Below are 57671 nucleotides of genomic sequence, written 5' to 3' on the forward strand. Positions count from 1 at the left end.
AATTATTGTAAGCCATCTTGATACCTCCTTACATTTTAGTATGCCCTTATCTTAGCGAATCCCTGACTGGTTTCAAAAACTGGGTAACACACAAAAACCAGGTAACACACAAAAACCAGCAGTCTAATGACTACTGGTTTCAGCGCATGCTTTAATTAGTCGACCTCCCCTTTATGCTATTTTCCATCGGATAATTATGTGCATGCCTTTAGTCTAGATAAGTCTGTGGCTGTGGCATATCTGGGGGGTAGTTTATATAGTCTTGTGCAGTCTTATCGTGGAGATAATCAATGAATTGTGCAACCTTGCCAAGATCAAACATAATGTCGATTAAATTTTCTATCTCTGCTTTTCGTTCGTCGTTTGTTGAGTCTTTGTACAAAATCGTAAATATTTTAATCATGATTACCGAATGTAAATTTAGCAGTTCAAACGAAATTTTTTCTTGTGCCGTGACGGTCCAATCATCTGCTTGAAGTGTTTTTAAAAATGCTTGAATATACGGACTTTTTGAATTTGCCAGGCGTTGATTGATTTCAGTGATTTGTTTTAAATCATTGTTTGTCATTTTATGATACCTCCTTTTGAACGTTAGAATACCTCCTCATTACAGCCATTCTATGGCTTTTAAAAGGCTACTTTTGGTAATGACGGCAATGAAAAGTCCACTCTAGTACAATCTACGACTGCTGGTTCCAATTCGCGATTTACTTAATCAACCTCCCCTTTACCATCATGATGTTGCGCATCCGTTAATGGATGCTTTTGTTGTTGCGTTAAGTTTTGCTTAATGCGTTGTGCACGTTGCTGTTGACGACCTTGACGCTGTTGTTCCTTCATATCGTACTCTTGCATGATTAATTGTGCCTGCTTCTCGATACGACGTCTCATGTAATCGTCATGGAATTGTTGAGAAGCTGGCTTCGCCTGTTGCGTGTTTGTCGAGGCAGTCGGCCCATTATTTGGTCGGTAAGTTTGGCCTTGTAATGGGGTTGTCGTCTTTTGTGCGCCACCTCCCTGCGTATTACCTGCACCATTAGCACGTTGTTGTTGGGTGGTATGCACTGTACTTGGTCGCTCTGTGCCTCGTTGTGCACCGCTCGCACTATCTAATGAACGTTGCCCACTAGTTTGGGAACCCGTATAAGTACCACTAGTAGCATGTTCTGTCCCGTATTCTGATGGTTGAACGTTCGTTCGCGTACGACCATTATTAGGCGACAAATTTGGATGATTAGATAGGTTCGTTCCGCCTACATTAGCTTGATTCTCCAATGGTTGATCTCGTGTATATTCAGGTTCGTTAGTCATGCCAGTAGCTGAATTATTACCTGTAAATGCCGGATTATCATTGAGGACTTGATCAGCAAACCCTTCATTCTCAAGTCCCGCCGGACTATCGGTCGGCTCCGATTGTTCAAGGCTATCAAATCCAGCGGCAAACGCCTCATCTTCGGACATGACGGTCGAATTGAACCCATTGTCTTCGAGTGCCTGTGCCTCTTCACCAATTGCTTGTTCATCATTAGTGACCGGTTGTTCACTAAACTCAAAGGCATCCGGACTATCTTCAGAATTACCGGTAACATCGTCTTCACCATCTTCAACTCCTTGGTTGAGACTGGTTTCATCACCATCCTCGAATGTAGTCGCACCATCTTCGGACTTGCCTTCAGCGGTATTTGTAAGATTATACGAGTTTTCAGATTCGCCTGATGCGTCGATATCACTTTCATCTCGTTCGAGTACTGAGCTATCAAATCCTTGATCGACAAATCCCGCATCTTGACGTGGTGCTTCTCCCGGCTGATCCATTTCTTCCGGATTAAGTTCTGCAAGACGCTTTTGTAGACGTTGATTTGCCAACTTCGCCCCAACGAATGATCCAAGCATAGCACCTGGTGCAGTCATCAAACCGAAGGTATTGGCACTGCCTTGGTAGCCCGCTTCAACACCAAATGACTTCTCGAGTACCGAACTACCATTGTATGCAGCAATCCCCAACACAGCCATCATGACAACATAGGCCAAAGGTCGAGCGAATTCACCGCCAGGCAACCCAGCGACATAATTGGCCACATCATTTGGCACCGTGCCAATCATCTGAGTGAACAAATACAGCATGAGAATATCAACCGTGGCAGCCAATGCCACATTCAATTGTTTCATGACCGCCTGCTTCATGGGTTGTGATGACCCAACATCACGACCGGCTTGTAGGAAGGCCCCAATCAGTTCAGCGTAACTCATAATGACCGTTCGCGAAATTTTAATCGCTAGTAAGAAGCCAACCCCAATGATGACGGCAAATGCCGCGATGGCTGGGATATTCTGAACAGAATAGCGCTTATAGCGTGTTTTCGCAAATGAGAATGTGCCATCTTTGATGTCTAAATTCTCTAGCGTATACGTTCCATCACCCAACGGTGATGCCTGCAACTTATACTGGAAAACATTCCCCACATTCTTAATATCGACGTGGTCTTGGCTTTGATCACCATCTTTAACATTTGGTGTCTTTGACTTATCATTAAATGGCGACTGACTAACCATCTTATTCAATTGATTAATCTGAGGTAAGGTCATTTCAGTCGTAAAGTCAGGAATATCATTGATTCCCATCTTGTCTAGCCCATTTAAATTAGGTGACTTACTAGCAAATGGTTGTGATTGGAACCCATCAGTTGCCCAGGTGGCTAGATCCAGCGTGTTGTCACGCAATGGGACATCAGCCAAATTTGAAGTTGACCCCGTTGAAATGTTAGGCAACACAAATCGCGTCATCATGTCACCAGTCGTTGTGGCAATGAATGGCACTGCAAGCATTAGGAATAGTGACGTCATCGAATTGATCAACATTGACCGAATATGGCTGCCTTTGGCGCCACGTAAAGCATTGATGACATAAAAAGTCATCATCAAGGCCATCAAAGCAACACCAATTGCCATGACCCCATACACCAACTGATGAAGTGGATTAGTTTTATCCCTTAAAGCTTCAGGTATGACTGTAAACAAGTACAGAGCACCTTGGACCATTAGAGAAGATATAGACGCTAATCCAAATAATGACGTGTACAACAGATTTTGAAGAAATCCTTCAACCGTGATAATTGCACTGACCATCACGTGAAAATATTGTTGATGATCGTAGTAAAACTGTATGGTTGGATTACTAGTGTTAAAGAATTTACTTGCTTTATCGCCAGAACCTGTTAACCAATTAGACCAGGCTTCTTTGAACTCATCTAGTTTGTCAGCACCGGGAAATTTTACCATTAAAAAATTTATGAAATTCACAATTGCCTCCTTAATTAAACACCTAATTAACACTAACGTTGTTGTTAATAATAGTTGGAATTCGAATTTACTCAAAAACTGGGTAATCTCGTTCCATATAAGGCAGCATAGTTTGATATAATTTTGTTAAATCATGCACGGATAGGAGTTATGAGAATTTATGAGAATTTCAAAATTACAGTTGTCATTGGGAATATTAATCGTAGTTGTTGGTTGCGTCAGTTTGTTCTATCTAGTACCCAGCTCAAATAGTTCCGATTCAGCATCAAAGTCAACAACACAGGAATCTAGTACCGATTACATGGCTAATCAGTTTAAAAAGATTGAATCGGCTGCCAAGAACAAGAACGTCGTGGTTGTCACTTATGATACTAAAGCTAGCTATAGCAAAACATTTATCGCCATGGTTAAATCAACAGCTAAAAAGTACCCAGATACAAAAGTCTTATACATTAAGAATAACGACGGTAATTTCGTGAAATACTATTCAGAAAGTCAGAACCAGTCAGTTACTGAAATGGGGAAAATTTCCAATACAAATATATTCATCCTCCCCAAAAACAAAACGATAGACAATGTCATTTCCCCTCACTACTTGGATCAAACTCAGATTGACAGGCTCTCCCTGACATCAACACCAGGTGAATTGCCTATTGTCAGCAATGCTTCTATTTTTTTATCGGGTGATGCTAATAAAGATAATATATATCTTTTAGAGAACATTAACTCTGACCCGGATGCTAAAAATCTTATCCAAACAGGTGTTATCGATTTTGCTTTTAATTATTTTCATTTGCAGCACGATAATTAATCATTTAATGAATATCAATCACCAAAGAGCAGCACACCAAATTTTCTGAGGCGTGCTGCTCTTTTGCGCTTCTATGCTGTTACTTCTTCGTATTCTTCAAAAATATCATTCAATTTATAAACTAAGCCGTTATAGCCTCCTTCAGTCATCATCGCCAACATAGCGCTCATTGAGTAACTTGAGGTAGCTAATGCAGTTAAATCGAGTTCTTGGAACGTCTTATAGGCAACCTGTGCGGCAAGTAACTTGTCTGATTCTCCATTCGACTTAAGCGTGTTAATTGACCCATTCAGATGCTCTAACAAAGTGTCACGTACGGCTTCTTCAATGCCTGGATCTGACGCAAGTATATCAGCTTCTTCCTCAGAAAGCAGTGCATCATTACGCGATACGTAGTACATATTGTTCAAACCCGACTCATCAGTCCGGACGTTTTCTGGCGACGTATTCTCGCCATAAACCTCAGCGTACAGTTTATCGAGTAAATCACTGAAATTGACATGATAGTCATTCAAGTCTAAGAAACGGTGCGGTGACTGTATCGTAACTCGCGATAGCTCAGGTGAATCCGCAAGATACCCTCGCAATAGATTAAAGGCAAATGGCATAGCGTTCCAACCATAATCATAAAGCGGATGCGTCGATACTTGTGCGCCCCGTAAATCATCATTCTTTGCAGAACGGAAGGCGATCATCTGACCCGGACGTAACTTCATTAACTCTTCAGGTGTTAAGAGTGCGCGTTCCTTACTTGAGACATTTTCTTGACCCGTCATAATATCGTGACCTGGGTTCGTCACACGAATTGTCCTTTGTCCCAACTTCTTAGAGATTTCTTCCACTGTTGGTAATGAACTTGATTTGATATAAAGGAAATTTGAGCTATTACCAATCAAAGTGTCAGCACCCTCTTTACCGTATATCAAAGTTAATTGCTCGAGATTTTGAAGCACCATTGTGAAGGCAAAGTTGTATCCTAATGCCGCGGACAGTTTTGTGCTCATATCTGGCCACTTTGGGAAATTACCAAACTCATCAAGCAAAAAATGAATGCGATTGATATTTTGATTTTTATTCCGATTAGCCCAATCATAATTTTCTTGATACAACTGTTCCATAAAGAACAGCGCTAGCTGATAATATTGCTTCTTTAGCGGCGGTAGCACAACGAAAATCGCCAGACGCTTTTCTGAATAATCAAATGACACATTAATCTCATCAGCGCCCGCTTCAATATTGGTATCTAAATCAACCATTTCGTAGCCCTTAATCACTTCTAATCCTGTATAAGGATCCACTTTCCGCTTAAACCCTTGGCTTTCATACTTCTTCTTCGCCGTGATAACAATGGAACGATCCGTAATTGGCATGTTTGCATACCGCTTATCAACGGTATAGTTATCCGAAACGTCAAATGAAACGTTGAAAGTCGTATAATCACCAAGTTTTGGCTCAATAGCGAATTGCACGAGGCCCATTTCATCGGCAATAACTAATTCGTCGTAATGCCTGTCAGGTGTATCAAATGAAATAGCAACCTTTCGATTAGCAAAATATAGTGGCAACTGCAATTCCATAGCTCTAGGAAACCCAACTGATGAATACCTAAAATCATCAATCGTCGTCATTTTTTGAACACTGATATCAGAGGTAAAGAGTTCCACGGCCGCAAACATTGAGGCGTAGATGTTTCCTTTTGTCTCCGTTGACCCCATACCAGCTTGGTTGAACGCTGCAATTGCCATATCCAATAATGGATCTTGTTCACCAGCGTCTCGAAGTCGTTGTGCCTCTTTATCCATGACAGACACCAAGAAATCCAGTCGATTCATTGCAATCTTTTGGACGTTAGGATTGAACTGCTCTTGGAGCGTTGGTCGTCGCTTATCCAACGTGACAGTCTCAGTCGTAGTTCCTAGTTGTTGCAACAAATTAACAACGTTAGCAACGGTCATTTTCTGCCATTCATCCTCACGCTTTAACAACCAAATGGTTGCCAGTGCAAGTCCTGAGAAAGTCGATGACGCCCCACTAATCCAAAATTGTTCATTGGCATTCGCATTGTCACTGGGGTAAATGGTGTTGGCCAATTGTGAAATCTTTTGACGCGTCTGAGCCCAGTTACTGCGCTTGGCATAATACAACGCTTGAGACAACAGATTCATACTCATTGAGTAATTTAGATTATCAAAATTCAAGACCTTAACATCGTAATTATGCCGTTTCAAATGTTCATTAGTCTTCGTAAATAGTTCACCCTTCATATCCGCAATCACTAAACTTTGATCCTTGGAACCACGGGCAATTAAGTCAATGGTTGACAACACCATCGTCTCACCTTTACCCGCACGGGTTTCTCCTAAAATAATCGTATTAACAGCTTTACCATCAATGAAGTAGCGGCCTGGCAAAGCATGGCGCTTTGAATCCTTAGGCCGTCCTTGTGGTGTGTACTTGTAAAAGTGTGTTGGGACTGTCTTTGGCCGGACACTCGCTAAGTACAGCTTAAATCCCTCTGGGTTCCGATTGAACTGGTGCATCAATGGCACGCCACCATATCCGTCAAAAGTGATGCCTCGATCTGGTACGGCTTGATATTGCCGTCGGGCCTCATGTGGCTCGGTGAATTCGGCACCTCCAAACTCTGTTGTTGCACGATATTTCGTTGCATGCCAGCGACTATAAATAGAGTGGCTAACCCAAAGAGCCACACCTGTAAACACTAAGGTCCAGATAACCGGCATCTCCAATAAATGGGCTAGCCAATTGTAAGGCCAAATATTGACTATGAAATCTAGTATTGAGTACCCCCAGAGCGCTTGCAAGGTCCGTTGCAACCCATTGAACTGTTCAGCGAGTCCACCATTTCCAACACCAAACAAATCAACGTAAAACGTTGTCAAGATGGGTGTCAGTAAGTTTGCCGCCGTTACAGCGAATAGAAAACGGACGATAATAATCCGCATTAACCAATACGGACTACCGCGCTCAGTTAATTCATCCCAGAAAAACGGATCACGTTTCGATCTGATGAGAGCAACGCGATTGTTGAAGACAGCCGATGACAGCAAGACAACTGTGATAAACACCATAAATGCTGTCAAGATGTGTTCTAATACTTGTTGAAGCATTTCAACTCCTCCCTTCTAAAAATGCCACGTCATTAGACGTGGCATCAAAATTAAAGTATCCCTTGTGCCCAAGAGAATACAGCGTGCAAAACGAGCCAAATAACTGCGACAATGAGGACCGCAATTGCGCCATTTTTAACCAGCGTTTTCCCTTCCTCAGTACCACGCTCATCTTTACGCATGAAATGAGTCGCGCCGACTGTCAAGATGACAGCTGCAATCGCGACGATCACCAAGGCTGCCCAATTTTGCAGTTGTTGCAAACCACTAACGATTTGATTGACTGCATTACCTAAGTCCATCTTTCAACCTCCTTTATTTCTGTAGACAATAGTTTTTGCCTTACATGTGTCATCATAGCGCGGCGAAAGCTGATTTCAGAAAGTGGTCACTTTCGCCCGTAATTGGCGATGATCGTTAAACCCCGTCGGGGTATCGCCTTCCAAGATAAATTCGATTTTTTGGATAGGCAAATTGCCTTGTTGATCAACATTTTTCAAAATAATCTCGGACAATTTATCAACAATCGTGGTCTCAACGGTACGTTGCACAGGTCGGGCACCGTTGTTAGGGTCGAATCCAACGTGTAGTATGTAGTCGACTAAGTTGGCATCATAAGTCACGCTTGTTGAAGCATACTGTGTCTGGAACACTGTAATAGACTCATCAATCGTCTTCTTAGTGATTCTCTTGATCGTGTTAACCCCCAAGAAATTGAAAATAACAACATCATCCAATCGGTTCAAAAACTCCGGCCGGAACTTACGTTTAAGCTCGTTTTGCATGGTCTTTTTAACGAATGCAAAGTCTTCACTTAGTTCATCAATAGTTTGAACTGCGTCGGAATCACCTGCACCTAACGTGTTCCTAGAATCCGTCATGAGTTCATACCCCATGTTTGACGTTGCAATAATAAACGTATTCTTGAAGCTCACTTGTCGACCAAATTCATCACTCAAGATACCATCATCAAAAACTTGTAGGAATAAATCAAAAATCAACGGGTGCGCCTTTTCAATCTCATCTAACAGGACCACTGTGTACGGCTGTAGTTTCACTTGCCTAGTCAGTTGTTGCTTAAATCGTTGAACGGTCTCAGACAAACTAAACTCACTCATATCAAATCTAATAATGTTCCTTTCGCTATCGAACATCGTTTCGGCTAGTTGCTTAACCATCGCTGTTTTACCAACACCAGTAGGCCCAACAAAGAGTAGATTGCCAAGTGGTTTTCCTTGTCTATTAAGCCCAGTTAGCGAACGCCTGACAACCTTGATGACTGAATCACTAGCGACTGGCTGACCAATCACATTAGCTGCCAATCGCTCTTCTAACAATTCCAACCTCTCGAATTTCGTTCGTTGCAATGAACCAATAGGAATGCCTGCTAACTGCTCCAGCTCATTATGAATATCACCGACGGTGACTAGTTTTGGGTTCCGAGACTCCTCCAGCTCCACACGGGCACCGGCCGAGTCTAATAAGTCATACGCCTTGTCAGGTTGATACTTAGTCGTCAGATAACGGTCTGACAATGTTACAGCCGCTTCAATGGCAGATGGCTCGTATTTGACGTTGTGCGCGCGACTTAATTTCTGATCAACAACACCATTCATGATAAGCACCGTCTCGTTATAGCTTGGTTCTGGGACATTAACAACCGTGATACGACGTTCTAATGCGCCATCAGCTTCCAAAAATTTGTGATACTCGTCGGTAGTTGTGGCACCAATGAGCTTAAAATCACCTCTCGCGAGGGCTGGTTTCAATATATTAGCCGCATCCAACGTCCCTTTTTGCTTACCGGTACCCATGACCATGTGAAATTCGTCAATAAACAACAAGTAATGCCAACTTTCCTCGATAATTTCCTGAATCAACTGAGCAAAGTCACGCTCGAAGCTCTCACCAGTCATACTGGCCAAATCTAGAGTTAAAACTTCGTAACCTTTTAAACGAGCTGGTACGGCTTCGGTCAGCAAACGTTGTGCCACACCTTCAACAATCGCCGTCTTGCCAACACCTGGTTCACCCACAAGCAAAGGGGCATTTTTTGTTGCTCGAAGCAATGCGTTAATAACCTCTTGAATTTGCAATGCCCGCCCGATGATCGGTGATGGATTGTCGACCAAGCGTTGCGAAATGTTTGTCGTATATTTCTCTAACAGTTCACCCATTAGTAAATTTGCTCCTTATCAGCTTGAATGGTCTGATCAATCTCAGTTGCTAATATTTCTTGCCTTTCTTCAGCTGTCTTTGTCACGCGATTTCTAATGCCATCATCGAGACCTGTTGGCAGTGCATCTGATGTGATGTGGGTTTGTTTGGCCCCAAGACTCTCTTTAAAATGTGACATTAAGCTAGATGCTTCTTGATCCTGTTGGGCAATTAATGCTTCTGCTTTAGCTTCATCTGGTGTCAGACTGCTGGGTTGATAACCCAGCAACGTAGTTGCAAGAGAATCATCACGCTCAAGATCATCGTCCAAGGGTGCCTCACCGGGATCATCATCCTGCTGTTCAATCATGTTGGTGACATCATCAGCAATCTCATTCTTGTCAGAGTCTTGAGGGACTTCCTCTGATAAGTCGGCACCATTGTTTACTTCACTAGGAATTTCTTCTAGACCAGTAAATGATTCTAACGTATCAGCCTTTTTTTCCGATTCATTATTTTCTAAATTCTGTGTGTCAGATTCATACGACCCATCTTTGACAACTGGTTCAGAGTCTTCAGGCTCTTCAGGCGTTACAACACAGCTATTAAGGATTTTTGTCCCGCTGTACGACTCACTCGGCTCTTTTACTGCCTGGTTTATTAGACTGACTAAGTCCCGCTCAAAAATCCGTACCGGAATTAGATCACCCAGTCCGTTGATTAATTTCATATTCAGCACTGGTTCCGCATTGTATGGTGAGAATTCAAGTCGTCCATCCACTGCATGATAAATTTCACTATGACTCTTTGGTACTTGTTCGTTCATGTTAAAAACTCCTTCATGTTATTTGTTATTAGCTTGGTAAAGTGGCACTGTGTCCACCGCTGCCATTTCTGTCTGCCTGACACCCCATTTTCCATAACGTAGCACATCATTCCAATCTTTCTGAGAGACATCCGTGGGGGTATCAAGATATAGTTTCACTGATTCAAATGCTTCACTAACTGATAGAAGCGCTAAAATTCTTTTAGCAAATTCACGTCCAGTTTTGTCATTGTCGACAGCGATATAAATCTCTGATGGTAGTAGATACTGTCCGTTATCCGTATAAAATGCTTGGAGGTGGTTAGCCAAAGTATGCACTTTGACACCAGAAATCGATAGAAAGCCAATATTTTGGCCGTTAAAGGTTTGATCATTCATTTGCCAAAAACTAATGGCATCAATAGGTGATTCAAAAACGTATAGTTTATCAGGAAACGGCTGCGGCCCGATGCTAAAGTGAAAACCAGCTTGACCACTAGGCGATCCTTTAGCTATGCCATGGAAATATCCACCTCGTTTGCCGTGTTGTCTTGATTGTGTGCCAATAATGTCCGCTCCGATAATGTTATGGTGTTCGTCATACCAAACAAACCAAAGGTTGCGAATTGTTTGATTATCGTGAGTATGTCGAATCTCTTGTCGCACTAAATCTGCTTTAATCAAGCTATCGATGATTTTTTGATTTATCTGCCGGACATCATGCAAATAGTTGATACTAGCCGTCATGTCGTTTGTAAATGAGAATTCACTTAATTCAAACGGTGTTGTAGCGGTCTGCAATTCTATTTGTCGAGGCCTAAAATCCTGACCACGCTGTGCTCTAATTTCACGTGCTAATTTAATGCGATCTTTTTTTGCAGTGATACCGTCTAAGACGGTCATTAATTCAAATACACCCCCGCCAACACCACGTGAGAACCAATAGAAAGCGTTTTTACTTGGTGTTATTTTCAACGAGTCGTGGGCAACCAATTGATACTGACCATGTCCAAATTTTGCAACATCGTGGCCCATATACTCTAGGTATTCCATGATGTCGATTGGATCTTTGACACGTGAATATCTTTTGTTACCAATGGGGAATTTTGACATAGCCTCCTCCTTTCATATGGTGTCATACCTGCTTGTCATAACTATAACGATTGTGAAATGAAATAAAAAAAGCGTGCATTGTTCTGCGCGCTTCGAATAACTATTCATTTTTGGGATATTATTTTCGTTTTTTCAAACTTGCCCTATTTTTATCATCGAATGATAATTTAACTTCAAAATTCTCAGTCAAAACTAAACTCGCTTTATATGTCCCCTCACCGCTCTTTTTCTTAAACGTCAAGTTCTTCACTATTCCTTGACTCAGCAGCGTCTTGAGCTGCTTGACGGTTAGTTTCTTACCGTACTGAGTTCCCCAGATTTTAGCCATCTCTTGTTCTTGTTGATCGAGTAACGTAGCTAGTAGATACGATTTACCGCTCTTATTCTTACCTTCGCGTAGTTGTACGTGATAGACACCATAAGGTGTCTCAATTTGCTCACTAGCATCAGTAAACGGTCTGTGGGCAGACTCGACGTCATCCGGTTTAATTGGACTAATCACAGCATCCTGTGCTAGTCGTTGTGGTAGATTATGACGGAGCTGTTCGAGAAACTGTTGCAACGTTTGTAAAAATGTTTCTGGCTTAGCATTCTGATCTCCAGCTCCAATTTTATCTAGATAAATCTCCCAGTTTGCGGTCATGTCGGGACTTGTCAACATGGTTTTGCCTAGAAAATCAACTAGGACAAATGCCTCTGGCTTTGGTGACAACTCACCCCTCTTGCCGGTTTTATTGATATACGTCTCCTCAATTTTTTCGATAATGCCAGCTTGTGTGGAGGGACGACCTAAGCCCATCGCGTCCATTACATGATCAGTCATGTCAGTCTCAGTGTAGCGCTTAGGTGCGGCTATACTGTTCATTTGGGGCACAAGTTGTAATACTGCTCCAGTTTTATATATTGGCAAGTCTTGCGCTTGCTTATCAACCATTGTAAAACTTGTCCATCCTGAATCTGAGATTACTTTTCCAATAGCTTTAAACTGATAGCCCGAATTTGTGACAATCACCATTGTTTCGTCGTAAACCATGTCAGGTGCAAACATTAATAGAGTACGTTCTAGAATCAGGCGATAAAGCTGTTGCTTTTCTTCTGACCAAGTCGCCAATTCCTCAGTGGTTGGAATTTGGGAACTTGGAATATTTGCGGAGTGATCAAGAGCTTTGGTTGTAACATATTTTGCGCGCGGTTCTAGGTAGGTAATTGGCATGTCATGCATATTGACCAACGCTAAGTACTCAAGGACATTGGCTTTTAGATAGTCAAACTCACTAGGTGCAATGTGTTGTTCATCTGTTCGCGGATAGCTGACCCAACCTTGTTCATATAACTTTTGATAAATGTCACTCGTTTTCTTCGGCGACCACTTGAACCGACGTGACGATTCTGCCTGTAACTTTGAGAACTTAAACAACGCTGGAGCGTTTTGCCGTTGTTGCGTTGTAACCACGTCAGTAATGACGGATTGACCCGCAGCAATCTGATTATAAAATGCTTGGGCAGCAGGCTGTCCACCATTACTTGGTCTAAACTCACCAACACCGTCTATTCCTTTAAACGTGACGTTATGTGCTTGGTCTAATAGCGTTACGCGCAGATTTTGCTGTGGATCATAATTTTGGATTTCACGCTCACGAGCAACAATCTTAGCCACCGTCGGTGTCTGAACACGACCGACGGGGAAATTAGCACGATAACCTTTTTTTCTCAATAAACTGGTTACCAGACGCGATGCATTCATGCCAACAAGCCAATCAGATTGTTCCCGGGTAATAGCTTGATAAGCCATTGGTTGATAGCGTTCAGCTGGAACCGGATTGGCAAAAGCCTGTTTAAAATCATCTAGGGTTTGTGCATTGTAAGATAATTGCTTAATGACCTTATTTCTAAAATTCTTAGTTCGCCAAATGATTTTCCAAGCAATACTAGCGCCTTCTGCATCAGGGTCAGTCGCAATTAAAATTTGATCAGCTGATTGGATTGCTTGTTGAATTTCAGTAATTAACTTCGCCGTTCCGGATTTTTTATGATATTTAAATGCTTCCGGATAGATTGGTAACGCTTCTAAGATTTCGTCAGGCGTCTTATATGAGCCATCTTCGTTTTGTCGATTCCAATTAGTCTGATAACTTTCAGGTGCATCCAATTCATACAAGTGGCCCCGTGCATTGACAAACGTCACGTCACCTAATTCTGGGAATGAGCCAGCGCGGTAGGCTGCCTCTAGTTTGCGCTTCTGGTCAGGCTTTTCAGCTAATACAACAGTTTTCATGTCGCCCTCCAATAAAAGAAAAGTATTTATTCACTTCTCATTATGGAAGGCTGCAATGCTTGATTGAAAACTGGTTATCTAATGACATAATAGCGTGGCCGACTGACTGCAGCGACAAACATCTGTCTTCAGCAAGAATAGTTGAGGAGTGAACTCCCCTGTGCTACAATGTAAGCATAAACAAAAACCCCGTGCGCGAACACGGGGCCCAGGTTGTCTTGACGATGGCCACAGTAAAATCAAAGATTGAACCGCCACTACCGATCAAAGTTTGGGCGGTTTTTTTGTGCCGTTACTTCTTGTTGTGCTTGTCGATGTAACTCAACAAGGCCACCAAGAAGGTTGCGAACGCTATCATCAATGACAGCGCATCGGCAACGGACATCTTCAGCTAATCCTCCTTTCTTCAGATTTTGAAGTCTACGAACATACGCTCATAGGCATCAACTCCTTTCGAGTTAGATTAGCCACCGCCTTTAACCTGTTAAGATCAGTATATCAAAAAAGTGCCTGACACGCATAGCGAATCCGATGTGTTTGCTGTAGTCCCCCTACAGGTCGACTTGGAGAAATTACATTATTTTTTCGTCAACCTCTAGGCAATTAGAGCTGTTTGTTTGGGGGAATGTTGACTTACTTGGTTAAAAATTAAAATGGTTAATAGTATAATTCTTTAAATTTACCGCTTTACATTAATCACTTAGGTCGAAACCACAGGTATGTACCATACAGACTATTAATCAACATCATTACTTGCAGTACAAGCATAGATGTTGCCGCCGGACCACCATTTTTTAATTGAACTGACCAGATAACAACGTTAATCACATTAATCATTATCCAGGCAGCCCATTGTGAACGATAACCGTACGTCATTAACAGTTGACCAATGATACCTAAAACTAATAGTGTGGCATCCAAATAAATCTGTTTCCCATGCAGAAAGTTTGCGAGGTATACATTGATGCTATATAGCAAGATCGCCATTAAAATTGTTAATATCATCATTTGGGGACTCAGTTTTTTCGGCTTTACATAGTCGGTATGGGAAATAGAAATCGAGCGATGCCACACAGCGATGCCAACGAATTGTGATAAAAAATAAAATAATTGTGATGAAATATCTCCAATTAAATTGTTATGCACAGCGATAACCAACCAGGTTCCCGTTGAAATTAACCCCCAACAAAAATTAGTGAGACGTCCACGATCAACCAAAATTAAATTTAAGACTGACGCTATTGACGTTACTAGCCCTACCCACCCAATCAGTGAAAAATCATGTTGGAATATGAATGCTATAGCCGATGAAAGAATCATGAATAGTGCTAACAAATGTTCGCGCCGGTCCAATGTTATTAGTTCGCGTAAGACTGACATTGGGTTGACGGCCGCCCATAACTGGGAAGATGATGGGATTACCTGACGCAGCGACGTTATCAACGATGATGTATTATTTAAGGACATGGTTGACTCTCCGATTGTTTAGTGACTCCGATTCGGTAACGAGCTAGCAAAAAAAATTAAGGAGATTAATCAACGCTTCTCAAGTCAGATCGACTCCTAACTTTAATTTGCCAAGTTGAGTATAGCAAATTATCATAAACAAATATAGCAAATCAGATGTCTTTTGGAAGCTCCGTGACCTCGTACTCAATAATAATTTGTTGAACACCTGGTAATGTGCTAGACTATAAACGTAAACAAAAACCCCGTGCTGCTAACACGGGGCCCAGGTTGTCTTGACGATGGCTGAATTAAATACTTTTAAACCGCCTGTCGCTCGTCAAAGTTTGGGCGGTTTTTTTGTGCCGTTACTTCTTGTTGTGTTTGTCGATGTAACTCAACAAAGCCACCAAGAAGGTTGCGAACGCTATCATCAACGACAGCGCATCGGCAACGGACATCTTCAGCTAATCCTCCTTTCTTCAGATTTTGAAGTCTACGAACATACGCTCATAGGCATCAACTCCTTTCGAGTTGGATTAGCCACCGCCTTTAACCTGTTAAAATCAGTATATCAAAAAAAGTCCCTGACACACGCACAGCCAATCCGATGTTGTTAGGGACTTTTTCTACGTCTTGTCAATATAAATGATGTTTATGTATCAAGAGTTTGTTTATCTCAGGAATCCCATCATAAAAGCAAACCATCCCGTTTGATTGATTTCACCCAGATTTCAAGAGTCGAATGAGCTTTGATCCCGAATTTTTCCTTATTTCAATGGGCGGAACACCTTTGAGATACATCGATACCACTTCAATTTGAATTTCTTTCGAGAAAATAAGAAAACCCCATGAGTTAGATTTACGTCAACTCATGGGGTTCAGTCCAGTGGTTGTTTACCACCTGGCTTTTTGTCACGATATTGGGAAACTAATCATTGAGCATACGATCATTAACGGCTAATAATAGCACCTGGTCTAACCAGACAAGATAATCACGCTCTCTGCTAATAGCACGAGTTAGTACTAAGTAATGCCCGTAATTCTCATCAATTTGTGAACGTGAATTAAATAAGACATCGTATCGAGTCTTAAGATGTTCTAAATGTGATCCGTGGACAGCTAGTTCATTTCTTAAGAGACTCACTAACGTTGATGATTTTCCGTCTCTGACGAAAAAGATTTTTAATGCAAACAAGTCTCTATTCTCAAACGTAATGGGCTCATTCAACCACTGGTCGAATTGTTCCTTACCCAAATTAGTAACAGAATACTGACGAGAACTATTGATCGTGACACTTTTCTCTGCAACCATTCGTTTTAATTCAGGGTATAGTTGACTATGGGATACCTTCCAAAACTCTGACAAGTCATTGTTGAAAACATCTAACATTTGCTTCCCCGTTAGCTCACCTTTGTTAATCAGTAAACCAATGATTATTTTCGGAAGAGTTCTTGGCTTTGGCATAATATCAACCTACTATTTGTTCAATCGACGATAATTCTCATCATAGTAACGTCCATCACGAATGTCGTCTGGCATACCATCGTAAGGGGCTTCTGAAATTACATCGTCATTATCTTCTCCCGCTTCTCCCATGTATGTAATATTAGCAAACTCTGGGACCACCAGCTTAGGATAAGTTTCATATTTTTCTCGTGATTCTTCCATCAACTCAATGTGCTCATTTTGGAATGTGACCGTAATGTCTGGATGCTCCTCAACCCACTTTGGGAAGAAGATAGTACCGTGAAGCTTTTTTTCATTAGGAAGAAAATCTAGTGCTACATCAGTACCAGTCGGTTCAGTCCAACTGATCTTATAAATTCCAGGTGTCAACATAACAATGTCTGCTTCTTGGTCTTTAACCCATCGTCCAGCAACCATTCCACCGTGGATACGATAGTCAACTGTATGATCATTCTTAGCGTACCACTCATATTCCCAGCCGTTGTCGTAAGTGTAGATAAAATGCGTCCCCAAAAAATCTCCTAGGGTCTTGAATGACTTTGTCATAGTGTTCCTTCTCCTATTTTCATTATTGTAGCTTGCTACAAACTAATTATATGTCGTTATCGACAAAAAAGCAACCGCAGAAAAAATAAAAGTTTAGGATGTTATTTATCTACTTTCTTTGTTCGTTCGTTTTTAATGTAACCTCATTTCTGTATTTTTGAACTCAACTATCGATCAAAGATTTCGACAATAGCTTAACAACTGTCAGGGTCAATCATCATGATTTTACATCTGGACTCATCCCGTGTTATTACTACAATATTTCATCTGAAGCCCCGTAAAGTAATATCAAACAAATTCTATGATGGTTAGACCTAACTTTTTCGTAATCAGACATCAGCAAGAATAGTTGAGGAGCGCGCCCCTCTATGCTACAATGTATGCATAAACAAAAATCCCGTGCTGCTAACACGGGGCCCAGGTTGTCTTGACGATGGCCATCTAATAAGTAAGTTAAACCGCCTTTCGCTCGTCAAAGTTTGGGCGGTTTTTTTGTGTCGTTACTTCTTGTTGTGCTTGTCGATATAACTCAACAAAGACACCAAGAAGGTTGCGAACGCTACCATCAATGATAGCGCATCGGCAACGGACATCTTCAGCTAATCCTCCTTTCTTTAGATTTTGAAGTCTACGAACATCCGCTCATAGGCATCAACTCCTTCCAAGTTGGATTAGCCACCGCCTTTAACCTGTTAAATCTAGTATACCAAAAGTCCCTGACAAACACAGCCAATCCGGTGTTTGTCAGGGACTTTTTTAGTCTGATTTAACATCTTGGTATTCTTAATTTATGGACGATCTTATTGAAATCATGTTTGGCCTCCAAATCTAAGGCAAACTTAGCCATTGCAGGTGTATCGCCAATCCCAACGGTGAGATACAAACCAAGCTCTTGTTTAACGGCTAATTGTATTAGGCGTGCCCCCCCTTTTAAGGTTATATCTTTGCCAAACTGAGATTGCCAATATTGCCAGGAATCGATAACATCTAGGATACTTTCGTCTATAGAGTACAAATGTAAGTCTTCTTCAGCTACAAATCGGCGGAAAATGTCATTAACCTTCTTATCATCTCAATGTAACGATTCATCCGGGGATTGGCAATCATTAACCGTGGATTTGGCACATCACGCTAACGCATCACATTACTAATACGTAGTTCAGCTTTTGCGCGGGGTGATGCCACTAGTACCAAACCACCATTTGTATTAGCTTGTTGACTCATGACTACCAATAATGATTTTAAAGGTTCAACTGGCGATCAACACTTGCCACTACAACATTTATCGGAAGGCTCCCTAAAGTAAATTTTCCACCGCCAAAGTTCTAGAAGGCAGCCAGTCAGAAAGTGAGGTTTCTTTTAGCAGCTGTGCTCGTTCTTTCTAATCAGGTTCGTCATCATCGCAGTGATTTCTGATAAACCTGACCAGCAATCAAACGTCGTACTTCTAATTGCGAACAGATTGCCTCCCTCGCCTTGTTGAACCTCCTTGTCTACTGGCCCATAGTTCATTACCGAAGGCATCCTAAAAAGTACAAAGAAAAAACCCACTAATCGAAAGTTTGACAGTCAGGATTAGCGAGTGATTTCTTTATTTTAAATAAGCCCAAATACTTCTCGGACTTTGCTATATGTTGATTACAAAACATGGACGAGTAGTATTGAACTGCTTGCCTTTTTACTTCATGCTATGTATTTCAATAATGATGCAGATAACTTACGATTAATCGTGCCTCTGGTTGTTGTATACATAGAAGATAATCGCAGCTGCAACTAAATAAAGCAACACAGCAATCATTGACGCTTCAATACCAAATCCGCCTCCACTGATTAACATATTGTCTTTGAGGCTTGATGAACTTTTTATAGCAAACAAGGATGAGTCAAACACTTTAGATGCAACAAAAAAGTCCCAAACTGCGTGAACAACCACGCCTGTCCAAATATTACCGGTTACTACACGAATGGCACTGAATAAGATACCCACTGCTGTCCCACTAATTAACAGTAAAATGATACTTGGTGTATCTAGCTGACCATTCAAAAGGTGCACAGCAGCAAATGTAACAGACGGTAACAGAATTGCTAAAGTTTGACCAAAGTATGAGCGGATACTAGTGTACATAAGCCCTCGGAATAGTACTTCTTCGGCAAAACCAGCAACCAGTGAAGCAATTAAAGCTGCGATAATTGTCATTGGAGCGGTTATAACAGTAATACTTCCCTTAAGCACAACCACCATCGCGATGTTTAAAAGCCATGGAAGGCTCACTGCAACGATAAACCACCACCATTTGACACCTGTATAGTTCAAACCCAAGTTAGATTTAAATAAATATTTTGCCAGCAACACAACAACTACGAACGTAATAATAGCATTACCAATTTCGTTGATAAATGGAATATGCGTTGTCTCAGCAATTAATCCCGCACTAAGCTGACTTGCAATGAGAATAAATGTCCCAAGTAATAACACCCCAATTGATTTAAACAAATTTTGTACCATAGTAGATACTCCTTTATCATGTGAATAGAAATCTAATACTATAGATTTCTATAATACTATATCATGAATTATATAGGTTTGACAATAATACACAGGAAAGTGTTATAACGAACCTCTACCTTTGCCCCATGACATATGGTCCATAGTCGAAAGCACCCTAAAAAGTTCACAAGACGTTAATCGAAGTTTTAACAGACTAGATTAGCCAGTATTTGTATATGACAAAGCCCGGTGGTAGACAACCATCTGGCTTTTTAAATCAAGAATGCTTGTACATATTTTTGGGAATCAGACGTCGGGCAAGAATAGTTGAGTAGTGAACTCCCCTGTGCTACAATGTAGGCATAAACAAAAACCCCGTGCTGCTAACACGGGGCCCAGGTTGTCTTGACGATGGCTTGCATTTAAATTGAAATTAAACCGCCAACCGATCAAAGTTTGGGCGGTTTTTTTGTGCCGTTACTTCTTGTTGTGCTTATCGATGTAACTCAACAAAGCCAACAAGAAGGTTGCGAACGCTATCATCAACGACAGCGCATCGGCAACGGACATCTTCAGCTAATCCTCCTTTCTTTAGATTTTGAAGTCTACGAACATACGCTCATAGGCATCAACCCCTTTCGAGTTGGATTAGCCACCGCCTTTAACCTGTTAAAATCAGTATATCAAAAAAGTCCCTGACACGCATAGCCAATCTGGTGTGTTAGGGACTTTTTAGTCTACTTAAAAGTTGTTACGGATGTCAGATGTTGAATGATGTTAACGGTCATGTTCGTATGCTTCATGCTCAGCTTCTTGTCGTAGCTGCCATTGTTCCCGCTCATACGCTGACAAAGCGCGTTCTTCCGCACGCCTTGCTTGTGACAAATCCGCCTGCAATCCTCGCTGTAACTTTCGCGCAGATCGTTTAGACAATCTTGATCCTTTGGGAAAACGGTCGGAAAACTTTGAATCCGACTTTTGTTTCTCACCGTCAAGATGGTGTTGTTCCGGACTTGAATCATCCTCGTGTTGGCCCAATTTTTCTTGTCGTTCACGAAGGGCTAGTTCGGACTCTTGGCTGTGTTTATCGAACTCATCGTTGAATTTATTCTCTCGCAATGACTTTTTAAGCGCCTCAATCCTGCTAAGATTTTGCTCTGGACTTTCCATTCTAATTTTCTCCACGGGATCAACTTCAAAATCTTCAACCCCCAGCGCTTTCATTTGTCTGAACAAACCATTTATCAAACGGTTGCGTAATTCATCGTCCTTGGTTTTGACATAATCCTTTGCCTGATCGTTCTCTGACCCAAACGCCTGAAGATACTCCTGCTGGCGCGCTTTTGTTGCGGTTAAAAAGGCTTGGTAATCCGCTCGACCTTCTTTGTTCAAAAACTGCTTAATTAACTCATGAGCTAATTTTTTAGGCTCAGCCATTACTTTAGCGTTTGATTTAGCACGCCATAATTTTTGATTGTTTGGTAGGGAGCGCAAGATATCTTGTAATAAGTCGTTATATTGTTGCTTCTCAGATAGCGTCTCAAATTCTGCAATCAAGGATTTCTTGGCTGCATCCTGGGCTATCTGATGCGTCAACATTTTCTCTCGTTCTGAGTCTTTACGTAAATCACGCCAAAGATTTGCTTTAAATCGATCAATGGTTGTCTGCCTAAAGACACCTCTCGGTTCGTTCTGTTGTGTTTCCGGGTTGAACTTTTGCGGACGTGCACTTTTTCCCGGCTCAAAAATACCCAAGTGGACATGAATGTGTTCCTTATTTTGGTCACCCCATAGGTGGATATTACCAAACCACTCCGCTGAGCTTTCAATTCCCTCGTCCTTTAAATATTGATCCATGTGTTTTTGAATAACCGTCTTTAACTTGCGTTGGTCCAAGTGCCGTTGCACTTTATCACTCAGAATACCTTGTTCAATTAAGAAATCATCCGAAAAGGATATGACAGTCTTCCACATGATATTTTGTTCTTTACCGGCCGCCTCCACTTTCTGTCGCATGTCATCAGCTTCAGCCCGACTCATATTTAAAGTATCCCTAGAAAACATGGGCAACAATTCCTTGTTAACACCTTCTTCAAGTCGAGTTTTACGAGTGTCGCCACTGTAGTCCATATAGCCATCGTATTTGTCCCCAAGCTTGTCACGAACCTGTTCGGTTAGCACATCATAATCATTACTAACATCCGCAATTGCCTTTTCTTCACCATTATGATCTAACGTGTAGTCAAAATACCCGCTCCCTTTAATAACCGTAAATACTTGTTTGACGATTATATCTGGGTTTGATCCAGTCGTTTTAGATTCCAAAATGGAAACCATCATTTTATCCTCCTGTTCTTGTAAAGAAAAAGACGTCAGACATCCTGACGTCAATTTTTCAATTACCTGGCGGCACGAATCTTGGCGCCTAGTCGCATAATGAATCGTGTTTGTTCACCAAGTATTTCAGCAATCTGTGCGTCCGGCAAACCAAATCGCTTAGCCCAGCGATAATCCTCTTTTAACTTGTCTTTGTAAGCCTCCTCACGGTGTAACTGCAATTCTTCTTTAACAACCAGCACGTGTCTGATTTCGGCTAAGATGGCGCGTTGTTTACGGATAATGCTACGTTCTCGGTCATTGTGTGCAATTTGACTCGGACTATCAATCCATTCGCCAGCTAACTCAGTCCCTAAATGGTTGTACCAAGCTAGTTCCTCTGGTACTTCAGCCATCCCGTATAGTTCTGAATCTAGCAACTCTAACTGTTGCATCAACTCTGTCGCCCGTTTACAAGGGCTGACGTTTTTGTTTGACCCAATCATGGTGCTCATACTCTCCTCTCAACGACTACTTCATTGCCCCAGATTTATTAGCGTTAATTTGACGCTTCTTAACGGCCTCACTAATTTCTCGCAGCCTTTGATTGGCGATATATCCCGCGCTACCTTCACGTAATGGCCCAATCATGTTGGCACGCACTTCAGGTGGTAGGCTAGCATCCACCGATAAGCTATTTAGCTCAAGTAAGAGTAGCTTTTCAACATTTTCATTTAAATAGTTAATTGATTTTTGCAAATTATCAGATTTCAAGGTATTTACACTTTGAACAAACCTCTGTGCAATATCCGATAACTGGGCATCATTTTCTGTAGCATATGCCATAACGTATTCCACGAAAAACTGTAACGCAAAATTAACAGCATCCGTATAATTACGAATATCACTTGGAAAGTCACGCTGTAAAAAAACTGTCTCACGTTGCCGTGAGAGCCCGCATTGCGGGCGTTTCCAGTGTCTCAACATTTTCATTATTGGCCAGCTGTGGCCCAGTTATTTTCCTCATTTTGGGCCACAGCTGTCCCGAAATACATACTTTCTGGGCCACGCATGGCCCAGTTTGCCCATTATTTCTTTTGAACTAACTCAAATTTTGTCATTGGATTTTTCGGATAGTTTGGCAAGTGAATATGCTGAATCACCGACTAATTAGTAGCCTTCTGCAGACATAGGCTCAAGCTCTTAGCAACCTTTTATGACATCAAATTCAAAGCCCTTAAAATCGACAAAGGCTCGAACAGATAGTCTGTCGAGCCTTGTACAGTACATTATGAGAAAACTTGCTAAAACTGACCTTTATGGCCACATAAATCAACCTAAATATTTGCGGATAGCCTACAGAGATTGTTAAAAATGGGGCTTGAATGGGGCAGAAATCCCGAAAAGTGGGCCTCAAGTGGGGCAGAGAGTTGGGCCTCCAATGGGGCAGAGCTAAAAATAGTAGGAACTGGAAACGCCCGCACTGCGGGCCCTACCGGTAACGGTAGGAAGTTTTTCCTTATGCTCTGTGACTACATATTTTATGAACTAAACAGCCTATCATTTTGGCACGGCGTGCCAAAATGACTGTTCAATTGTGAGGTGAATAGTATGGGCGCAAGACGACAAGCTTTAATGAAATTGCAGAGCGCTATATGCGTAATCCAGAACGTCGTGCTGGGGTTGAAGCAGAGAGTGAAAAGTTGGCATCGGCTTTTCAATTGATGAAAGCACGTGAAGCCGCCGGATTATCTCAAGCAGAGTTGGCCATTCGTGCGGGTGTTCCGCAATCTACGGTGAACAGAATTGAAACATGGCGCAAATACCAGTTTCGATACAATGAGTAAGCTGGCCTTTGCACTTGGCAAGAAGTTAGAAGTACGACTTGCCTAATAAGTGGTATAGATTGTGAAAAAAGACCGTTCAAGGCGTTTGTGAAACGCCTTGAACGGTCTTTTTTGAGTTTGTGAATGGGGGTTGCTGCACAAAGTGCGCTAAACCCGCAATTTATCTACAACTTAGGATAATCAACGTTATGTCTACTGGCTTTGGTATAGGTATAGCAGTTCATAAAAACGGAATTTTATTGGAATGGTTTGTCTTTAAAATTTGGAATTAATTATTGTTCATACGAAATAATATAAAGTTCCTTTAGCGATTGTATATGATTTTAGGAAGTACTAGCATTACATGCATGAAGTTCCGTAAAAAATATGTTTGGGTTCTGTTCACCGTTTTAATTTTCACTACTTTGATCACAATTTTATTTACTAGGCAGCAGCATGTTTTAATTGCTAATCATCCGCCATTGAAAATTGGGCTTATTGATGGGAAAGTGACTAGCTCAAAATTTGCTGTGAAGCACGTTGAAATAACAACTGGAGGTAAAAATTCAGAAACGCATGCCAATGTTGTACTGAGCCAGATTGGTGATATAAAGAAGCGTGACCAAGTTTGGAATTATTCCGTTACACAACCGGATGGTACTGTAGAAATGCATGATTTTTTAATTGCTTTGAAACAGGTAAAAGACATGCATCTTGATGTTTTAAACGTATCCATTGGATTTCCTGTTGAAGATCATAAGGTAACTTCAGTGTTGAGAGACATAGAGAAAGATGGAACCATCATCGTTGCCTCCGCGGGAGATGACGGGCACGGTTATCCAGATTTTCCAGCCAACCTTCCCGGGATAATTTCTGTTGGAAGCATCAATTCCAATCGAGAAATTTCAATTTTTTCACCGAACGAGGGGGTTTCGGCGTATAGCATTGGTGAAAAAATCCTGTATAACGGCCATGGGTATTCGGGCACATCATTTGCAGCTCCTAAAATTACTAGCTTAGTTTTGAAAGATTTACGGGCACATGAATCACATGATTGGATTATCAATCACTATAAGGGGGGACTTTTAGATTATATAGTAGGAAAAGTAAAGCACTGACAGTGCTGATGACGGCTGTTAGCGCATTTAGTTATGCAGGTTATGCGTTATCACCTGATGCAACAGGCAACAACATCGTACATGCCAGCTCAGTTACGAGCACAACGCCACAGCAAAAGTTATTAGTAGCGATGCAAAACAAACTTGCTGAAAAAAATATTGCGGTCGTTGGTGGCGACTTTGGAAATGGTAGTAACGAGTTTGTATCATGAAGAAATTCACTATCTAACGTAACAGGTTCAAAAATCTGAGTATACAAACATTTGAACGCCCCTGTTACGCTAAATATATTTGTCACAAAACTAAAAAGCCACCAACCAAAAACCGGTCAGTGACATTTAATAGTAATGTTATTTGTTCGCTGTTTTTACACTGCGCATGACTGTGAAAAAGGCCAAAATTGAAACAATCATCAAGACAGTTAAGAAAACAACTCCGGATTGCGACCCAGTCACAACGCCGTCTCCAATATGACGAACAGTTGCCGATGCAAAAATTTGGGCGACAATCGCGGTCGCACTGGCACCAACAAATTGTTGCAAGGTGTTCAGCACACTGTTACCATCCGCATTCTCACTTGGTGCCAAGCTTGATAGCGTGATGGTCATGAGGTTCGCATATGAAAAGCCGATTCCGACCATTAACAACATATGTGTGAGCATCAGTGTCCAGAATGATAGCTCTTTAAAGAATACGGCCATCAGCACCATTGCCAGCGTCGCAACGCTCAGACCAAACAAGATTGGCTTAACTGCACCAAATTTGTCCAACACGCGTCCTGAAACTGGTGCCAGCACAGAACCAATGACCGCACCTGGGAACATGAATAGTCCAGCAGCAGTTGCTGTACGCCCCAAACCTAGTTGCAAGTAGTTAGGCAAAATGAATGATAGCCCTAACAAGATTGCTTGATAAACCAGGAAGCTAATCATTAAGCGATCATAGCGCGAGTGACGTAAAATGGCTAAATTCAATAGTTGACGACGCTTGTTTAAGAATGCGAATATCACTAGCAAGACGACTGCCCCAATTAGGAACATTAGTGACAGACGTTCGACGGCCATCAACAGCAATGCCAATCCTAACCCAAGAAAAACAAACGCACCAAAGGCGAAACTCTCCGTTCGCTTAACTGTTTCAACCGGCATGCTTGTCAGTCCCATGATTAATGAGGCTACCAACAAAACAATCAAAAACCAGAAGATTGAACGCCAACCCAAACTATTTAACAAGATACCGCCGTATGTTGGACCAATGGCAGGCGCAATTGACGTGGTCATTGTTCCAATTCCCATCATTACGCCACGTCGATCAAGTGGGGATTTCGTCAAAATGATGTCAAACATCAATGGTAATGCGATTCCCGTTCCAATTCCTTGGAAGACGCGACCAGTTAGTAGCACTAATAGATTAGGCGCAAAACCATCTAAAATGACCCCCACCAAGAATAATAGATTTGCAATAATAAATAGACGTCGTGGCGAATAATTGCGAATTAAAAATGCTGAAAGTGGCACAATCACGGCGATGGCTAGCAAATAACCAGTCGTCACCCATTGCACGCCGTTTGCGTCGGTTTGAAACTCATTCATTAGGGTTGGAAACGTAACGTTCATCGATGTTTCAATCAACACCCCACTAAAACTCATGATACCAGCCGCGATTACAGCTCGTAACACATGCCATTCCTTTGCCTGCATAATTCCCTCCTTAAAACAAATAAAAGGCGCCCATCATCTCAATTAGAAATGATGTTCGCCTCTATGTTCGGCACAAGTAAATTGTGCTATCTGTACGTAACAACTCGTATTACTGTACAGATTTTATGCAAGTTTGTCAAAATTTTTAGTGATTTTCAAACCAAATGCTAATTTCGCGTTCGGCATTTTCAACACTGTCAGAACTGTGGACGATGTTACGTACGGCACCATCTTCCCAATCGCGACCATAATCACCACGAATTGTGCCAGGAGCTGCCTCACTTGGATTAGTTACACCAGCCATCGCACGGAAATTCTTCACGATGTTTGTCCCTGTTACCACCATCGCAACTAATGGACCGCTTGTCATATACTCCAAAATTTCTGGGAAATAAGGTGCATTGACCTTTTCGGCGTAGTGACGACGTAGCTGTTCTTCTGTCGCCTCTGTCATCAACAGCGACGTAATCTTGTAGCCCTTACGTTCCAAACGTGAAAAGACTTCCCCCATCAAACCACGCGCAACACCATCTGGCTTAATCAAAACCAATGTTCGTTCTTCAGACATGTCATTATCCCCCTTGTCTTATATGGGTTAATATACCACAAATTCAATTTTTCACACACCAATATCCTGCCAGATGGGCACAAAAAAACCAGCTTTGACAGCTGGTTCATTTTTTAATATTAATGTGTGCGCAAATACTTAACCGCATCATCAAACGTCTTTACTGGCACAATTTTCATGCCAGGCGCGTATTTCTTAGCCGTTTTGACTGCTAGTTGGTAATTTGTCATGCCGTCAGATTCCATTGCCAAATTGGCCTTGGTTGGCTTGATATATGGGGCAAAGAAAATCTTAGCACCTGATTCATGGGCGACTATGACCTTTTTATCGATACCACCAATTTCGCCAACATTGCCGTCTTTGTCAATTGTTCCTGTACCAGCGATTTTACGACCGGCAGCCAAATTTTCATTGGCCAACGCATCGTACATTTCTAATGAGAACATCAAGCCACCAGATGGACCACCAATGTCGCCCATATCCGCCGTCACTTGTCGATCAGACGTCACATCAACTGCGTCTGTTAGTGCAATACCGATACCAGGTAACTTCTTAGTCCCGGCCAAAGCAACCGTCTTACCAGTTGCTTCTTTCGTCTTGCCGTTATGTTGATAGTTGATTGTTAGTTTTGAGCCAACTTTGTTTTTACGAATGTAATTTTGGAATCCCTTTGCTGACTCGAACGACTTACCATCAACCGATGTAATGAGGTCCCCGACGTGCAACTGCTTCTTAAAATTAGAGTTATCTTGCACAGCCATAACGTAAATGCCGTTAAAGGTACGTGTATATGGCACGTCAGCAGCTTTAAACGCTGTGGCTTTAGCCTCATTCACAGCAGAGTCCATGTACACCTTGTTAATAGCCACATTGTCAGCCTGAGAGCCGCCACCATTCGCCTCGTATGAAGTCATTAGTGATGCAGTTGGATCAAGTAACGCCATAATGGCACCGATACCGTTAACCTGCGACATATAGACAGCTGTAATCATATACTCACCGTCAACCTTAGGCTTCTTGCCATCAACTTTGATGTAGCCGGCCAGGTTGTCTGCCTCGCCAGGAGTTTCAGCATATAACGGCAATGGACTAACCAATGCCAACAAAACTAGCACAGCCGCAATAATGCCAGAAATTTTCAGCCATTTATGAGACTTCTTTTGTTTTTCAGCCATACGCTACTTCTCCGCAAACTTTTCAGCAAGTGCATTGGCAACTGGACCAGGCACCAATTCGTGTACGTCAGCCCCAAAACTAACAACTTCTTTTAGAATTGAACTTGAAATATTTTGATGCTCTGGTCGGGCCATCAAAAAGACCGTCTCAACAGTGCCCAAGAAGTGGTTCATTTCGGCAATATCACGCTCGTAGAGATAATCAGTCTCGTTACGCAAACCACGCACTAACGTATCAGCGTTGATTTCTTTCATATACTCAATCGTCAAACCAGACATTTCACGTACGGTTACGTTCGGCAAATCAGCTACGGATGCCTCGATTAGGGTAATCTTTTCTTCAGGTGAAAAGAGATACTTTTTCATCTTGTTTGTGCCTACACCAATCACAACCTCATCAAAGAGCGTTGCGGCACGCTTAACAACATCTAGATGTCCATTCGTAAATGGATCAAAACTACCTGGAAATAATACACGACGCATTATGCTTCCCCCTTATATTGATATAGCTTAACCACCGTAATACCGTAATCCTTTTCTTTCAAAAACTCGAAATTAGGTAAATCTTCCGGCAAGTTTGCATTTTGATCCGTCTCGGCCACAATCAATGCCTCTGGTGCAATCAAGTTTGCGGCAAGAAGCTTCTCAAGGTCAGCAACAATCGTTTGCTTGGCATATGGCGGATCAAAGTACAACACATCGAATGGTTGTGATCCCATCAAGCGTTGGATAGCTGCATCTGCAGTGCTCTTGATGACAGTAAACTTCTCTGGTGCTTTCGTAATCGCAATATTGTCGTTAATCGTCTTGATTGCTGCGAATTGACGGTCGACCAAGACTGCTTCATCTAAACCGCGAGATACGCCTTCAATACTCAATCCGCCAGAGCCAGCATACAAATCCAACGAACGACCACCATCAAAATATGGACCAATCATGCTAAAAATAGCTTCCTTAACCTTGTCCGTGGTTGGTCGGGTTGCATCACCTGGGACCGCCTTCAATGGACGACCACCAAATTCTCCACTCACAATACGCATTACAATTCCTCTTCTTCAGCTGGCTCATCCACCAATTCTGATGGATCAACCGAAAATTCAAACGCCTCACCTTGACTACCAATGGTTGTATCAACCTCAGGCCAGTGAGAAACATCAACAGATGCTACGAAACCCAAGCGTTCAATCAACGCTGACTTTGAGGCAACATCTTCTTCATTCATATAGATAACAGCATACTTCATCTTTTCTGAAATATAACTGACAACGCCAAAACGACGCAATTGGCGCGCTTGACGAACATTTTTCAAATAAACCACGACGCTTCGGCGTGGCGTTACTTCAAAAGCCATTTATACACGCTCCCGTAAACTTTCATTCTTTTTCAAAACACCGATCATGTTAAAGGCGATTCCAAACGTAATTCCCCAAGACATCAATGATGACCCACCATATGAAATCAATGGGAACGTCACACCAGTAATCGGTACGACTCCGACAACACCACCAAGGTTAACCAGAATTTGGATGCCGATATATGCGGCGATACCATACAACGTCAAACGGATTTGCATGTTACGTGTCTTCACTGCGTATATCACCAAACGCCAAATGATAAAGCCAAATACAGCCAGGATAATCAAAATCCAAGCGGCACCTAACTCTTCACCGACAATCGCCAGGATAAAGTCGGTGTTTGGCTCCGGTAGATAACCGGCCTTCTGGATACTATTACCCAGACCACGACCCCAGAAACCACCGTTTGAAATGGCGTAATACGAATTAATCAATTGGTGTCCTGCATCCTCAGTTTTCCAAGGATCAATATATGATTCAAATCGTAGCAATTGGTAGTGCATCAAGGGTAATTTCTCAAGAACCGGCAACAGCACAGGCACCATTATCAAAACGCCAATCACAATACCAACCATTGTAATTAAACCAGTCGGACGAATACCTGACGTTAAGAAAATGATTGCCACCAAAGCAAACAGAATTAGCGCACCACCGAGGTCAGGCATTAGTGCCGTTAGTAAGATACCAATTCCAGGTGCGATAAAGTCTTTGTAGTAATGAACACGTTCTTTAATACCTTTGACGACTTTGTACGGATTGACAACATTTCGCGCGAAACGCTTGGCAAACCATAAAATCATGGCAACTTTAAAGTATTCAACCGGCTGAATACCAAAGGTTCCAATGTAAATCCAGCCCTTGGCACCTGAGGTAACTGGACCAGCAACCAGTGCGATAAGTAAGCCGATATCCGTTACAGCCAAAAATACCGAAATTAGGTAATCAATCTTGGTCGACGACCAGTTGATGTCGACGCTAAAGATAAGCAACATCGCGCTCACGCTGATAACGCTAAAGAAGGCTTGCTTGAACAAGAAGGACGTCGAACTCCCTGAATTCATATTCGAGCTAGCTGAATAGACCATAGTTACACCAAAGACTAATACGCCGATGATTAGTAACAACAAGACCAAGTCAAGGTATTTAAATTTCTCTCTGACGCGTTTCGGCGTATCTCGAATGGTTTCGAATAATCGCCCCCGGCGTCGTTTTTTCACAGCTTGCATCGTTCAGGGCTCCTTCATTAAAGTCTATAACTTGTATTATTTTAGCACACTTCCCCCTGTAACATTTCCAACTTCATGAAATCACAAAAAACGCCCTTCAGCATGATGCTAAAGGGCGTTCTATTAGTCTAATTTTTAAAAAGATTAGCCTTGTTGTGCAATCTTCTTACGCTTAGCAGCCTTCTCACGCTCGGCCGTAACCAAAATTTGCTTACGGATACGTACGTGTTCTGGCGTTACTTCGGCGTACTCATCATCGTCCAAGAACTCCAATGACTCTTCAAGCGTCATATCACGTGGCGTCTTGATTGAGGCAGTTTGGTCCTTGTTTGATGAACGAACGTTAGTTTGGTTCTTTGCCTTCGTAACGTTAACTGAGATGTCGTTGTCACGGCTGTTCATACCAACAACCATTCCTTCGTAGATGTCATCACCTGGGTGAATGAACATAATTCCACGATCTTCAACACCCATGATAGCGTAAGTCGTAGCTTGACCTTGGTTAATTGAAACCAACGTACCGTTACGACGACCTGGGTTCCAGTTCTTAACAACTGGAGCGTACGTCTCAAACGTGTGGTTGTAGATACCGTATCCACGAGTCAATGACATGAATTCAGTTGAGTAACCAATCAATCCACGTGAAGGTACCAACCACTCCATACGAGTCGTACCAGTACCAGTTGGCTCCATGTTACGCATCTCACCCTTACGTTGGTTCAATAAATCGATAACTGAACCTGAGTACTCGTCAGGCGTGTCGATTTGAACAGCTTCGAATGGCTCTGATTCAACGCCGTCAACTTCCTTGAAGATAACTTGTGGACGTGAAACTTGCAATTCGAATCCTTCACGACGCAAAGTTTCGATCAAGATTGACAAGTGCAACTCACCACGTCCTGATACCAACCATGCACCAGCTTCATCAGTGTCATCAACACGCAATGAAACGTCAGTGTGCAATTCGCGGCGCAAACGGTCTTCCAATTGACGGGCCGTCACGAACTTACCTTCGCGACCAGCAAATGGTGAGTCGTTCGTACGGAACGTCATTTGCAAAGTAGGCTCATCAATACGCAAAACTGGCAATGCGTCCAAGTGTGATGGTTCAACAACAGTTTCACCAACTGAAATTTCTTCCATACCTGAAACGGCAATCAAGTCACCAGCAATAGCTTCGTTGATTTCAACACGGTCCAAACCGATGAAACCAAACAACTTCGTAACACGGAAGTTTTGCGTCGTACCATCAAGCTTCATAACAGTAACGTTGTCACCAACCTTGATCTTACCACGGAAGACACGTCCGATACCGATACGTCCAACGAAGTCGTTGTAATCCAACAATGAAACTTGGAATTGCAAAGGCTCGTCTGAGTTATCTTCAGGCGCTGGAATCGTTTCGAATACAGTGTCGAAGATTGGCTTCATCGTGTGCTCTTGCGTAGCCAAGTCAGCATCCAATGATGACGTTCCGTTCATAGCTGAAGCGAAGATAACTGGGAATTCCAATTGGTCTTCGTCGGCACCCAATTCGATAAACAAATCAAGCACTTCGTCAACAACTTCAGTAGGACGAGCTCCTGGACGGTCAACCTTGTTAACAACAACGATTGGCGTCAAGTTTTGCTCGAAGGCCTTCTTCAAAACGAAACGAGTTTGTGGCATCGTACCTTCAAAGGCATCAACAACCAACAAAACACCGTCAACCATACCCATGATACGCTCAACTTCACCACCGAAGTCCGCGTGTCCTGGCGTGTCCAAGATGTTGATTTGCTTGTCCCCAACCTTAACGGCTGTGTTCTTAGCCAAAATCGTGATACCACGTTCCTTTTCAAGATCGTTCGTATCCATGGCACGATCGCCAAGTTCAGTACGCATATCAAGCGTGTCTGATTGCTTAAGCAATTCATTAACCAACGTCGTCTTACCGTGGTCGACGTGGGCGATGATTGCAATGTTACGGATGTTTTCGCGCTTTGCCAAAATCCTATTCTCCTTGACTATACGTCACTTTTATTACTCTAATCGGTGTAACAACTAACAAATACGAGCCGCTGAACACGCGGCCCGGCTTATAGGTCACGTTCAATTGACATGATATCGTTATATGCTTGTTGTGTTGCCACTAGAACTGCTCCTGATAATAACATATTCACAGGTTGGTCGTCAATTTTTCCGACTTTAAACCCTAATGCTTCACCAAGCAATGTCCCAGCAGCATAGTCCCAAGGCTTCATAACACTGGCGTAAGCAACTGCTCGACCAGTCAAAACATGTAAGTATGAAATACCTGCAGAACCATAAACACGGTACCCGATTGCTTGTTTGGCAATTTCAGGGAAACCGTATTGTTCATATAAAAGTCGTGCTCCTGACAAAATCACGAGGCCGTCTGCCAACGATGTATTCGTTGGTGCGCTTAGTTGTTCATCATTATGGTAAACCCCGTATTCAGGGCCACCGTGTACAATATCGTGATTGACAACGTCCATAATCCACGCCATCACCGGCTTGCCATCTTCATAGACAGCCAACATGGTCGCGAACTCAGCATGTTGCTTCACGAAGTTCATTGTGCCATCAATTGGATCTACAAACCAAACACGACCGTCCAAACTGTTAACCGCATCCCCAAACCCTTCTTCACCAAGAATCTTGGCATGTGGATCAAACCGACGAATGGCATCCACATAGAATTGTTCAGTTTCTCGGTCAACGTTCGTCACTAAATCGCGATGTCCTTGTTTTGTTTCGACCTGCATCCGTTGAGAGACACGCTTCAAAACGTTATCGTGGACGGTATCCAGCCAACCAAGAACAGTTGTATCCAGTTTCTTTAATTGTGTCTCATTCAACTGCTAACCCTCCATTTTAAGGCGCTTAGTAGACGCTTGTTGGGCTGCCTGAATCGTACGGTAGATACTGTAATCTGATTCTACCCCGAACTCACGATCTAGTTGCTTTTCTTCAGCCTTACTTGGCACAACAGTTTTGAAGTCCTTGTAGGCCGTTAAAAGTGACTCACGATCCACGCCACCTTCGTACGCTGCAGAAACAGCTGAGTACAATGCGCTTACCTTGATGATGTCATCTGTTGACCAACCATCCAGCATGGGATAGTTAAAATTTTTATCGCCACTGACCATCCGGACTACCCAATGTAACGCGTGCCGTCAGATTCTGACCATGGCGTCGTCTTGCTGATGTGATCGTAGTATAGCGTACCGTGCAAGTGATCAATTTCGTGTTGGAAAACGATGGCTGGGTAGCCTTCCAACTTCAACTCTTGGAAGTCACCGTTTTCGTCTTGATACTTAACTGTAATACGGTATGAACGCTCAACGTAACCAGGTACATCTTCGTCAACTGACAAGCAACCTTCACCCATTGACAAGGCTGTTTGCTTAACTGATTGACGTGTAATAACCGGGTTGTAGATTGTTCCCTTGAAGAAGTACGTTGGCTCAGCGTCTTCGTCAATATCTGAGTCATCAACATCTTCATCAGGAATCAAAATTGAAGAAAATTGTTGTGAAATACCAACTTGTGGCGCAGCCAATCCAACACCAGGACGAAGACCGTACTTTTCGTTTTCTTCTTCATCTTGACTGATGATTAGGTATTCCATCATGTTCTTTGTGGCTTCCTTCACTTCATCAGAAAGTGGGAACGTCACCTTTGCGGCTTGTTGGCGCAAAACAGGATCGCCATCGCGCACGATATCCTTCATCAAATACATAGCTCTTCTCCTACCATTTTGTTTCTTAATAACAAGTATACCAAACTTAAACCGGTTGGTTCAATTTACGCAAATCGCGCAAGTAAGCAGCCGTTTCATCATTAATAACGTGGGCCACGTCAACGTGAAGCATCGGCTTGCGGTTGTCGTACCAGACATCCGTTACAACCAATGCCATATCTGTATCAGAGGCACTCACTAAATTTTGATCTTCCGTATAAGCACGCAATGCATTATTTAACGCTTGTCGCACAACCACGACTTCTTGTCGCTCCTTATATGGAATTTCAAATTCAAACGCCATGACTTCGTGCCCCCAAATGTTAGCAACCAACGTCGAAGTTGGGCGGTTCATAGGGAAAATCAATAGCTCATTCGATAAATCCTTCAAAGCAACCGCCATCGCGGCATTCACAACTTGTTGCGAGGCGATAATTTGGCGTTCCGTTAACCGGCGCCCGTAACGACGATAAATCGTGACTGCAATGACACCGAGCAAAACTATCAGTCCAATCCATACAAACAACATCTTACTTACCTCGTGAGTCACGGTAGGCCGTAATGATGCGTGAAAGTTTGTGTGCAATAAACTCGCTTTGCTTACTATCCTTTTCAGCTGGCGATGTCACTCGCAATGAACGGAATGTCGCTGATAATAGAACAAAGTCATGGTAAAGACGATCCGTTGACGTTGCACGTTCAGGCAAATCCGTATATTGCGCGGCTAATGAAAAATCATTGTAGTTGCGCACGAAATCTTCTAATGATGTCACCAGCACAAAATGACCAGCTTGACGCTTAGTCAATTCAACTGCTGACAAACCAGCAATCATCGCTTGGAGTTCTGCTTCGTATGCAGATGAGATGCCCGTTGTTAAGGTGGCAACCTGTTCAGCTGGTTCATCAACAGCCAACGTTACATAACCAGCGATACCGCGATTCAAATTAACGTCCCATAGCCCGCCAACGTAAATATACGTTGCCAAATCGGCTGGTAGCGTGGCTTTCAAACTGTTGGCCAAAGCAACTTCTTCAGGCGTCGTTGTTGGCACATATGCGCGTTTGAATTTTCCTTTAACACCACGCACATTGTCTTTTAATCGTTGCCAGATGCTTTTTGTCATCACTGCAAACCTCCGTTTCATTAACTTAAGTGTAACCGAAATACGCCAAAAAAACGACTGGTTGCTTATCGACGTCATATCTCATACATCCGGTGTGAATATGGTATTTAATCCGCATTTCTGATAAACTTACATATAAGATTGTTCGGTACAAGACAGTAATTAAAAAGGAGATTAACCGATTATGATTTTTAAGGTTTACTACCAACCTACTATGAAGCAAAACCCAAAGCGTGAAAACACGCAATCACTTTACATTGACGCTGTTGATCAACCAGCTGCTCGTTTGGCTGTTGAAACAAACACGGACTACAACGTTGAGTTGATTGAGCAATTGTCAGAAAAGGCTTTGGCTTACGAGCAACAAAGCCCAAACTTTAAGTTGACGGAGTTCTAATCTATGGTAATGAATCTGGATGTACGTCCAGACGAGACAGCCGTATACGCATTGGGTGGACTTGGGGAGATTGGTAAGAACACGTACGGTATTCAATATGGTGATGAAATCATCGTTGTTGATGCTGGTGTTAAGTTCCCTGAAGACGAATTGCTAGGAATTGACTATGTTATTCCTGACTATACCTACCTAAAGGAAAACCGCGACAAGATTAAGGCTTTGGTTATCACCCACGGTCACGAAGACCACATTGGTGCTATCCACTTCTTCTTGAACGCAGTTAACGTTCCTGTATATGGCGGACCTCTCGCCTTGGCATTGATTAAGAACAAGTTGGATGAACACGGCTTGTTAAACAGTACCGAACTTCACGAAATCGATGAAGATACTGTTCTTAAGTTTGACAACATGAGTGTTGAGTTCTTCCGCACAACTCACTCAATCCCTGATACGTTTGGTGTGGCTGTTCACACCCCTTCAGGTACAATCGTCGAAACAGGTGACTTTAAGTTCGACCTGACACCAACGACTAAGCAGCCACCTAACCTACAAAAGATGGCACGCATCGGTTCTGAAGGTGTTTTGCTATTGATGTCTGACTCAACAAACGCTGAACGAGATGAATTTTCAAAGTCAGAGCGTTGGGTTGGTAAGACGATTGATAAGTTGTTTGATGAAATTGATGGTCGCATTATTTTCGCCACGTTCGCCTCAAACATGTCACGTGTGCAAATGGCAACTGAAGCTGCCCTTGCCCACGGTCGTAAGATTGCTGTCTTCGGTCGTTCAATGGAAAGTGCCGTTACCAACGGTTTGGCACTTGGCTACTTGAACATTCCAAAGGAGATGTTGGTTGATGCACACGAAATCAACCGCCTCCCACCTAACGAAGTGTTGATTTTGTCAACGGGTTCTCAAGGTGAACCGATGGCCGCTCTTGCCCGTATCGCCAATGGTACGCACAAGCAAATTTCAATCCAACCGGATGACACTGTTATCTTCTCAAGTTCACCAATTCCTGGAAACACACAATCTGTTAACCGCGTGATTAACGAACTTGAAGAAGCTGGCGCAAACGTTATCTATGGTAAGGTGAACAACATTCACACTTCTGGTCACGGTGGCCAAGAAGAGCAAAAGTTGATGTTGTCATTGATCAAGCCAAAGTACTTCATGCCTGTGCACGGTGAATACCGTATGCTTAAGGTGCACGAAGGTTTGGCGCACGATGTTGGTGTTCCTAAGGACAACACATTCGTACTTGATAACGGTGACGTTCTTGCTTTGACGGCTGACTCAGCTCGTTTGGCTGACCACTTCCCTGCTGAAGACACTTATGTTGACGGTAACGGAATTGGGGATGTCGGTTCCGCAGTTTTGCGTGACCGTCAAATGTTGTCACAAGATGGTTTAGTTGTCGTTGTTGCAACAATCGATTTGAAGAATCAAGAAATTACGGCCGGTCCTGATATCTTGTCACGTGGATTTATTTACATGCGTGAATCTGAAGAGTTGATCAACGAAGGTCGCAAGGAAATTTTCCATGCTATCTTGACAGCAATGCGCGAATCAAACGCAAGTGAGCACAGCATTCGTAACGCAGTTGTATCTCAACTACAACGCTTCTTGTATGACAAGACGAAGCGCCGCCCACTTATCTTGCCAATGTTTATTTTGATTTAACATCATACTAGTAGAAATACTGATAAAGAGACTAAAAGTTCCCAGCCTTGTGGTTGGGAACTTTTTTCATGTGTTCAGTTAATCAAATGTACTTCAAGACACTATGTATCAGCCTTCGAAAAAGATGCCCCCTTTTTTCTGATAACTATTTCAACGATAAATGAAAAATGTATTGGTTTGTGCATTTGAATTACATGATACTATACATTTATAATAATTAATTTACTGACTTAAATGCCTTTTGTAATGGTTAATAACGTCCAGACAGGATTGACGAAAAAAGCTTGAGGAGTAGGTTTATGTATAAACGTCTAACTAAATTTTGGAGCTTAATGCTATTAAGCATCATTTTAGGAATTGGTTCAGTGGTATCTTCGCCGTTATCAGCTAATAATTCAAGTACGCATACCAACACACAACAGTATGAGAAAAAGTTTAAAAAGCTACATCTTAAAAACAAAAACGTTAAACAAATCAAAAAAACGCTGAAGAAAAATCCGACCTTTAAAAAAGCCACTATCAAAGTAACCGACTCAAAAACTAATCTATTGCCTTCGGTCGCTTCGCTTCATGTGAACTCGGCAAAAGTATCAACTGAAAAATTCAAACTAGATAAACAAGGCAAACTAAAAGTCATTTACCTGGTAACCAAAATTTCACCCGCTAAAGTCAAATTAGCTGTTGTCGCTTCGGAATCTGCCGAAAGTTCTTCAAAACAGGCAGCAGCGGAGAGTTCGTCTCGCTATGCCGCTAGTCAGTCTGCCTCTATTGCTGCTTCGGAATCAGAGGCTGCTTCCATTTCCGCTTCAGTTGCTTACAGTCAATCTATTGTTGAGAGCCAATCTATTTCTGAGAGTCAAGCCGTTGCTCAAAGTCAGCAACAAGCCGCACAAAATGCGACCGTTACAACTTCTGTTCAATCGCCATCTACAGGAAACAATGGTGGTGGTGTGCAGACAGGAAGCCATTGGGAAATCGAAGATGGTTATGATTGGTCAACAAGACGTGGGCACAGTCACATTAAGCAACCCGGTGAACCTCTTGATCCCGGCTATCATTGGCAAGCTTATGCCGGTGGTTAAACTTGTATAAATTTAAAACGCCTTTGGAATTCGCTAGAATGAGTTCCCAAAGGCGTTTTTTTAGTTCTTCTGTAAGTTTTCCAACAAATGTTCGATTGGCGTCATGTCGGTCATATCAGTTTGACGTGATTCAACCATTTCTACTAATCGTTGTTCCGTTGGTGTACGCTCACCCATGGCCTTACGCTTTTCAAAAGCGTACATCACCTTGAGCAACATTTTATCCGATGTTGAGACCTTATCGATATCGATCTTACCACCTAGCAGTGAAACACTCGCACGTGGCATGTAATCGTGAACTTGGTCTTCCAAGAATTGGATTGTTTCCTTATCTTCCGGATCTGTCATCCCCACAACGAAGACCCGTTCAACAATATCTGGATCGAAGACATGCGCAATTTCTGGCAAGCCTGCCACCGTACGTCGGTAAATTGGCGCAAACACATAAACCTTTTCAATCCCCGGCTCAGCGGCCAGTGCTGGACATTTATGATAGTCGCACACCGGTAAATCCAACGCCGTCGCAAAATCCTTGGCATATGCTTCGGTCGTTCCATATTTTGATGCATAAATAACAACTGCATTCGTCTTTGACATAACGATATCCCCCTACCCTTATTTTACTTAAGTGTACCGCTGACATTTGACTTCCATATGCGACAAAAAAGAAAAGCATCAGCTTATTTTTTGTCGTTGTTGTTCGTATTTAATTATTTGCTCACAATTTGCATAATTGTTGGCAACTCATTTACTTCATAAGTTGCTTGATATGGCGTTTCATTTACTTGTTGATGAAGATTTACCCAAAGCGTGTCCAAATTGTAACGATTACCACCTTGGATGTCCGAAGCCAAACCATCGCCAATCATGATTGACTCTTCGCGGTCCATATCTTGCCGGTGACCAAAAATCGCATCGAAAAATTCAGTTGATGGCTTTGCGTGACCGATTGCATCAGAAATGAAGACATCATCAAAATAGCGCCCAAAGCCGGTATGTTCCAGACGTAATTCTTGTGTGCGTTGCTCACCATTCGTACCAGCAATTAATTTGTACCCTTGGTTAACGAGATTCTTCAACAAATCTTCTGCACCATCCAGCACAAAATAGTTTTCATTCAGATACTGACGATATTCTTTTTCAAGCGCAATACCATCCACGGCACGGTCAAATGCTTCAAATAGCTTACCAAAGCGCGTGTTATGAATTTGATCTTTATTGATTTCACCGCGCTCATAGGCAGCCCAAAGTCCACGGTTAATGGTTTGGTAGGTTGCGAAGGCTTCATCAACTTGGTTTTCTAGACCATGATCTCGAAAAATGTTCATCAATCCCACTTGCTCGCCCTTTCGGAAATCTAGCAATGTGTCATCCAAGTCGAAAATTAGGTGCTTATACATGTTTTGCCTCGCTTCTACTAGTTATTTAAACTCAGTATACCAAAAAAGCATCAGTACAAGACCAATGCTTTAGAAAAAATATTATAGCCAAAATGGATACGGACGCGTTGTCACCATCAAATCATAGGCACGCGAACCAAGTTCTTCACCATCTGCATGCCCAAATTCTAAACGTGATGTCCGGACACGAATTGACGCTGCGGTAAAGCGATGCACTTCTGAATAGTTGTAATGACGGCCACGTACTAATTGAACCAGCAACCACAAAATTTTCATGAAAAATTGTGGGCGCTCGATCATGATCAAGTCAATTTTACCGTCAGTTGGATCTGCGTCTGGCATAATTTTCACACCGCCACCGAAATACGGGTGATTAGAAACCGTCAACAAGTACCCGCGTGGCGTGTAAAACTTACGACCGTTGGCAATTATTTCAACAGGAAAACGATCCTGTCGTGACAAAGCTTCAATCAACGCGACACCATAGGTTGCTTTACCGAGCTTCAATTTATTGAGGATATTTTTAATGCGTGAATTATTGGCAATTTCAACCGTCGTCGCATCAAATCCAATCCCAACATTATTCAGGAAGAAACGACGTTCACGTTTAACGGCATCCATGTATTCGCCAATATCAATTGATTTTGGCTCACTAGCATCAACTTTTGCCAAAATCGTTTGCATCATTTCTACAGGGGTCCCTGTGATACCGTGAGCACGTGCAAAATCGTTTCCTGATCCCGCTGGAATATAAGCCAATGGGATACTTCTTTTTGTATCAAAAGCAAGCAAGCCGTTGATAACTTCATTTAGCGATCCGTCACCACCGACAACAACCAATTGTCGATCAGCCGAATCTTCATATTTGGCATATTGATATGCCCATTTACGCAATTCTCCTGGAGCTGTTGATAGACGGCTATCAAATGCCACTCCGGTACTTTTCAAGAATTGCTCAACCTCTCCCCAGACAACCATGGATTTTCCAGAACGCGCTGCCGGATTGACAAAAAATGTGTAATGCATCTTTTTTGCCATCTCTCTTTCTTTTTGTCATTAATTAGTATACAAAAATAAATACACCTCGTCAGCCTAAATAGTGTACCGGTCACAAAATGGTCGATTTTTATGCATATAAAAAACCAGAACCATTACAGTTCTGGTTACAATCGTTATTTAACGCCCCAGTATGTTTCCTTGTAGGCGTCACGCGCTTGTTTTTCTTCTGCGTAAACATCGGCATGTTTCTTATAGAAGTCTTGGTGATATTCCTCAGCTTCCCAGAAAGTCGTTGCCTCTTCAATCGTTGTGACAATAGCATCATCCCCAAAAATACCTGATGCCTGCAGTTGTGCTTTCGATGCTTCAGCAACTGCCCGTTGTTCATCTGAATTAACGAAAATTACTGGTCGATAATTGTCACCACGGTCTTGGAATTGTCCCATCGCATCTGTTGGATCCGCAGTTTGCCAGTACAGCGCGACCAGGTCATCATAGGACACCACTTCATCATCAAACCAAATTTTGACTGCCTCAGTATGCCCAGTTTCATGGGCTTTAACTTCTTCGTATGTTGGATTGTCTTTAAACCCACCCGTATAACCCGACCGGACCAGCTTGATGCCCGGTAAAGTTTCAAATGGTTGCACCATGCACCAAAAACATCCGCCAGCGAAAATTGCTGTTTGTTCTGCCATAATAAATCCCCCCTAATTTTTAATGCATTACTTCAACTTGATGTCCCAAGCAGCAATTTCAGCTGAACCATATAGTTGCTTCATGTGCTTCTTAGTTGATTCAGTTTGGTAAGCCTTTACAACTTGCTTGTAAATCTTCTTGTTTTGCGATCCCTTACGTGCTGCAATAATGTTGATGTAGCCCTTGTTAGCCTTGTTAACTGGCTCGACGTACAACGCCTTGTCGATGTCCAACTTAGCATCCAGCGCATAGTTAGTGTTCACAACCGCAGCGTCAGCACTCTTCAAAGCAGACGCTGCTTGATCAGATGCGACTTCTTTAATCTTGAAATCTTTCTTGTTCTCAGTAATATCCTGTGCGCTTGGCAACTTCACGTCGTGGTTGTACTTAATCAAACCGGCTGCTTCAAGCACATCCAATGCGCGCTTTTCGTTTGAAGGGTCGTTTGGTACGACGATTGTACCGCCCTTTGGCAAATCAGCCAAAGTCTTGTGGTTATCTGAATAAATGCGAATTGGTGTCACATAGGTCTTGCCGACGCTTACCAACTTACCCTTAAAATTCTTGTTCTGGACATCGAAGTAATTAATTGTTTGGAAGGCATTCAAATCGATCGACTTGTCGACCAATGCTTGGTTTGGCTTGATATAGTCCGTGAACAACTTTAGCTTAATATCAATGCCGTACTTCTTGGCTGCATCTTTTTTAACGTATTCCCACAATTGACGGTCAGAGTCACCCACCAAACCAACCGTTACCGTCTTTTCCTTTGAAGCTGCAGACACATCATGTGGTTGATTAGCAAATACCGCCAATCCCGCTACTGCAACAACCGTTCCCAATACAACCTGCTTCTTTGAAATTCCCATTTTCATATCCTCCATAAACCTCAGCTTTAGACAAAAAAAGCCCGTTTCTATACATCACCCTAAAATAGGGCGAGATATAGAAACGGACTTACCGTGATACCATTCTACCTTCATCATGCCAGTCACCCGACATGAACTCACAACGTGCAGACAGGGAGCGAGATGATGCTGTGTCGATACGCGTGTCTGGTAACGGAGACCAATCCGTGTGGTATTTACAGACTTGCTGCTCATGCCACCCAATCACAGGCCATTTTCATCATCAATTCGCACGTACCGTCACACCGACCCGATACTCTCTAGGCTTTGAATCAATCATTACTTTCCTGATCACTTTGTTTTTAACTGTCGTTTTTTCTTTATGAGCATTATATTAGCGTTTTCTCATTTTGATGTCAACGCTTTTTTAGAATTAATTTTCATTAACCGCTTTCAACGCAGTCGCACCAACGAAATTAACCGGTTGCGTGAAGTTTGGTTGGAAGAAGAAATCGGCCATCGCCAGGTCATCAATCGTCATTTTGTTTTGAATAGCTAGTGACACAACGTTCGCCGCCTGAGAAATGTCATGTTCTGACATAAAGGCCGCTCCTAGTACACGGCGTGTCGCCTTATCCCACGTCAGCGTTGATAAGACCTTAGTTGTTGAAAGCATGAAATCAGGTCGGTAATCTTCCTCATAAACGGTTTCTTCTACTTCAATGCCACGCGCTGCCGCACTCGCTTTATTCAAGCCCGTCCCCGCCATTGCAAAGCCGTAAAGTTCAACTGCCGACGTACCTTGTGTCCCTGTGTACGCCAAGTTATGACCGTCAATATTACGGGCAACTAACATACCTTGGCGAATGGCATTGGTTGCTAATGGAATGTAATCGACTGCCTCGGTTGGGTTATAGAAGACCGTCGTGGCATCCCCAGCTGCATATACATCAGGCACACTCGTTTCCATATATTCGTTGGTCTTAATGGCGCCGTTTGGCAACATCTCAACTTGACCTTGGAACAAATCCGTATTCGGCAGGAACCCGATACCAAGCACAGCGATATCAGCTTCGTACGCGCCCTTGTCCGTCACAACCCGGATGCCACCATCTGGCAACTCTTCAAACGCCGCCACGCGTTGCCCCAATGCCAACGTTACACCGTGTTCAACAAACGCCGCTTCAAGACGGTCTGTCATAACCGGACTAAAGTTTTTCGGCAACACACGGTCAAGACCATCAACCAATGTCACTTCCTTACCGGTCACTGAGAATTGTTCCGCAATTTCAGCACCAATGTAGCCAGCACCGATAACAACAACGCGCTTCAAACCGTCAGCAACGTCTTTAATGCGGTTAGCATCTTCCCATGACTTCGCGTAATAAACACGATCACTGTGAATACCTGGAATATTTGGTACTAAAGGCTTTGATCCCGTCGTAATCACAATCTTGTCAAACGTCTCAGTTGTGATTTCATCCGTCACCAGATTCTTCGCACGAATTTGCTTGATATTCAAATCAGCTTCAACCACTTGGTGTTGCATCTTCATCGTAATGCCTTGGGCCGTCATTGACTCTGGTGATTCATAAAACATACGTTGCTCGTCTGACACGTGGTTTCCTAGCCAAAGTGCGATACCACAAGACAAAAATGAAACCGTCGTATGTTGCTCATAAACCGTAATATCTGCATCTGGGTGCAGCTTCTTGATTTGCGTGGCAGAAAACGTGCCTGCGTGTGTACTACCGATAATTGCAATTTTCATGTTATGATTCCCCTTATTTTGCTTTCCCTTGTGCATTTGCAAACCAGCCATTAAACAATAACTTCACAATAGGTCGCGACCCCGTTGTTTCGCAAAAGAAACACCCACATGTTCCTTTTAACAGCTTATTATTGTCCGATAATTAGGTATTGCACAAACTAATAGTAACAAACTTCACAAAATAGTCAAACCTTTTTCGAAAAAGAAATTCAAAAAACGTCCGAGATTTCTCTCGGACGCTCTTATTAATGCTATTTACTTAAACCAGCTATCAACCTGCTTTTGGTGAGCAGCGATCCAATCCTTGGCTGCTTCTTGCGGTGACTTACCGTTTTGGATGGCTAACATGACTGACTCCATGTCTTGCTCATCCCACTTAAACTTATCTAACACCCGGTAGGCCTTTGGCTTATCCGCCTTAAGGCCCTTACGCGTGAACGTATTGATTGATTCTGACTTACCAAATGACCCCTTCGGATCAGACAAGTACTTCAAATCATACTTTTGGAACATCCAGTGCGGTGTCCAACCCGTCACGACGATATCTTGCTTAGCCTTAATCGCCTTACCAAGTGCCACAGTCATGGCACCTGATGATGACGGCGTTAGCTTCCAGCCATTGTTGGTCAAACCATAGTCAGCCATCGCCTTTTCAGCGGCGTTGGTAACACCCGCACCAGGCTCGATACCTGTTACCGTCTTATTGGCTTGTGTCGTTAAATCACTAATGCTATCAACATCCATGTACGCTGGCACAACCAAACCAGTTTTAGCACCGGTCAAGTTTGGGCCTAGCATGTCAATTTGTGACTTGTATTTCTTATATTGTGCAGCGTGCGTATTAGGCAACCAAGCAGACACTGATGCATCCGCTTGACCATTAGCAACTGACTGCCACATGATTGAATTATCAAGTGGCGTCAAATTAACGCTATAACCGTGTTGACGCATTGCTTCAGCCAACACGTTACTTGATGCAACTTCTGAGTCCCATTGCACATACACCAAGTTCAATGTATCTTCAGCCTTCTTACCATTGGCAAAGGTGTTCACAACACCTGAACCGACCATCGCCACAGCGACTACAATCGCCGTCCACATCTTCCAGTGGTGCTTTGAGGTTGGTTGCTTGTCAGCCGGCTTGACGTTCAATTTTTGCGTGAAGCGATCAATGATGATGGCCAAGATAACCAAGGCCAATCCATTCACGAATCCCTTACCAACATCCGCGTTTTGTACGGCCGACAAGACACCACGACCAAGTCCTGGCGCACCAATCATTGACGCAATCACAACCATTGACAAGGCCAACATAATCGTTTGGTTCACACCGGCCAAAATCGTATTTGTTGCCAATGGTAATTCAAGCTTAAACAGCTTTTGCTTAGGCGTTGATCCATAAGAATCTGCCGCTTCAACCAAATCCTTTGGCACTTGGCGAATACCCAAGTTAGACATTCGAACAGTTGGTGGTAACGCAAAAATCACGGAAGCGAAAACACCAGGCACCACCCCGATACCAAAGAAAGCAACCGCTGGAATCAAATAAACGAAACCAGGCATGGTTTGCATAAAGTCCAAAACCGGTTGAACAATCTTAGCAACCGTTTCCTTCTTGGCCATCCAGATACCTAAGGGCACACCAATAATGATTGAGACCAAACTAGACACCAAGACCAACGTAAAGGTGCTCATCAAATCTGACCACAAATTTTGGTTGGCAATCAGGAGCAAGCCTAAGAAGGTAAACAACGGGAAGCCCCATTTCTTGCCACACACTAGTATGGCAAATACTGTCAAGCCGATGATAACCATCCAGCTTGGCATAGCCGTTAAGCCGTTAGTAATGCCGTTCATCAAGTGAGTACCACCATCCTGAATGACATTAAAGAACCCACTCAAAGTGGTTGTTAACCAATTTACGGCTGACTCAACCCAATTCGCAATTGGTAATTTACTTATTAACACTGTATTCATCGGTTATTGCACCTCCGTTTCAGACAACGCTTCTAGGACACGACCACGAATGATAACGCCCAGCAAACGCCCGTTGTCAACCACTGCCAGTGGTGTCGGTGCGTCATAAATCAATGGCATGATGTCGGCGACCAACATATCACGGGCAACCGTTGGCATTTCAGTCATCACATCACGCAACCCGATGTTTTTGCGACGAGCACGTAAAGCATCTTCACTGCTAATGAACCCCTGGAATTGGCGACGACGATCGACGGCAACCAACCCACTCACCTCTTCGGTACGCATCTTCTTTAAGGCCACTGCCGGACCATCAACGTCAATATTAGTGGTAATCGGTGGAATCATAATACGTTCTGCCGTTAGCACCTTTGAACGGTCGACATCTTCGATAAACGCACGGACATAATCGTTAGCCGGTGCCGTCAAAATTTCCTCTCCAGTACCGACTTGTTGAATTTGCCCATCCTTCATAATGGCAATACGATCACCAATACGTAGGGCCTCGTTCAAGTCGTGGGAAATAAAGATAATTGTTTGACTAGCATTCGCTTGCAAATCCAACAATTCATCTTGCATATCACGACGAATCAACGGGTCAAGTGCTGAGAAAGCCTCATCCATCAATAAGATTTCAGGGTTATTCGCCAACGCACGGGCCAAGCCGACACGTTGCTGCATCCCACCTGACAATTGATTTGGATATTGGTCCTTAAACGCCAATAAATTGGCATTATCGAGCGCCTTTTCAGCACGTTCGCGACGTTCTTCCTTTGGCACACCTTGCACCTCAAGACCATACTCCGTGTTCTCTAGAATTGTACGGTGTGGGAACAAGCCGAAACTCTGAAAGACCATACTCATTTTCTTGCGTCGCACTTCCAACAATTGTTCCTTTGACATTGTTGAGATGTCTTCACCATCAATCTTAATTGACCCTGACGTGGGCTCAATTAGACGATTCAACAATCGAATAAGCGTTGACTTACCCGATCCTGATAATCCCATGATGACAAAAATTTCTCCTTCTTCGATGGACAAGTTCGCGTCATAGACCCCAACTGTCGCACCCGTCTTTTTCAAGATTTCTGTTTTAGACGCTTGTTGCTGAACCATTTGCAAGGCTGGCTTAACGCGTTTTCCAAAAATCTTGGTAAGATGTTCAATTTCCACCTTAGCCATATCTTCATATTCCTCCTACTTGATCGAATTTCTCTCACTTTCGATAAGTGACAACCCTATTTTAAACACGAAGTTGTCACTTGCGTCAAATTTGTTTATGTAGACCAGCGTGTACCAAAAACGGGACACGCCCCAATTTGATAGGCTTACAAGTAGGTCTACCAATTATTTATGTCAGGCTCTGATTAACGTATTATTAGTGAATATGATATGCTTATCTTAATTACGTATTCTAGATTTGGAGGGATATCATGGCCGGACTAAAGCAGCCTCGCTATCGGGTGATTGCATTACGCATCGCTGAACAAATTAGCGCTAACCAACTCAAGGTCGGTGAAAAAATTCACGCCCGTTCAACTTTGGCCACGACATATGGTGTGTCATCAGAAACAGCCCGGCGTGCCATTAGTGTGCTTGGTGATCTGGGCATCGTTGAAACCATGCATGGCAGTGGCGCTAAGGTTGTTTCCCGCCAGAAGGCCCAAAAGTTCGTCGAGAGCGAAACAGAGGTTAATGGGTTACAAGACCTGCAAATCTCTCTTACAGAGCAAATTAAGGCCCAACAAGCCGGTTTAGATGCCTTGAGTAAAGATTTACAGCACTTTGTTGATCAATCACAGCACTATCAGCAGCACAACCCGTTAACCCCCTTTGAATTAGAGCTAACCGAGCCGTCAGTTTTATTCGATAAGTCTTTGAGTGAACTGAATTTTTGGCACCAAACCGGCACCACTTTGGTTGGTATCGCCCACGAAGAGAAGTTAGTTATCTCTCCTGGCCCTTACGCCAAAATTCATCAAGGCGACACGTTGTATTTTGTTGGGGATGAAAACAGCGTGCAGAACGTCTATAACTTCTTTTACAGCAATTAAAAAGACGAGCATGAACTGAACCCCAAAAATTGGAGTGAAGTTTAAGCGGCTAACTGGTCGGAAAGATTTCGGTATTGAACCGGAGTTCTTCCGGCCAGTTTTGTTTTTATCCGCTTATTGTTGTAGTAATAGACATAGTTAGTTATGGCGGACTTTAATTCGTCATAACTTTGATAGTGGTTGTTATGTACCGTTCCTACCTTCAAGATGTGGAAGATACTCTCAGCCATTGCGTTATCTAGGCATGTCGCTTTGCGACTCATGCTTTGGAACACACGGTTAGTCTTTAGCCGTGATACATACTCATAATTTTGATATTGGAAACCTTGGTCAGAGTGAATTGTCATTCGATAATTCAATTCTGGCCTATTTTGTAGAAGCTCATCTAATGGCTTTGTGACGAACTCGACAGTTGGATGAATATCGATATTCCAAGTGAGAATCTCACCACTATAAACATCAATATAGGCGGTGAAATAAGCACGTTCAGCCATCGTGCCTGATCCCCAACGGACTTCAGTGACGTCGGTGAGAACCTTCTGATATGGTCGATCCGTTGTGAACCGACGGTTTACACGATTCGGTGAGATATGTCCGACAGTGCCGGCGTAAGAATTGTACTTCCGTGTCAGACGGTTGAAAGCAGTACAGAGAAGCCCGTTCATCTTCATAATTTTCAGCACAACCTTATGGTTGGTGTTGAAGCCACGATTACGAAGCTCTTGTGTGACACGACGGTAACCGTAGTCCGGGTTGTCATCACGAATTGATATAATCTCATCAATTAACTCACGTGGATACTCCTTGTACGCACGCTTGCACGCGTCATGATAACTACTGCTAGACATCTCGGCTACTTGAAGAAGCAGCTTCAACTTGCACTTCAACTCTTGCCTTAGCACAGTGATTACTACCGCTTTGTCTTGGTTTGTAATTTCTTCTTTTCCTGAGCTAAGGCCTCGAGTTTTTCCAAGTAGGCTACCTTAATTCGAAGTAGTTCATTCTCTTCTTCGAGCTTCTTGATCTTGTCATGTTCTTGCTTATTCATAGTTCGTTTCCGCCTTCGTTTATCAGGTTTTAGCCGACCAGACTCCAACGCACGTTCCCACTGCCAAATCAACGAAGGGCTAGTCACCCTGAACTTTCTCGCTGCTACAGGATAAGACGCGTGATGTGTAAGTCGCCAATTAATTACCTTGATTTTAAAGGAATACGGATAACTTGTCTGCTTTCTATGGGAATCTTTAATTCCATATACTCCGTCACGTTTTATGGAGTCCACCCAATTCCAAGCGTTGATGATCCCTTAATTCCGAATTTCTTGCGTATTTCAACAGTCGGTACACCTTTGAGGTACAGAGAAACTGCTTCTATTTGAATTTCTTTTGAAAACATACAAAAACCCCATGAGTTAGATTTGCTCCAACTCATGGGGTTCAGTTCAGCAAGAACTAAATTCTTGCTCGTCTTTTGTTTTACTATTAATTATGCGTTGAACGCGTCAGTAAGTGGTGGAACCACTTGCTTCTTACGTGAAACAACACCTGGCAATGAAGCACGGCCATCAGCCAGCTTCACGTCAAAGGCTGCTTCAACCTTGTCCAAGTTGTCACCCAAGACCAAGATATCTGAATCTGAATCCAAGATGTTCGTTACAACAAAGACAAACGTGTTGTAGCCTTCTTCAGCCAATTCAGCTTCCATTGCGGCAACAACTTCATCACGACGTGAGAAGACATCTTCAACGTCAACCGTGTTAACTTGACCGATGCGAACCGTTGAACCATTCAATTCGAATGACTTTGCGTCGCCGTCGATCAATTCCTTAGCTGAACGTGATGACAAGTCAGTACCGGCCTTCAACATTTCCAAACCGTATGCTTCGTAGTCTTCCAAACCAGCAATCTTTGCCAAAGCTTCCAAAGCAGGCTTGTCCATTGGCGTCGTCGTTGGGCTCTTCAACAACAAAGTGTCAGAGATGATAGCTGATGCCATCATACCAGCGATTTCTGCAGGAATTTCAACTTAAGCGTTTGGAATTCGTAGTACAAAACAGTTGCTACAGAACCCCAAGGCTTGTTAAGGAAGTACAAAGGTGCAGCTGATGAGAAGTTAATCTTGTGGTGATCGTATACACCGTAAACAGTTACGTCAGCAATGTTAGCAACTGATTGTGCGGCCTCGTTGTGGTCAACCAAGACAACTTCTTCAGTGTCAGCTGACTCGATTACGCGAGGAGCGTCAACCTTGAAGTAGTTCAATGCGAATTGCGTTTCTGCGTTAGGCGTACCCAAAGCCACTGCTTCAGTGTCTTGGTTGTATGCCTTGTTCAACAAGTATGACGCAGCGAATGCTGAAGCAATCGTGTCTGTGTCAGGGTTTTGGTGTCCGAAAACCAACATCTTAGCCATCAGATAAATCTCCAATTTCTTTTTGTTATTTCAATGTATTAACTATACAACATTTTTAAGGTGTAGGCACGTAAATTGGTAAAAAAGTATTGGTTATATCAAAAAAACACACCGTCAGCACAGTGTGGTGTACCCCGAAAGTTAAAGTAACTTTCGGGGTTTTCTTTATGACTAAAATCTCAAAACAAACAAAATTTAAAGCTATCCAGGAATATTTTCTAGGAGTCGACAGCAAAAGGTCGATAGCGAGACGTTATGGTCTGGACTCAACGGCATTTTTAGTCCTCATTGCAGCCTACGAAACACATGGGCCAGATGTGTTGTTCAATCCGCCAAAAGTTACTACGGAATTTAGAATTGCATTGGCTTCTTGGGCAATCAAAAATAACGCTTCATATACTGAAATAGCGGCTAAGTTCGGTTATACCGGCACTGCACAAATGCGTGCATGGAAAGAAATTTATTCCAAACTAGGCCCAAATGGGTTATTGTCTATTCAAAAAGGACGAAAACCTGAGATGCCAAACAAGAAGCCTAAGTCAGTCAAAAAATTAACAGAGCAAGAAAATCGACTTTCTCAACTCGAAGATGAAGTTCTTCGACTAAAGATTGAAAATGAAGCGTTAAAATTATTAGCCTCGATTCAGCAACGAACCGACAACTCGCAGAAGTAGTTTGCCGACTCGAGGCACAATTTAAACTAGTAGATATACTAAAGGTTCTTCCAATCGCAGAAAGTACAGTGCATTACTGGAAACGAAAGTTTCAAAAGGACGATTCCGATGAGCCACTTAGAGTGGCCATCAGGACAATTTGGGAAGCTGATAATCACTATGGTGTGCGTCGAGTGTATTTAGAGTTGCGGAAGCAGCCTGAGTTCGCAGAGGTAAATCACAAGAAAGTTCAACGGCTGATGCATGAGATGGGATTAAAAGGCGTTGGATATAACAAACAATCGCGCAAGTATGATTCATCTAAGGGGCCTGAAGGAAAGCGCGTGAAGAATAAGATTCACCGTCGTTTCAAGACCGATCGACCATTACAAAAACTATCTAGCGATGTTACGGAATTCAAAATTCCGGCCACCGGAGAAAAAGTTTATTTAGAGCCAATTCTTGAAATGTACAATAACGAAATTCTTACACATTCAATTAGCACCCGTCCAAATCTTGAATTTACCTTACAACCACTTAATCAGCTCGTAGAGCAACTGCCAGAACTTACTTATCGAACAACCATTCACACCGATCAAGGCTGGCAATATCGTCACAGAGTATGGCGTAAGAAACTAAAGCAAAACCGCATCATCCAAAGCATGTCGCGTCGTGCGACCGCTCTAGACAATGCGGTTATGGAAAGTTTCTTTAATAAGTTGAAAGTCGAAATCGGCCCATTGAACAATTATTCTTCAGCAAAAGAGTTGATTGATGCAATTAACAATTGGATACTGTATTACAACAACACACGAATTCAAGCAAAATTAAACGGCCACTCACCGGTAGAATACCGACAAATGGCCGCTTAATCAGCTAAAATATTTTACTCTAACTTTTTGGGTACACCGCACAGTGCTAACAGTGTGTTTAATGATTAATTCAAAACCAATGGTTGCACATAAGCGTGCATGCGAACTGGCGTACCAGCTGCTTCGACATCAATGATAAAGCTACCATTACTGTAACGTTGTCCCATTGGGTGATCCTTTGGTGAAATATCGAATTGCTTATCACGATCCGTCATCACCGTTAATGGTGTTGGTTCATGTACATCAACAACCATCATCGCTGCAATGCGATGTGGATCCTTCTTCAACTCACGCATAATCGCAACACCCTTGCGACCGCGACTGGTTGCTGAAATTTCAGTAACCGGCATCCACTTGAATGCACCGCGGTTTGAAACAACCGCAATCGCTTGCTTATCAGTTGCAACGGCCATCTTAACCACACGATCACCCGCTTCAAGGTTCATTGCCTTAACACCAGCCGTACGATTACCAGTCGTTGGCACTTCGTCGAGTGAGTAACGTAGTCCCATGGCATTTTCTGAAGCCAACACAACCGACTTGCCCACTAGCTTCTTATCGTCAATCAATTCCAAGCCGACAACGGTTGCGTCGTCACTCTTCAACTTGATTAACATGGTTGCCTTCTTCTTGTACGTGCTACGTGGCGCCAAATCAGCGAACGGCGTACGCTTAATCAAACCATCGCTTGTTGCCACGACCCATTCACCAGCCATGTTATCAACAGATGACATAATGCGCACATCAATCACAACTTCATCATTGGCCAAGCCAGTAATTGTTTGTGACAAGTGCTCACCAGCGTCCTTCCACTTAAATTCTGGCAACTCGTGGACTGGACGATAAATCACATTACCCTTGTTCGTGAAGATAAACGCATGTTGTAGCGTATTAACCTTTTCAACAAAGACTGGTTCGTCATCATCACGCAAACCGTTTTCATCACCAGATGCCGTGTAAGAACGCACTGAGGCACGCTTCACGTAACCAGCACGTGAAACCAACATCACAACGTCTTCATCAGCAACCGTAACAGTTTGGTCAATCTTAAGCTCTTGTACTTCAGCCTCAATTGACGTGCGGCGTGGCGTGTTGTATTCCTTCTTGATTGCTTGCAATTCAGCCTTCAAGACCTTACGCAACGCCTTAGGGTCTGACAAAATTTCGTTGTAGTTCGCAATCTTGTTAGCCAAGTCTTCAAACTCAGCTTGCAATTGCGTCACGTCAGTATTCGTCAAACGGTACAATTGCAACATCACAATGGCTTCAGCTTGAGGCTCAGTGAAGTCATAGCTATCGATCAAGTTTTGCTTAGCGTCCTTACGATCCTTAGAACCGCGAATTGTGGCAATCACTTCATCTAAGATTGAAAGGGCCTTAATCAAACCAGTCACAATGTGTTGGCGATCTTGCGCTTTCTTCAAATCGAATTGGGTACGCTTCGTAATAATTTCAACTTGGTGCTCCAAGAAGGCTTCCAAGGCCGTCTTCAAGCCAACACGCTCAGGGCGTTGGTTGTGAATGGCAACCATGTTGAAGTTATACGTCACTTGCAAGTCTGTCTTCTTGAACAAGTAAGCCAAAATACCTGCATTAGCATCCTTGTTCAACTCGATAGCAATTGACAAACCTTCACGGTCAGATTCATCACGCACTTCAGTGATACCGGCCACATCCTTGTTCAAACGGATTTCATCAATCTTCTTGACCAAGGCAGCCTTGTTCACTTCGTACGGAATCTCTGAAATCTCAATTTGAGACTTGCCACCCTTCAATGGCTTAATTTCGGTCTTTGAACGCACAATAATGCGACCACGACCGTTTTCATAAGCTGATCGAATACCATCAGCACCTTGGATAATACCACCCGTTGGGAAATCAGGTCCCACAACGAATTGCATCAAATCATCCAAAGACGCCTTAGGGTGCGCGAGCAAGTAAACCAAAGCATCGATTACTTCACCCAAGTTGTGCGGTGGAATATCCGTCGCATAACCGGCTGAGATTCCCGTTGCCCCGTTTACCAGCAGATTTGGGAAGTGAGCTGGCAAAACAGTTGGCTCGTACTCCGTATCATCGAAGTTAAGTACCATCTCAACCGTGTCTTTTTCCAAATCGCGTAGCATTTCACCGGCAAGCTTTGACAAACGTGCCTCGGTGTAACGCATTGCGGCAGGCGGATCATTATCAATTGATCCATTGTTTCCGTGCATTTCAATTAGTGGTGCACGCAACTTCCAGTCTTGTGACATACGCACAAGAGCCTCATAAATTGATGAGTCACCGTGCGGGTGGAAATTACCCATGACGTTTCCGACAGACTTAGCAGACTTACGGAACTGCTTGTCATAGGTATTTCCATCTTTGTTCATCGCATACAAAATACGACGTTGTACGGGCTTCAAACCGTCACGGATGTCAGGCAAAGCACGTTCTTGAATGATGTACTTTGAGTAGCGACCAAATCGGTCACCCATCACCGCTTCTAGGCTGAGCTCTTGAATGTTTCCTACTTCAACCATTCAGTTTCAAATCCCTTCTAGTCTTGCCAAGTCTCAATGACTGGCGCAACAAAATCATCTTCAGCCTCTGCTGTCTCAGCAACATCTGCATCATCTTCTAGCAGCGTGTTTCCTTCTTCAGCCAAGGTAAAGGCAACATTGGCTTCAATCCACTTACGACGTGGTTCAACCTTATCACCCATCAACGTTGTTACGCGCTTTTCAGCCAACATAGCATCGTCAATTGTGACACGAATTAGTGTACGTTGGGCAGGATCCATTGTCGTTGCCCAAAGTTGCTCGGCGTTCATTTCACCAAGTCCCTTGAATCGTTGCAATGTGTATCCGCGGCCAATCTTCTTTTCCGCTTCAGCCAATTGTAAATCCGTCCAAGCGTATTCAATTGACTGCTTCTTACCAGTTCCCTTACGCAACATGTATAGCGGTGGCAAGGCAATGTAAACCTTACCAGCGTCAATCAATGGGCGCATGTACTTGTAGAAGAACGTCAACAAAAGTGTTTGAATGTGTGCACCGTCATCATCCGCGTCAGTCATGATAATAACCTTATCGTAATTAGCGTCATCAACGTTAAACTCAGGTCCAACCCCAGCACCAATCGTATAGATGATGGTTGAGATTTCTTCGTTCTTCATAATGTCAGCCAACTTGGCCTTTTCCGTGTTCAAGACCTTACCACGCAATGGCAAAATAGCTTGGAACTTACGGTCACGTCCTTGCTTAGCTGACCCACCGGCTGAGTCACCCTCAACCAGGAACAATTCATTTTGGGCAGCATTCTTAGATTGGGCAGGCGTTAGCTTACCTGATAGCAAGCGTTCCGTCTTACCCTTCTTCTTACCTGAACGGGCTTCTTCACGAGCCTTACGGGCAGCCTCACGTGCTTCACGGGCACGCAACGCCTTACGAATCAAGCTTTGTGAGAATTCACCATTCTCCATCAAGTAGAAACCAAGTTGTTCGGAAACAACCCCATCCACGATTGAACGGGCTTCAGGTGTTCCCAACTTGTCCTTGGTTTGACCTTCGAATTGCAACAGTTCTTCTGGAATACGCAAAGAAATAACCGCTGAAAGACCTTCACGGACGTCAGAACCTTCTAGATTCTTGTCTTTATCCTTCAACAAGTTAACCTTGCGAGCGTATTCATTAAACGCCTTTGTCCAGGCTGAACGCAAACCAGCTTCGTGAGTACCACCATCTGGCGTGCGCACATTGTTGACAAATGACATCGTCGTTTCTGAATAACCGTCATTGTATTGGGCAGCAACTTCAACCTCGACACCTTGGGCAAACCCATCAAAGTACATGATGTCGCCTAGTGTGTCTTTGTCTTCGTTCAAGTAGCTAACGAACGCCTTAATACCTTCTGGGTAGTGGTACTCTTCAGAACGTTCTTGACCAGCGCGCTCATCCGTCAAGGTAATCTTGACATCACGCAACAAAAAGGCTAATTCGCGCAAACGTTCGGCCAATACGTCGAAGTTATAGATTGTCGTTGAAAAAATTGCAGGATCTGGCTTAAACGTCACCGTTGTACCGTTTGATTCCTTTGTTTTCCCCAACTTGTTCAACGTACCGTCAGGATGACCACCGTTAATAAAGTGCTCTTGGTACTTTTGACCGTCACGTACGATGGTAACTGTTAGGCTCGTTGACAAAGCGTTAACAACTGATGATCCAACACCGTGCAAGCCACCAGATGTCTTGTAACCACCTTGACCAAACTTTCCACCAGCGTGTAGCACTGTCAAAATGACTTCGGGGGTTGGCTTTCCTGAAGCGTGCATTCCGACGGGCATACCACGACCGTGATCGACAACCGTAATCGCGTTGTCGGCATGAATCGTCACGTTAATTTCATCACCAAACCCAGCCAACGCTTCATCGACTGCGTTGTCAAAAATTTCATAAACTAAGTGGTGCAAGCCTTTGCCATCAGTTGAACCGATGTACATTCCTGGTCGCTTGCGAACCGCCTCCAATCCTTCAAGGACTGTAATGGAATCATCCGAATAAGTATTCTTGTTTGCCATGGACGCTTCCCTTCTTGCTTTTTTTAATCTGTCGTCTTACGTGAAAAATTTCTTTTTCAAAGCGTTCCGTTCTTCATAATAGCCCAACAAAGGCTCTAGTTGCAATAGTGTTAAATAAATTTAAAGGTAACTGGTGTTTCAATCGTGGTAATATATTAACTGTTCTGTTATTTGAAACAGATAGCAATTATTCTATTTAATACTATTTTATAAGGAGTATTCATCTTGACGATTTTTCATTTTGTCATAAGTTTTTTGTTGGCCTACTTTTTTGGATCTATGCCATTCGGTTATTGGATTGGCATGTTGTTCTATAAGAAGAACATCCTAAAGCTTGGCTCAGGAAACATCGGCACAACCAACACTTTCCGTGTGTTAGGTACCCGTGCTGGTGTCGCCGTACTACTACTTGATATCTTCAAGGGATCAGTTGGTGCCCTAATGGCGTACATCTGGGGACCGGCGCCCACTTGGACAGTTATGGTTGTCGGTCTTGGCGCCATCCTCGGTCACACCTTCTCAATGTGGATTGGCTTCAAGGGCGGTAAGGCCGTTGCAACCTCAATGGGTG

The 57671-nt window shown here is 43.0% G+C and carries 57 protein-coding genes and 3 pseudogenes (2 of these 60 only partly in view); 11 read left to right on the forward strand and 49 right to left on the reverse strand.

Translation table 11 applies throughout. The features are described from left to right. The 3 genes from OIT45_RS11865 to OIT45_RS11875 form a co-directional block, all read right to left on the reverse strand. Positions 1–16 carry the beginning of a hypothetical protein gene (locus OIT45_RS11865; protein ID WP_199404671.1) on the reverse strand. It extends 347 nt beyond the left edge of the window, so the window shows 16 of its 363 coding nt (coding positions 1–16); it begins with the start codon at positions 14–16; the stop codon falls past the left edge of the window. A 192-nt stretch (positions 17–208) separates the two neighbouring features. Beyond that, on the reverse strand, positions 209–568 hold the full coding sequence (locus OIT45_RS11870) for a hypothetical protein (RefSeq protein WP_199404670.1): 360 nt from the start codon (positions 566–568) through the stop codon (positions 209–211). Positions 569–711: 143 nt separating this feature from the next. After that, a complete protein-coding gene (locus OIT45_RS11875; protein WP_199404669.1) occupies positions 712–2949 on the reverse strand; it encodes a hypothetical protein in 2238 nt (745 codons plus the stop codon). A 511-nt stretch (positions 2950–3460) separates the two neighbouring features. Here OIT45_RS11875 and OIT45_RS11880 point away from each other — a divergent pair. Beyond that, positions 3461–4111: a hypothetical protein gene (locus OIT45_RS11880; protein ID WP_199404668.1), complete on the forward strand. Its 651-nt coding sequence runs from the start codon at positions 3461–3463 to the stop codon at positions 4109–4111. A gap of 71 nt (positions 4112–4182) precedes the next feature. Here OIT45_RS11880 and OIT45_RS11885 read toward each other — a convergent pair whose 3' ends face one another. The 18 genes from OIT45_RS11885 to OIT45_RS11970 all read right to left on the reverse strand — a co-directional run bounded on the left by OIT45_RS11885 (position 4183) and on the right by OIT45_RS11970 (position 22705). After that, on the reverse strand, positions 4183–7242 hold the full coding sequence (locus tag OIT45_RS11885; protein WP_199404667.1) for a VirD4-like conjugal transfer protein, CD1115 family: 3060 nt from the start codon (positions 7240–7242) through the stop codon (positions 4183–4185). Between the two features lie 50 nt (positions 7243–7292). Further along, positions 7293–7544 (reverse strand): hypothetical protein, encoded by a 252-nt coding sequence (locus OIT45_RS11890; protein ID WP_199404666.1) that lies wholly within the window; start codon positions 7542–7544, stop codon positions 7293–7295. Between the two features lie 75 nt (positions 7545–7619). Then, on the reverse strand, positions 7620–9419 hold the full coding sequence (locus OIT45_RS11895) for an AAA family ATPase (protein WP_199404665.1): 1800 nt from the start codon (positions 9417–9419) through the stop codon (positions 7620–7622). Next, a complete protein-coding gene (locus OIT45_RS11900; RefSeq protein ID WP_199404664.1) occupies positions 9419–10225 on the reverse strand; it encodes a hypothetical protein in 807 nt (268 codons plus the stop codon). Before OIT45_RS11900 ends, OIT45_RS11895 begins: the two co-directional genes overlap by 1 nt. Before the next feature lie 18 nt (positions 10226–10243). Continuing rightward, entirely contained in the window at positions 10244–11317 is a 1074-nt protein-coding gene (locus OIT45_RS11905; RefSeq protein WP_264330304.1) for a DUF3991 and toprim domain-containing protein, read from the reverse strand. 118 nt (positions 11318–11435) lie between these two features. Then, entirely contained in the window at positions 11436–13592 is a 2157-nt protein-coding gene (locus OIT45_RS11910) for a type IA DNA topoisomerase (protein ID WP_199404662.1), read from the reverse strand. Positions 13593–13884: 292 nt separating this feature from the next. Beyond that, positions 13885–13977 carry a putative holin-like toxin gene (locus OIT45_RS11915; protein WP_220383266.1) on the reverse strand — a complete coding sequence of 31 codons (93 nt, stop codon included), beginning with the start codon at positions 13975–13977 and terminating at the stop codon, positions 13885–13887. A gap of 311 nt (positions 13978–14288) precedes the next feature. Beyond that, entirely contained in the window at positions 14289–14972 is a 684-nt protein-coding gene (gene pnuC, locus OIT45_RS11920; RefSeq protein ID WP_242458292.1) for a nicotinamide riboside transporter PnuC, read from the reverse strand. Positions 14973–15406: 434 nt separating this feature from the next. Further along, positions 15407–15499, reverse strand: coding sequence for a putative holin-like toxin (locus OIT45_RS11925; RefSeq protein ID WP_220383266.1), 93 nt, complete (start codon positions 15497–15499; stop codon positions 15407–15409). A gap of 470 nt (positions 15500–15969) precedes the next feature. Continuing rightward, the gene (locus OIT45_RS11930) at positions 15970–16506 is read right to left on the reverse strand and encodes a PadR family transcriptional regulator (protein WP_199404659.1); all 537 of its coding nucleotides are present in this window, start codon (positions 16504–16506) and stop codon (positions 15970–15972) included. Between the two features lie 12 nt (positions 16507–16518). After that, positions 16519–17055 (reverse strand): phenolic acid decarboxylase, encoded by a 537-nt coding sequence (locus tag OIT45_RS11935; protein WP_199404658.1) that lies wholly within the window; start codon positions 17053–17055, stop codon positions 16519–16521. A gap of 500 nt (positions 17056–17555) precedes the next feature. Next, positions 17556–17648: a putative holin-like toxin gene (locus OIT45_RS11940; protein WP_242458291.1), complete on the reverse strand. Its 93-nt coding sequence runs from the start codon at positions 17646–17648 to the stop codon at positions 17556–17558. Between the two features lie 173 nt (positions 17649–17821). Then, a complete protein-coding gene (locus OIT45_RS11945; RefSeq protein WP_242458290.1) occupies positions 17822–18070 on the reverse strand; it encodes a hypothetical protein in 249 nt (82 codons plus the stop codon). A 708-nt stretch (positions 18071–18778) separates the two neighbouring features. Continuing rightward, positions 18779–19561 carry a CPBP family intramembrane glutamic endopeptidase gene (locus tag OIT45_RS11950; RefSeq protein ID WP_199404657.1) on the reverse strand — a complete coding sequence of 261 codons (783 nt, stop codon included), beginning with the start codon at positions 19559–19561 and terminating at the stop codon, positions 18779–18781. Between the two features lie 459 nt (positions 19562–20020). After that, entirely contained in the window at positions 20021–20113 is a 93-nt protein-coding gene (locus OIT45_RS11955; protein ID WP_242458289.1) for a putative holin-like toxin, read from the reverse strand. Between the two features lie 207 nt (positions 20114–20320). Then, positions 20321–21883, reverse strand: a complete 1563-nt coding sequence (mobL, locus tag OIT45_RS11960; RefSeq protein WP_199404656.1) for a relaxase MobL — start codon at positions 21881–21883, stop codon at positions 20321–20323. Between the two features lie 59 nt (positions 21884–21942). Then, on the reverse strand, positions 21943–22314 hold the full coding sequence (locus OIT45_RS11965) for a hypothetical protein (RefSeq protein WP_199404655.1): 372 nt from the start codon (positions 22312–22314) through the stop codon (positions 21943–21945). Positions 22315–22390: 76 nt separating this feature from the next. Then, positions 22391–22705, reverse strand: coding sequence for a hypothetical protein (locus OIT45_RS11970; RefSeq protein WP_264340099.1), 315 nt, complete (start codon positions 22703–22705; stop codon positions 22391–22393). Between the two features lie 809 nt (positions 22706–23514). On the opposite strand from OIT45_RS11970, the pseudogene OIT45_RS11975 reads away from it, so the two are divergent. From OIT45_RS11975 to OIT45_RS11985, 3 genes and pseudogenes are all read left to right on the forward strand, one after another. Beyond that, positions 23515–23752 (forward strand): annotated as a pseudogene (locus tag OIT45_RS11975) (helix-turn-helix transcriptional regulator). A 271-nt stretch (positions 23753–24023) separates the two neighbouring features. Continuing rightward, entirely contained in the window at positions 24024–24803 is a 780-nt protein-coding gene (locus OIT45_RS11980) for a S8/S53 family peptidase (RefSeq protein WP_264340100.1), read from the forward strand. Between the two features lie 8 nt (positions 24804–24811). Then, positions 24812–25015, forward strand: a complete 204-nt coding sequence (locus tag OIT45_RS11985; RefSeq protein ID WP_264340101.1) for a hypothetical protein — start codon at positions 24812–24814, stop codon at positions 25013–25015. Between the two features lie 138 nt (positions 25016–25153). On the opposite strand, the gene OIT45_RS11990 is transcribed toward OIT45_RS11985, so the two are convergent. The 13 genes from OIT45_RS11990 to OIT45_RS12050 form a co-directional block, all read right to left on the reverse strand. Continuing rightward, entirely contained in the window at positions 25154–26503 is a 1350-nt protein-coding gene (locus OIT45_RS11990; RefSeq protein ID WP_199404676.1) for an MFS transporter, read from the reverse strand. A gap of 145 nt (positions 26504–26648) precedes the next feature. Next, positions 26649–27071, reverse strand: a complete 423-nt coding sequence (gene ndk, locus OIT45_RS11995; protein ID WP_003609354.1) for a nucleoside-diphosphate kinase — start codon at positions 27069–27071, stop codon at positions 26649–26651. A 119-nt stretch (positions 27072–27190) separates the two neighbouring features. Beyond that, a complete protein-coding gene (locus tag OIT45_RS12000) occupies positions 27191–28246 on the reverse strand; it encodes a SepM family pheromone-processing serine protease (RefSeq protein WP_056973446.1) in 1056 nt (351 codons plus the stop codon). A gap of 3 nt (positions 28247–28249) precedes the next feature. After that, on the reverse strand, positions 28250–28729 hold the full coding sequence (coaD, locus tag OIT45_RS12005) for a pantetheine-phosphate adenylyltransferase (RefSeq protein WP_003609350.1): 480 nt from the start codon (positions 28727–28729) through the stop codon (positions 28250–28252). Continuing rightward, a complete protein-coding gene (gene rsmD, locus OIT45_RS12010) occupies positions 28729–29286 on the reverse strand; it encodes a 16S rRNA (guanine(966)-N(2))-methyltransferase RsmD (protein WP_056973444.1) in 558 nt (185 codons plus the stop codon). Before rsmD ends, coaD begins: the two co-directional genes overlap by 1 nt. After that, positions 29286–29597: a YlbG family protein gene (locus OIT45_RS12015; protein ID WP_003609347.1), complete on the reverse strand. Its 312-nt coding sequence runs from the start codon at positions 29595–29597 to the stop codon at positions 29286–29288. The genes rsmD and OIT45_RS12015 overlap by 1 nt, the downstream gene beginning before the upstream one ends. After that, positions 29598–30827 carry an FtsW/RodA/SpoVE family cell cycle protein gene (locus OIT45_RS12020; protein ID WP_199404677.1) on the reverse strand — a complete coding sequence of 410 codons (1230 nt, stop codon included), beginning with the start codon at positions 30825–30827 and terminating at the stop codon, positions 29598–29600. It lies immediately after the preceding gene. 144 nt (positions 30828–30971) lie between these two features. Beyond that, positions 30972–32816: a translational GTPase TypA gene (gene typA / locus OIT45_RS12025; RefSeq protein WP_264340102.1), complete on the reverse strand. Its 1845-nt coding sequence runs from the start codon at positions 32814–32816 to the stop codon at positions 30972–30974. Between the two features lie 89 nt (positions 32817–32905). Then, positions 32906–33688 carry an inositol monophosphatase family protein gene (locus OIT45_RS12030; protein WP_087044472.1) on the reverse strand — a complete coding sequence of 261 codons (783 nt, stop codon included), beginning with the start codon at positions 33686–33688 and terminating at the stop codon, positions 32906–32908. A 3-nt stretch (positions 33689–33691) separates the two neighbouring features. Next, positions 33692–33979 carry a UPF0223 family protein gene (locus tag OIT45_RS12035; protein ID WP_003609339.1) on the reverse strand — a complete coding sequence of 96 codons (288 nt, stop codon included), beginning with the start codon at positions 33977–33979 and terminating at the stop codon, positions 33692–33694. 5 nt (positions 33980–33984) lie between these two features. Then, entirely contained in the window at positions 33985–34572 is a 588-nt protein-coding gene (gene def / locus OIT45_RS12040) for a peptide deformylase (RefSeq protein ID WP_003609338.1), read from the reverse strand. Between the two features lie 46 nt (positions 34573–34618). Next, positions 34619–35101 carry a hypothetical protein gene (locus OIT45_RS12045; protein ID WP_039968362.1) on the reverse strand — a complete coding sequence of 161 codons (483 nt, stop codon included), beginning with the start codon at positions 35099–35101 and terminating at the stop codon, positions 34619–34621. Between the two features lies 1 nt (position 35102). Further along, entirely contained in the window at positions 35103–35696 is a 594-nt protein-coding gene (locus OIT45_RS12050) for a hypothetical protein (protein WP_056973441.1), read from the reverse strand. Positions 35697–35880: 184 nt separating this feature from the next. On the opposite strand from OIT45_RS12050, the gene OIT45_RS12055 reads away from it, so the two are divergent. The 3 genes from OIT45_RS12055 to OIT45_RS12065 all read left to right on the forward strand — a co-directional run bounded on the left by OIT45_RS12055 (position 35881) and on the right by OIT45_RS12065 (position 38858). Next, positions 35881–36093 carry a DNA-directed RNA polymerase subunit epsilon gene (locus tag OIT45_RS12055; protein ID WP_003609333.1) on the forward strand — a complete coding sequence of 71 codons (213 nt, stop codon included), beginning with the start codon at positions 35881–35883 and terminating at the stop codon, positions 36091–36093. Positions 36094–36096: 3 nt separating this feature from the next. Next, entirely contained in the window at positions 36097–37776 is a 1680-nt protein-coding gene (rnjA, locus tag OIT45_RS12060; protein ID WP_199404678.1) for a ribonuclease J1, read from the forward strand. 299 nt (positions 37777–38075) lie between these two features. Then, positions 38076–38858 carry a hypothetical protein gene (locus OIT45_RS12065; protein WP_199404679.1) on the forward strand — a complete coding sequence of 261 codons (783 nt, stop codon included), beginning with the start codon at positions 38076–38078 and terminating at the stop codon, positions 38856–38858. Positions 38859–38918: 60 nt separating this feature from the next. On the opposite strand, the gene OIT45_RS12070 is transcribed toward OIT45_RS12065, so the two are convergent. The 8 genes from OIT45_RS12070 to OIT45_RS12105 form a co-directional block, all read right to left on the reverse strand. Beyond that, positions 38919–39455, reverse strand: coding sequence for a flavodoxin domain-containing protein (locus OIT45_RS12070; RefSeq protein WP_087044465.1), 537 nt, complete (start codon positions 39453–39455; stop codon positions 38919–38921). Positions 39456–39568: 113 nt separating this feature from the next. Continuing rightward, positions 39569–40258 (reverse strand): YjjG family noncanonical pyrimidine nucleotidase, encoded by a 690-nt coding sequence (locus tag OIT45_RS12075; RefSeq protein WP_087044463.1) that lies wholly within the window; start codon positions 40256–40258, stop codon positions 39569–39571. 81 nt (positions 40259–40339) lie between these two features. Continuing rightward, positions 40340–41296: a diacylglycerol/lipid kinase family protein gene (locus OIT45_RS12080; protein WP_242458294.1), complete on the reverse strand. Its 957-nt coding sequence runs from the start codon at positions 41294–41296 to the stop codon at positions 40340–40342. Between the two features lie 134 nt (positions 41297–41430). Next, positions 41431–41955 (reverse strand): peptide-methionine (S)-S-oxide reductase MsrA, encoded by a 525-nt coding sequence (msrA, locus tag OIT45_RS12085; protein WP_003609324.1) that lies wholly within the window; start codon positions 41953–41955, stop codon positions 41431–41433. A 27-nt stretch (positions 41956–41982) separates the two neighbouring features. Beyond that, the gene (locus OIT45_RS12090) at positions 41983–42825 is read right to left on the reverse strand and encodes a MetQ/NlpA family ABC transporter substrate-binding protein (protein WP_199404680.1); all 843 of its coding nucleotides are present in this window, start codon (positions 42823–42825) and stop codon (positions 41983–41985) included. Between the two features lie 412 nt (positions 42826–43237). Next, a complete protein-coding gene (locus OIT45_RS12095) occupies positions 43238–44575 on the reverse strand; it encodes an FAD-dependent oxidoreductase (RefSeq protein ID WP_135485610.1) in 1338 nt (445 codons plus the stop codon). 255 nt (positions 44576–44830) lie between these two features. Next, positions 44831–46552 carry an ABC transporter permease/substrate binding protein gene (locus OIT45_RS12100; RefSeq protein WP_199404681.1) on the reverse strand — a complete coding sequence of 574 codons (1722 nt, stop codon included), beginning with the start codon at positions 46550–46552 and terminating at the stop codon, positions 44831–44833. A 3-nt stretch (positions 46553–46555) separates the two neighbouring features. Continuing rightward, complete coding sequence (locus OIT45_RS12105; protein WP_199404682.1) at positions 46556–47734, reverse strand: quaternary amine ABC transporter ATP-binding protein; 1179 nt, start codon at positions 47732–47734, stop codon at positions 46556–46558. Between the two features lie 251 nt (positions 47735–47985). Between OIT45_RS12105 and OIT45_RS12110 the strand changes: the two genes are divergently transcribed. Beyond that, positions 47986–48606: a TrkA C-terminal domain-containing protein gene (locus tag OIT45_RS12110; RefSeq protein WP_087044455.1), complete on the forward strand. Its 621-nt coding sequence runs from the start codon at positions 47986–47988 to the stop codon at positions 48604–48606. Positions 48607–48647: 41 nt separating this feature from the next. Here OIT45_RS12110 and OIT45_RS12115 read toward each other — a convergent pair whose 3' ends face one another. The 5 genes and pseudogenes from OIT45_RS12115 to OIT45_RS12130 all read right to left on the reverse strand — a co-directional run bounded on the left by OIT45_RS12115 (position 48648) and on the right by OIT45_RS12130 (position 51017). After that, positions 48648–49508 (reverse strand): IS3 family transposase, encoded by an 861-nt coding sequence (locus OIT45_RS12115; protein WP_264329911.1) that lies wholly within the window; start codon positions 49506–49508, stop codon positions 48648–48650. Between the two features lie 8 nt (positions 49509–49516). Next, positions 49517–49654 (reverse strand): hypothetical protein, encoded by a 138-nt coding sequence (locus OIT45_RS12120; RefSeq protein WP_003610940.1) that lies wholly within the window; start codon positions 49652–49654, stop codon positions 49517–49519. A 66-nt stretch (positions 49655–49720) separates the two neighbouring features. Then, a pseudogene (locus OIT45_RS12665) lies at positions 49721–49888 on the reverse strand (helix-turn-helix domain-containing protein); the annotation flags it as partial. After that, positions 49876–50001, reverse strand: coding sequence for a hypothetical protein (locus OIT45_RS12125; protein ID WP_264329923.1), 126 nt, complete (start codon positions 49999–50001; stop codon positions 49876–49878). The pseudogene OIT45_RS12665 and the gene OIT45_RS12125, both read right to left, overlap by 13 nt. A 90-nt stretch (positions 50002–50091) precedes the next feature. After that, positions 50092–51017: pseudogene (locus tag OIT45_RS12130) on the reverse strand (manganese-dependent inorganic pyrophosphatase). 167 nt (positions 51018–51184) lie between these two features. On the opposite strand from OIT45_RS12130, the gene OIT45_RS12135 reads away from it, so the two are divergent. Together OIT45_RS12135 and OIT45_RS12140 are read left to right on the forward strand one after the other, a co-directional pair. Then, on the forward strand, positions 51185–51691 hold the full coding sequence (locus tag OIT45_RS12135) for a helix-turn-helix domain-containing protein (RefSeq protein ID WP_264330309.1): 507 nt from the start codon (positions 51185–51187) through the stop codon (positions 51689–51691). Between the two features lie 35 nt (positions 51692–51726). Beyond that, positions 51727–52542 (forward strand): IS3 family transposase, encoded by an 816-nt coding sequence (locus OIT45_RS12140; RefSeq protein WP_264330341.1) that lies wholly within the window; start codon positions 51727–51729, stop codon positions 52540–52542. A gap of 65 nt (positions 52543–52607) precedes the next feature. Here the strand turns inward: OIT45_RS12140 and parC are convergent, their stop codons facing one another. Both parC and parE read right to left on the reverse strand, forming a co-directional pair. Next, positions 52608–55064: a DNA topoisomerase IV subunit A gene (gene parC / locus OIT45_RS12145; RefSeq protein WP_264340103.1), complete on the reverse strand. Its 2457-nt coding sequence runs from the start codon at positions 55062–55064 to the stop codon at positions 52608–52610. 17 nt (positions 55065–55081) lie between these two features. Beyond that, positions 55082–57100 (reverse strand): DNA topoisomerase IV subunit B, encoded by a 2019-nt coding sequence (gene parE / locus OIT45_RS12150; protein WP_264340104.1) that lies wholly within the window; start codon positions 57098–57100, stop codon positions 55082–55084. Positions 57101–57325: 225 nt separating this feature from the next. Between parE and plsY the strand changes: the two genes are divergently transcribed. Then, positions 57326–57671 carry the 5' portion of a glycerol-3-phosphate 1-O-acyltransferase PlsY gene (plsY, locus tag OIT45_RS12155; protein WP_199404473.1) on the forward strand. 284 nt of this gene lie beyond the right edge of the window, so 346 of the gene's 630 nt are visible here — the first part of the coding sequence; the start codon lies at positions 57326–57328; the stop codon falls past the right edge of the window.

This window comes from Weissella sp. LMG 11983, assembly GCF_025908495.1.
Lineage (GTDB): Bacteria > Bacillota > Bacilli > Lactobacillales > Lactobacillaceae > Weissella > Weissella fermenti.

Bases quoted from the DNA above. Each gene is read 5' to 3' on its own strand.
- OIT45_RS11990 (WP_199404676.1), bottom strand. From the start codon at position 26,503: ATGCAGGCAAAGGAATGGCATGTGTTACGAGCTGTAATCGCGGCTGGT.
- OIT45_RS12110 (WP_087044455.1), top strand. From the start codon at position 47,986: ATGGCCGGACTAAAGCAGCCTCGCTATCGGGTGATTGCATTACGCATC.
- OIT45_RS11905 (WP_264330304.1), bottom strand. From the start codon at position 11,317: ATGTCAAAATTCCCCATTGGTAACAAAAGATATTCACGTGTCAAAGAT.
- OIT45_RS12035 (WP_003609339.1), bottom strand. From the start codon at position 33,979: ATGGTCAGTGGCGATAAAAATTTTAACTATCCCATGCTGGATGGTTGG.
- OIT45_RS12045 (WP_039968362.1), bottom strand. From the start codon at position 35,101: ATGTTGTTTGTATGGATTGGACTGATAGTTTTGCTCGGTGTCATTGCA.
- OIT45_RS12095 (WP_135485610.1), bottom strand. From the start codon at position 44,575: ATGAAAATTGCAATTATCGGTAGTACACACGCAGGCACGTTTTCTGCC.
- OIT45_RS12055 (WP_003609333.1), top strand. From the start codon at position 35,881: ATGATTTTTAAGGTTTACTACCAACCTACTATGAAGCAAAACCCAAAG.
- OIT45_RS12000 (WP_056973446.1), bottom strand. From the start codon at position 28,246: ATGGCTGAAAAACAAAAGAAGTCTCATAAATGGCTGAAAATTTCTGGC.
- OIT45_RS11885 (WP_199404667.1), bottom strand. From the start codon at position 7,242: ATGCTTCAACAAGTATTAGAACACATCTTGACAGCATTTATGGTGTTT.
- OIT45_RS12125 (WP_264329923.1), bottom strand. From the start codon at position 50,001: ATGTTTTCAAAAGAAATTCAAATAGAAGCAGTTTCTCTGTACCTCAAA.
- msrA (WP_003609324.1), bottom strand. From the start codon at position 41,955: ATGGCAGAACAAACAGCAATTTTCGCTGGCGGATGTTTTTGGTGCATG.
- OIT45_RS11910 (WP_199404662.1), bottom strand. From the start codon at position 13,592: ATGAAAACTGTTGTATTAGCTGAAAAGCCTGACCAGAAGCGCAAACTA.
- OIT45_RS12050 (WP_056973441.1), bottom strand. From the start codon at position 35,696: ATGACAAAAAGCATCTGGCAACGATTAAAAGACAATGTGCGTGGTGTT.
- parC (WP_264340103.1), bottom strand. From the start codon at position 55,064: ATGGTTGAAGTAGGAAACATTCAAGAGCTCAGCCTAGAAGCGGTGATG.
- OIT45_RS12015 (WP_003609347.1), bottom strand. From the start codon at position 29,597: ATGGCTTTTGAAGTAACGCCACGCCGAAGCGTCGTGGTTTATTTGAAA.
- OIT45_RS11940 (WP_242458291.1), bottom strand. From the start codon at position 17,648: ATGTCCGTTGCCGATGCGCTATCATTGATGGTAGCGTTCGCAACCTTC.
- OIT45_RS12080 (WP_242458294.1), bottom strand. From the start codon at position 41,296: ATGGCAAAAAAGATGCATTACACATTTTTTGTCAATCCGGCAGCGCGT.
- OIT45_RS12020 (WP_199404677.1), bottom strand. From the start codon at position 30,827: ATGCAAGCTGTGAAAAAACGACGCCGGGGGCGATTATTCGAAACCATT.
- OIT45_RS12075 (WP_087044463.1), bottom strand. From the start codon at position 40,258: ATGTATAAGCACCTAATTTTCGACTTGGATGACACATTGCTAGATTTC.
- OIT45_RS11935 (WP_199404658.1), bottom strand. From the start codon at position 17,055: ATGACAAAGTCATTCAAGACCCTAGGAGATTTTTTGGGGACGCATTTT.
- OIT45_RS11980 (WP_264340100.1), top strand. From the start codon at position 24,024: ATGATTTTAGGAAGTACTAGCATTACATGCATGAAGTTCCGTAAAAAA.
- OIT45_RS12120 (WP_003610940.1), bottom strand. From the start codon at position 49,654: ATGAATAAGCAAGAACATGACAAGATCAAGAAGCTCGAAGAAGAGAAT.
- OIT45_RS11930 (WP_199404659.1), bottom strand. From the start codon at position 16,506: ATGCCAAAGCCAAGAACTCTTCCGAAAATAATCATTGGTTTACTGATT.
- OIT45_RS12135 (WP_264330309.1), top strand. From the start codon at position 51,185: ATGACTAAAATCTCAAAACAAACAAAATTTAAAGCTATCCAGGAATAT.
- OIT45_RS11950 (WP_199404657.1), bottom strand. From the start codon at position 19,561: ATGGTACAAAATTTGTTTAAATCAATTGGGGTGTTATTACTTGGGACA.
- pnuC (WP_242458292.1), bottom strand. From the start codon at position 14,972: ATGTCAGTCTTACGCGAACTAATAACATTGGACCGGCGCGAACATTTG.
- OIT45_RS11985 (WP_264340101.1), top strand. From the start codon at position 24,812: ATGACGGCTGTTAGCGCATTTAGTTATGCAGGTTATGCGTTATCACCT.
- OIT45_RS11880 (WP_199404668.1), top strand. From the start codon at position 3,461: ATGAGAATTTCAAAATTACAGTTGTCATTGGGAATATTAATCGTAGTT.
- rsmD (WP_056973444.1), bottom strand. From the start codon at position 29,286: ATGCGTATTGTGAGTGGAGAATTTGGTGGTCGTCCATTGAAGGCGGTC.
- OIT45_RS11970 (WP_264340099.1), bottom strand. From the start codon at position 22,705: ATGGCATATGCTACAGAAAATGATGCCCAGTTATCGGATATTGCACAG.
- OIT45_RS11890 (WP_199404666.1), bottom strand. From the start codon at position 7,544: ATGGACTTAGGTAATGCAGTCAATCAAATCGTTAGTGGTTTGCAACAA.
- OIT45_RS11915 (WP_220383266.1), bottom strand. From the start codon at position 13,977: ATGTCCGTTGCCGATGCGCTGTCATTGATGATAGCGTTCGCAACCTTC.
- OIT45_RS12065 (WP_199404679.1), top strand. From the start codon at position 38,076: ATGTATAAACGTCTAACTAAATTTTGGAGCTTAATGCTATTAAGCATC.
- OIT45_RS12070 (WP_087044465.1), bottom strand. From the start codon at position 39,455: ATGTCAAAGACGAATGCAGTTGTTATTTATGCATCAAAATATGGAACG.
- OIT45_RS11955 (WP_242458289.1), bottom strand. From the start codon at position 20,113: ATGTCCGTTGCCGATGCGCTGTCGTTGATGATAGCGTTCGCAACCTTC.
- parE (WP_264340104.1), bottom strand. From the start codon at position 57,100: ATGGCAAACAAGAATACTTATTCGGATGATTCCATTACAGTCCTTGAA.
- ndk (WP_003609354.1), bottom strand. From the start codon at position 27,071: ATGTCTGAAGAACGAACATTGGTTTTGATTAAGCCAGATGGTGTTGCG.
- def (WP_003609338.1), bottom strand. From the start codon at position 34,572: ATGTATTTGATGAAGGATATCGTGCGCGATGGCGATCCTGTTTTGCGC.
- coaD (WP_003609350.1), bottom strand. From the start codon at position 28,729: ATGCGTCGTGTATTATTTCCAGGTAGTTTTGATCCATTTACGAATGGA.
- OIT45_RS11965 (WP_199404655.1), bottom strand. From the start codon at position 22,314: ATGCAACAGTTAGAGTTGCTAGATTCAGAACTATACGGGATGGCTGAA.
- OIT45_RS12090 (WP_199404680.1), bottom strand. From the start codon at position 42,825: ATGGGAATTTCAAAGAAGCAGGTTGTATTGGGAACGGTTGTTGCAGTA.
- OIT45_RS12105 (WP_199404682.1), bottom strand. From the start codon at position 47,734: ATGGCTAAGGTGGAAATTGAACATCTTACCAAGATTTTTGGAAAACGC.
- OIT45_RS11895 (WP_199404665.1), bottom strand. From the start codon at position 9,419: ATGGGTGAACTGTTAGAGAAATATACGACAAACATTTCGCAACGCTTG.
- OIT45_RS12100 (WP_199404681.1), bottom strand. From the start codon at position 46,552: ATGAATACAGTGTTAATAAGTAAATTACCAATTGCGAATTGGGTTGAG.
- OIT45_RS11875 (WP_199404669.1), bottom strand. From the start codon at position 2,949: ATGGCAATTGGTGTTGCTTTGATGGCCTTGATGATGACTTTTTATGTC.
- OIT45_RS11925 (WP_220383266.1), bottom strand. From the start codon at position 15,499: ATGTCCGTTGCCGATGCGCTGTCGTTGATGATAGCGTTCGCAACCTTC.
- rnjA (WP_199404678.1), top strand. From the start codon at position 36,097: ATGGTAATGAATCTGGATGTACGTCCAGACGAGACAGCCGTATACGCA.
- OIT45_RS11900 (WP_199404664.1), bottom strand. From the start codon at position 10,225: ATGAACGAACAAGTACCAAAGAGTCATAGTGAAATTTATCATGCAGTG.
- mobL (WP_199404656.1), bottom strand. From the start codon at position 21,883: ATGATGGTTTCCATTTTGGAATCTAAAACGACTGGATCAAACCCAGAT.
- OIT45_RS11870 (WP_199404670.1), bottom strand. From the start codon at position 568: ATGACAAACAATGATTTAAAACAAATCACTGAAATCAATCAACGCCTG.